A 57,671-nucleotide genomic window follows, 5' to 3' on the forward strand; every position below is an offset into this window, starting at 1 on the left:
TTCAGGACTTCTTTAACCGAAAAGGCGTGATATCCGAAAGAGGTGTTCGTAAAAAGGCATTTTATGTGCTGCAGGACTTCTACCGTAGCAAGAAAGCAGAGTATGAACAGAATAGCAAAAAATAAAAACTGTTAAAAAAGAAATTTCAATTAAACACTTGCTCTTTTCGTTAGTCATATAGATGTTGCAACAATATAAAAGAACCAATTTTATAAATTAAAAAGCGAAAAGAGATGAAAAAGATAGGATTTCTAATTGTTGCGTTGCTGCTTACAGGTGGCATGGCTATGGCTCAAGGTCCGCGTAACGGGAATAAAATGAACCCGAAAGAACGTGCTGAGAGAATGACCGAACGCATGGCTAAAGAGTATTCTTTAAACGAAGCTCAGAAGAAAGACTTATTGGAAGCTAATATGGCCTTTACCGAGAAGATGGCCAATCGTGCGGAAGATAAAAAAGCAGAGATGGAAGAACTGCGCAAAGAAATGCAGAACAACCGCGATGCTTACGATGCTAAATTAAAGAAAATCCTGACCGAGGAGCAATATGCTGCTTACAGTAAAAAACAAGCTGAACGACAGAAAAAAATGGGTGACAGAGGTCCCCGTGACGGACAGCGTGGAAATAAATAAGAAATTTCATAGGTTAGTTTTAAGGTTAACCAACGTGTTTTATTGACAACTTGTATTTTTTTTGCAGCTAATGCTTTTACAGTGATGTAATGGTGTTAGCTGCTTTTTTTTGATTCTGTTTTTCTTGTGTATTTGTTTCCCTTTTTGTTCCTTTGCTTGAGTTATTTACCATCATACATAAAAATGAAAAGACTTTTTTATCTTTTGTCTGTATTGTTGGCCGTTTCAGCCTTTGTGGCCTGTTCTGGAAAGGGTGGCAAGGACAACAAAGACACGTTGCTGGTGCAACAAGATAGCGCAGATGTACACGGAACCAAGAGAATGCAAGTATCTAAGTCGGAGACTGATATTCAGTTTAAAGGTAAAGATTATCACATTTTCCTTTCGCGTACACCCAGTGATTCACTTCCTCATGTGAACACTGAGATGGGAGATGAATACCTCGACAACCAGATTGTATTGAAGATTACCCGCGGAAACGAGAGGGTGTTCAGCAAAACATTTACCAAGAGAAGCTTTGCTTCCCTGCTCGATGAAGAATTTATGTCTAAATCAATTCTGGAAGGCATGGTGTTTGATAAGAGCACACCCCAAGGCATGGTGTTTGCGGCCAGCATTTCTTATCCTCAAACGGATTTGTATGTGCCGGTATCCATTACCATAACAGCAGATGGAGGGATGTCTCTTAAAAAAGAAGAATTAATGGAAGACGTTTACAGTGAAGACAGTATATAAAACACTGTCTTCACTATCATGCTTTTGAAATTACATTTGCTCGTAATCTTTGGCTAGTCCGCCCTCACTGGTCTCTTTATACAAAGAAGGTAAATCGTGGCCGGTTTGTTTCATGACCTGTACCACTTTATCAAACGAAACCCGGTGAATGCCGTCGGTAAAGGACGAATAAATATTGGCGTCGAGTGCCCGTGCAGCCGCATAGGCATTTCGTTCGATGCAAGGAATCTGTACCAACCCGCATACCGGATCACACGTCATTCCCAAATGATGTTCCAGTCCCATTTCAGCAGCATATTCCGTTTGTGCCGGACTGCCGCCAAAGAGCTGGTTGGCTGCGGCCGATGCCATGGCGCAAGCTACGCCTACTTCACCCTGACAACCCACTTCGGCACCTGATATGGAAGCGTTGTGCTTCACAATGTTACCAAACAATCCCGCAGTAGCCAGCGCACGAATAATACGAATGTCACTGAAGTCGCGACTTTTGTGCAGGTGATAAAGTACCGCCGGTACCACACCACACGAACCACAAGTAGGGGCAGTTACAATCTTGCCACCCGAAGCATTCTCCTCACTTACGGCCAAAGCATAAGCAAAAACAAGTCCCCTGGTTTTCAACGAATCTTTGTATCCGGTAGCTTTAATGTAATAAGTAGAAGCTTTTCTGCGCAAATTCAAAGGACCGGGCAACACCCCTTCTTCCTCCAGTCCGCGGCGGATCGCTTCTTTCATGGTATTCCAAACCACATCCAGGTAATCCCAAATATCCTCGTCTTCGCACTCCTTTACATACTCCCAGTAACTTTTTCCTGTTCGTTCGCACCAGTTGAGAATCTCGGTCATGCTTCTCATGTCATATACCTCTTTGCTTTCAATGGTGGGTTCCTCGTTATTTTCGGCCAGCGCGCCCCCGCCGATGCTGTACACCGTCCAGTTTTCAAGTAACTTTTGTCGTGCATCAAAAGCAGCAAAGGTCATGGCATTGGGGTGAAAAGGCAGAAAAACTTTGGGTTGCCACACTATTTCGACCGGTGCTACCGGCGTTAATGTGTCGTTAATCGCCACATCTGTCATGTGCCCTTTTCCCGTGGCAGCCAAACTTCCGTAAAGCGTAACTTTGAACGAAGCCGCATGGCGGTGCCTAGCTAGGAAAATCTCGGCAGCCTTGCGAGGTCCCATGGTGTGACTACTCGAAGGACCTGTGCCAATGCGATATAATTCTTTGATTGATTTCATGATGTAATAATTATTAGTGCCATTTTTTCCTTTTCAGGAACCAGTAAACCAATAGGCCGGTTACGAGCATAATTGCCCATGCGGCAACATATCCATACCTCCAGTCAAGCTCGGGCATAAACTTGAAATTCATGCCCCATACCCCTGCCAGAAAAGTAAGTGGGATAAAAATAGTTGAAACAACCGTCAGCCGTTTCATGATGTCGTTCATGCGCAAATCATTGTTTGAAATATACAAATCAACCAAAGAAGAGAGCGTTTCCCGACAAATATCAATGGTTTGCAGTACAAACTGCAAATGATCGTTTACGTCATTGAAGAACGGGCGGTTCACTTTGTGCATCATCTCATTTTCCGAGCGAAGTAATTTTATATATTGCTCTTTGAGCGGTAACACAGCCTTTTTCATTAACATGTACTGTCTGCGTAATGTTTGAATACGGGCGCCGATGTCATGTCCGTTGTTGATGACCAGCAATTTTTCTTCCAATTCCTCCAATGCATCGTCGATGCCGGTAACAATGGCAATGTAATTGCCCATGACACTGTTCAGCAACACACTCAACAGATAATCGCTGGCCCGTTCACGAATCTTCAATACATTGTTTTGTATGGCAGCCACCACATCATCAAAAAAGCCGCTTTCTCCTTCCATGAAACTAATCACGAAACCCTGTCCGTGAATGAGGCAAACCTGTTGCTGCCTGAACTCATTTTCGGTTTTGCCCGATGAGAATATTTTCATGATCATGACCGTATAATGATCATGTTCTTCAATTTTAGTAGGATGCTTAATGTTCAGAATATCCTGAAGCACCAGAAATCCGATGCCAAAATGATTACAGACTTCCCGGATGGTTTCCGTGTCTTTCAGTCCGTGAACCTGCAACCAATTGGTGCGACTGTCAGATAAACTCCCTGCTACGGCAGCAAACGAGTCGCCCGTAACCTCCACTTTATCTGTCAAACTGTAGCTGCATAGGTGCAAGTGGGTAGGAGTCAGACTCTTCCCCGTGTAAATCAGCTTTTCACTTAACAGGTTATTCTTCATGATTATTACTATTAAACCAGGTCAACCACCGTAATGCCTGCACCGCCAAACTGCACGTGCTCATCGGCAAAATGTTTCACTCCCGGTACTGTTTGCAAATACTGTCTAATGAGCGAGCGCAAGATACCCGTTCCCGTTCCGTGTAAAATACGTACACGATCCATGCCAACCAATATGGCATCGTCAACAAAATACGTCACCGCCTGCAAAGCCTCCTCACCCCTCATGCCGCGAACATCAATGTCCTGCTTGAAGTTGAGCTTCTTTTCGTACATGCTGTCGTGCGTCTGCGTACTGACGAATGTACTTTTGGCAATTTCCTGCTTCTGAGGTTGCGCGTTGGATAGTTCCAGACGATCTGTTTTCACCGTTGTTTTCAAACTACCGAAAGCCACTACCGCATTCTTTCCGTTTACCTCAAGTACCTCGCCCACGGTAGTTTGCCCTTTCAGCTTTACAAAACTACCAGCTTCAATGACAATTACTTTGGGCTTAACAGGTGTCGCTGCACCCTTATCACCTTGTTTTTCAGGTTTAGGAGCACTTTTACGATCTTGTTTGCGACGTAACTTCTCCATTTGTCGGGCAATCCGATCCTCCTGATCCTGTGCCGAAAGCTTGTCGACCGACTCCTTAAAATCAGCCAACTCCTGCCTTGCCATTCGGGTTTTCTCCTTTTCGGCCTGTGCCTCCTTGATGGTACGTATGGTATTTTCAATCTTTGCGTTTGACTCCTGCAACAAGCGTTCGGCATCTTCTTTCGCCTTTCTGATAATCTCCTTGCGCGACTTCTGCAACTCCTCCATTTCCTTTTGATAGAGAGCGATGGTGTCCTCCATCTGCTTTTCCCGCTGACGAATGTTCTGACGCTTGCTCTCCCAATAGCGCTTGTCGCGCACAATGTCCTGCAAATACTTATCGGCATTGATGTATTCGCTGCCTACAATATCCGAAGCATCGGCAATTACCTCTTCGGGCAGACCAATTTTACGGGCAATTTCAACGGCAAACGAACTACCCGGGTTGCCCATTTGAAGCTGAAAGAGCGGCTGCATCAAGTGGCGATCGTATAACATAGCCCCGTTAACCACTCCCTCGTGGTCTTCGGCAAAATGTTTCAAGTTCTGATAGTGCGTGGTGATGACACCGAAAGTCAGCTTTAAGTTAAATCGTTTCAGTACTGCCTCGGCTATGGCACCGCCAATTTGCGGCTCAGTGCCCCCGCCGAATTCATCAATCAAGATCAGACTGCGTTCGTTGCAGTTCCTCAACATCATTTTCATGTTGGTAAGGTGAGAAGAATACGTACTGAGATCATCCTCGATGGACTGCTCATCACCTATGTCAATAAAGATGCTTCCGAATATGCCAGCGTGACTGCGTTCGTGCATCGGCACCAACATGCCGCATTGAAGCATATATTGCAACAATCCCACAGTTTTGAGGCACACTGACTTACCGCCCGCATTGGGTCCCGATATAATTAATATCCTTTTTTGTTGCGACAGTTCCATGTCAAGCGGAACCACCTTTTTGCCTTGTTTAGCCAGAGATAACTGCAACAGCGGGTGCACCGCCATGGTCCAGTCTATCACCTGCTCATTCTCCAAAGCCGGCTTGATGCCTTTCGTCTGAATGGCGAAATAACTCTTTGAACGGATAAAATCAATTTCCGCCAGGAACTCGTACGACTGCAAAATATCATCAATAAAAGGTCGCACCGTACCCGAGAACTCCATTAAGATACGTATAATTTCCCTTCGCTCTTCCGATTCCAGTTCGCGCACTCGGTTGTTGGCTTCCACCACCTCTGCCGGTTCTATAAATACCGTTTTACCGCTGGCCGACTCATCGTGTACAATCCCTTTGATTTTTCTTTTCAGTGCCGGAGCTACAGGGATAACCAATCGTCCGTCACGCATGGTAGGCATTACATCCTTATCAACATAACCGTCGGTTTGTGCACTACGAAGAATGCTGTTGAGCGAGCGCGAGATGCCACTCATGGTTGAAGCTAGTTCACGCCTGATGCGTGCCAGATCTGTTGACGCGTTGTCTTTAACCTTACCGTATTTATCGAGAATTCCGTCAATCCGGGTAATTAATTGCGGGAAAACGGCAATATCACCGGCCAACTTCCGCAGAGTAGGGTAGGGTGAATCCGATTCCTCTTCCTCCTTTCCGCAAAGGAAGCGCACGATGTTCCGGATGGTTTCCAGCGAACGTCGTAAATCGAACAGCTCCTGCTCGTCGAGGTACAATCCTTCCACACGCACCCGTTTCAATGAGTGACGCACATCAAAGAAATACTGATCGGGAAAATCGTCTTCCTCCTGAATGATACGGATAAATTCCGTTAGTTGATTTAGTTTTTCGGTGACCACCTCGTATTGATCGGAAAAAGCCATCTCTGCCACTCGTTCTTCACCGAGCGGACTCAGACATTTATCCTTTAGTAACTGCCGGATGTGGTCAAAACCAATTTTTTGCTCAAAATTCTGGGGATATATCATTTTGAATCAATCTGTTTACTATTTAACTCATTTTCAGCGGATTGTCATGAGTAATCAACGCTAATCCGCCCTTTTTAGTTTGCTTTCTGCACGGCAAAAATACGATTTATTAGTGAAAAATGAAGCAGAAAGTTTGCATATTTAAAAATGATTCGTACCTTTGCAACGCTTTCAACGGAAAGCACTAATAAAACAGTATTGGAGAGGTGGCAGAGTGGTCGATTGCGGCGGTCTTGAAAACCGTTGAACTGCGAGGTTCCCGGGGTTCGAATCCCTGTCTCTCCGCTGAAAGGTGAAGCCAAAAGGCGCCACCAAGGAGCTAAACCCTACAAAATCAATGATTTGTAGGGTTTTTCTTTGTTTATCAATGCTCTGGAGCGTATTCCTAAGTTGATTGAACAGTACAAAACCACCAACGAAAAAATTGGAAGTAGATATATCCGTTTTGCAACAGGTGGTCAGTAGCACGTGGAAAAAAGAAGATGAACTCAAAGAGCTAAAATCAGAAGTAGCCGCCTTGGAACGGAAAATTCAGCTCTCATTAACGCCACAAACAGCGGAACAAAAGCCAGACGAAAGCTCTCAAACCAACGAGCCGCCACATTCGATTGCTTCGGCTACCGCTACCCATACGGCGAATCAAACCAATGCTCAATCGGCTATCTCAGGAGAGAGTGACGGACAAGCCGCCACACACTCCCAAAATCCCAATATTTTAGTGGTAACGGTTCCGCCTATTGGAGAACCAAATAATCAAAGAGGGGTAAAGTTGTAAGATTAAAATGTAGGGGGGTAAAGGCATTTCATTCTCCTACATTTAGTGTTTTATGAATTTGTTTATTTCCAAATCATGCCAAAATTTCTCGTAGATATTGATCATTCGAGTCGTAATTGCTCTAAAATAATTTTCAGCTTTATCATTCAAAATTCTACCATCTATGTTTTGCCAAAATTTCCAGTCATTATTTTCAATAAATGAAATATTACGGTTTGAATTCTCTGTTAATCTTGCCTTAGGAGAAAGATTATTACTTTCACTCCTGTTTTGTTCTAGAGAAATAGCTCTAAAATTTCCATTTGAATTAACCCAATCTCGAATTACAGGAGCACAATACTTCATATTATAGACCCAACTATTGGGATAGATATGATCCCAATCCCATGGTGCGTTGGTATCTTCAAGCGTTTCCATTTGGTTGTAATCACCAAATTCAGAATTTATATAATCTCTTTGTGCAAATAAAATAAGTGATTTATTCTCTTTAATCTGACCAATAAATTTCCAGAAATATTCATTTGCCTTTTCAATCTCAATAGACTCAGATTTTATTTTGCTATAATACTCTTTGATTTTCATCCCGACTCCCTCTTCCCACAGACCCCAACGATGCTGATGTTTCTCTGTTTCGTGCTCTAAAAATAGTCTTTCAACAATATCTTGTTCATAGTAATGTCTTATCATATCTGGAGGCAGTAGAAAATGAATTCCATCTTTTCCATTCCACCATAAATATTGATTTAATGGCTTCTCCCAAAAAGATATTTCGGTTATTTCCTCCCATAATTTAGGTGTATTCGCAAATGAAAACCACGAAAAGGATAGCAGCTTTGCAACTATTTGTAATTGCTCTGATTCACTGATTGTACACCCGTGTTTTTGCAACCAACACAACAAAAACAAAAATAAATCTTGAGACGTTTTGATAAATTGTTTAATTAGAATAGGAGGAATCTCACCTTTAAATAACGAATTGCCTCTACAGCTAAGTATCGTTATTGCCGTTTTAAATAATGAGTGTATACCGCTATTGTTGTCTTTACTAATTAATGATTTCAATGTATTTCTAAAATTCTCTTCTTTGATAATTTTTTGAAAATCACGAACATTCATTTTTCGTGGATATTTATACCCATTTAATTCAGACCAGACTAGACGAGATGCAAGTGAAATAGTTTGTGTTGGTGCAATAAATCCCATACCAGCATTTTCAACTAAATCTTTTGACTCAGCAAACGTTGCTTTGTAAATCGAATATATTAAATCATCTCCCGTAAGAGTTGTTCCAGATGAATTAATTCTTACAAATAAAGTCGGATTTTCATGATCAACCTCTTCTTGTAATACTGCATCTGCCACAATATCATAATTAACATACTTCGATAAGCCTTTTTTCGTAGCGTGTAATATTTCCTTAATATTCTCTTTATGTTGTGTATTTAGAATTTCTAAAAACGCTTTTTTATTAGAAAAACCACCAAATTTCGTGCAAAAATAATCAGGTAAATACATATCTATCTTTTCAAGGACTTGATATGTATCTTGTGCATCAATAAAAAATGAGAGCGGCAATGGTAATCTGGAATCATATGGGAAAACTGTAGTATTATTGAAAGAAGTATAACCACAATTTTTATTGTCAGGATGTTTTCTGAAAATTTCTAATGCATTCCGTCTGTCGGTAACACTCAATTTTTCCCAATTATTTTTTGCTTTATATCCCCATGGATGAGAGCGTGTCGTTACCCTAACAGAGTACTTACTTGCATCTGGTTTTTCGTTTGGGTCAATATCAATCCATACAATAGGGAGTTCGCCTTTAATTGACCAGGCTTTTGTTTCATCGGTATTCGTATATGGATTGAAATGTCCCAGAAAAATGGAAGTAGCTCTTTGTTGTCCATCCATCAAATAAAATGTCTCTCCGGTTTGTTGCATTAAAAATGAACCTATTGGGTATTCTCTTAATATAGAATCCCACAAATCCTCAACCTGTTGCGATTTCCAAACAAAACCACGTTGAACAGAAGGAAGTTTGACTTCTGTTGCTTCAGATTTTAATTGCCAATCTGCAATTTCTTTTAATGAAAGTTTTTCATTCATCGATTACTAGTTTTACGATGTTGTATAGAATGTAAGCACCATTTCTTTAAACATTGTGGCTATATATTAGGAATAGCACCGAATTTACCAAAACGATATGCTTTTTGCAGAGAGCTAATGCGGTTCAAACCATTAAAGTCTGTAAGGGGATAAAGTACAGTTGCACCATCTCTATTTTTCTCCGTAAACCAGATGTTTTCATTACGCAGTAGATCGTCTTGAGCAAGAAGTCCATCGTAGTGGGTGGTAACTATCAACTGAGCTTTATTTGATTCTCTCAAAAACTTCTCAATGATAAACTCCACCAATTTATGGTGTAGAGACGACTCAACTTCATCAACTGTCAGAAGACCATCACGTTTAATCAATTCATTTATATATCCTGCCAGATCTAATGTGCGGAGTGTTCCTTCAGATTCAAATCCGTCTGGAAACTCATAATACGATACTGCATCATCATCTTGCTGTACCTTATGTTGGAACATTGTGCGAGGCAAAGAATCCACCGAAACATTGTCTTGTGCATAAATATCGGAGATGTTGAAATCAGCCTCCTGAAGATATTTCACTATATATTGTTTCTCGTTCTCCTCTTTAAGATTCTCAATACTAACCAATCTTTGGGGTAGGAATGATGCCAGTGTTTGCATTCTATCTCCAGAAAAATAACTCAACACATCTTCCAGTTCTGCTATAATCAGATTCACCTGCATATAAGCTGCAAGAGTAGACATATTAGGCAAACACTTTAACGCAATCTCTTCTTTCGCTGCTGACGATAGTTTTATTTTACCTCCGAATTTTATGGTTGAAACTCCATTTTCAAACCATCTCTCAAATACCGTTGTTGGTTGTTGTGAGGTGTAGTAAACTAAGCTCTCACGGGTAACGTGATTTCTATTTAGCGAGAGTGAATAGGTGTACTTTATAGGCGTAAGATCCCTCTTGCAAACATAGAATGAGACAGCAATCTCAGAATCTTCGTTCTGACTTGATTGGTCAAGCAAAAAAGGAAGGACACCCGTTGTCTCTGTTTTACTTTTTGGGGTGTGCAGAATAAAATTCTTCAAGAAGTAACATATCTTCATAACATTACTCTTTCCAGAAGCATTTGCTCCGTAGATAACGGCAAATTTGAGCAGACGAACGCCTGGCACTATCTCTACAACGTGATAGGACTCCATCTCCTTACTCTTATCGGCTTCAAAACTGAAAACGGCTTCGTCTCTGAACGAAAACAAATTCTTAAACTTTATTTCTGCAATCATACGGCTATATCTTATTTAGTGCAAAGTTGATAAATAAAACTCATATTTAAATGATTTAGTTTTCTATATTTACAAATAATATGCAGAAATAATAATCCAAACGATATTTATGGGCAAAAAAATAGGCAAAGCGTGATGCCTTGCCTAATGCTGGAATATAAGGAGCGGCGCTCTCGTATGATTGAATAAAAGTCCATAGTGCATTATTTTACCTCTTTCCCGCAAAAATAAGATCTTTTTCTTTATAAATAAACAAAAAGTGCAGTTTATTTCACTGTATTTTTTGTGATCAAATTTTGGGAAGTTTAGGTTATCATCAATACTTCTCATGTATCTATTTCTTCATTGCTTCCGCTCTTAGATCAGCAGGCATTTTTTCAATTGCATAACGAAACGCTGTGCGCGGCATTACCTCTCGCTTTGACATAACGTAGTCGAATACGGCTTGTTGGTGAGCTTCGCTGGCAGCTTTGAGCATCCATCCGTAGCCTTTCTGTACAAGGTCGTCTGTGTCTAGCAAAAGAATATCTGCTATTTCAAAGATATCTTTTAGGAACATACCTTTGCGAGCAGGTATAATAAGCGTTACGGCAGCAGCACGTCTAACGAATCGTTTATCAGACTTGGCCCACTTTTTCAGTTCGGCTATATATTCGGGATACATCATCACGAAATTACCGATCGTATGATTACAAAGAGTGTCTGTATCGGCCCAGTTATTCAGGTAATTGTGTACCCAACGATCCAAAACCTTAAAATCGGCAGGTTCGTATTGCTTGTGCAGTGATTCTGCCCAAATACAGGCTACGATAGATTCTTCCAAATATCCGGCTTGCCAAAGTTCTTCGCAAAGTTCAAGTATTTCTTGTTTAGGCTGGTGCTTTATCTGCTTCAAACCTTCTTTGGCAATTTTGCTCACTTCACCTGTGCGTACGCCGTATACTTTGGGTGCTTCGCCCTCTTTGTGATAACGGGCAGATGAGGTGAGTACAGCTAAATCGGTGCTATCGATCAAGGCTTGACGAATGTCGGCAATGATTGGATTAGTTATTTCTTTCATTTTGGTATAATATAATGTTATCTAAATTCCATGCAGAATATGTTCAATTCCTTCGTTAGTCGGTATTTTGTAATCGTCCATGCTTACTACATATTTATCGAAATTATCGTCTATGAGCTTTAATGAACGATACTCTCTTTCTACTGTTTGTTCTTCTGTTAATTGGAGTGTAGCTTATAAGTATATTTTTTTATCACCTTTTATAGCAACGAGATCAACTTCTGAATCTTTGATTGATCTCACATAGACTTGATAACCTGCACGCCTTAAACTCAAATAAACTGCGTTCTTCAAAAGATAACCAAAGCCATAGCCATATCCTGAATAAAGATAGTTGCGATAACTTAAATCATTTCTGTTAACGACCGATAAGCATGACGAGTACTCACTTTATTCTTTGATAAGACTCAATATTTTCTCTTCTAATTCAGTTCCTCTTAAATTAGTTGCAAGAACAACTCCCTCTTTATTCAAAAGAAAGGTGGTGGGATAACCGTTTATCCCATATTCCTTTTTTATTTGATCTGCGTTATCCAACAATATCTGCGGCCATGTGATTCCATGTTTGTCAATCAATTCTTTGAGTAACTCGGCCGGACTGTCTCCAACTATTCCTATCATTTCAAATTTAGACTTATCGACATTGGCATATAACTTTTTGAGATTCGGTATTTCTGCTAAACATGCTCCACACCATACAGCCCAGAAATCAAGCAGAACATATTTGCCTTTCAGCTTTTCCAATGCAATTGTCGTTTTTTGTTGGAATGATTCTTTCTCAAAAGGGAAAGGTCTGTAGCCTACTTGGGAGGAAATAAGTTGCGACTTGGGTAAATCGGTTCTTTCCAAAATAAGTTTGTTTTTGAAGGTGTTTACTTCTACGACTTTATAATTGCCATCTCCGATCTCAATATATTCGTTTTTTCTGTATACATGATTTCGTTCTACTTTTTCTCCCTTTTTCATATCATCTTTGATGATAGTTAATCCAATCATTCTGTAAGATAAATCTGTAAAGTCGCTTGAACATATTGCTATTTTCTTTCCTTTGTATTCAGTTGTGGCGTATTGAGGAAAATTACACATGAACATGTTATATTCTTTATTATACATTATAAATAAAGGAGTCTTTATTGAGCGGATTTTGCCTTCAACATAGGTTTCTACTGTAACGTCAATGGTATGGATTTGTGCCAAAGAATCTTTGTTAGAGTTATCTTCATTCATTTCAAGCAGAGATACTGGTTTGTCATCGCTTAAATCAAGGTTATTGTTGGCATCTACAACGATCTTCAAATTTCCATCCGAATCTTTTCCATAAGCAAGAGCAATTTTGGTTCTGATGGGTTTTTGGGATAAAGTGAGGCTATCGGGAACCCAATTCCATAATTTTTGTAATTCTTCATACCCGCTTTTCGTTATATTGCCCGATATATAATCTTGGTAGGTTTCCTGATATCTATTTGTCTCGATATTGCCATATTTCAGCTCTGTTAAATCTTTGGGTAATTGGGGCACTTTTAAATATGTATTTTTCCATGGATCGTTTTCATCTTCTCGAATGGACGATATTCCTCGCAATGCCATGTTAAAAGGTCCATATCCGCTTTGTGTGGTTAAACGGAGCTCTATTATATTTTCTTGAGAATGTGCTGCCAAGAAACTTGATAGCAGTAAGATTAACAACAATATTTTTTGTTTCATAGTATTCATATAAAATTTTATCGCTGTAAATATAATCATATTAAAATACCTTCGAGTATATTTATCTTTAATATATCACAATTGTATTTTAATTATTTTGACTATTTTTGTATTCAAGAACCAGACTTACATGAAGTCGTATTTTCTATAACTATAATCAAAGTGACAGCAGATATGGATACTGATTTTATAAACTTAACACCAGAAAATCTTTCTGGTGAGCATTTGTGTTGCATTATTCGTAGCAAAAAGATTCATCCGGGCATTGAAGCTAAGCGACAATGGCTGGCTAGCCGGCTGACTGAAGGCCATGTGTTTAGGAAGCTGAATGCCAAAGCTACGGTTTTTATAGAATATGCACCGCTTGAAACGGCTTGGGTACCTATCATCGGCGACAATTATTATTATGTGTATTGCTTGTGGGTGTTGGGTGATTACAAAGGTAAGGGGTATGCTAAATCGCTCATGGAGTACTGTTTGGCTGATGCCAAAGCAAAAGGTAAATCGGGCGTTTGCATGTTGGGAGCGCAAAAGCAAAAAGCTTGGCTTTCCGACCAGTCATTTGCGAAGAAGTTTGGTTTCGAGGTGGTTGATACCACCGATACCGGATACGAATTGCTGGCACTTTCTTTTGACGGAACAAAGCCCCAATTCTCACCTAGCGTGAAGAATCAGGGCACTGAGGGCAAAGGGTTGACCATTTACTATGATATGCAATGTCCCTATGTGTGCCAAAATATAGAGGCCATAAAGATATATTGCGAAACAAATCATGTTCCTGTTTCTCTTATTCAGGTAGACACGTTACACAAGGCAAAAGAATTGCCTTGTGTATTCAATAATTGGGCTGTATTTTACAACGGTAATTTTGTAACAGTCAATTTATTCTTAGATGTCAGTTATATAGAGAAAATAGTCAATAGATATGCCACTACTTAAAGAATGGTTATCTTCATGCTTTTCAAATCTTTCGCATCCGAACTATTGCCATATAACAGTTCATATTCACCCGGGGTAACAGTCATTTTCCGTTGAGCCCAGTCGAAAAACTCGAATGCTGAAGGTGCGAGGTTTATGGTGGCGTTGGTTGATTGACCGGCAACCAACTCCACTCGTTGAAATCCGCGCAGGGTTTTAATAGGACCTTCTACATCATTCACCTTACGAACATACACTTGCAGTATTTCCGTTCCCGCTCTTTTTCCTACGTTACTTACCGGAATGGTTAGCCTGATGTTTTCGTCGGGCTTGATTTGAGACTTATCAATCGTGGCTTTGCCAATCTGGAAACGGGTGTAACTCAACCCGAAACCGAAAGGAAACAAGGCATCGGTCATATAGCGGTACGTGCGTCCTTTCATGGAATAATCCTCGAAGTCCTTCAATTGATCGGAACTTTTATAGAAGGTGATGGGAAGTTTCCCTCCGGGATTGTAATCACCGAAAAGAACATCGGCAACCGCCTGACCACCCGATTCGCCCGGATACCAGGCTTGAAGGATGGCGTCACATGATTCCGTTTCGGGTGTGAGCGCAATAGCGGAACCGGAACAGTTGACGAAAATAACTTTTTTACCTGCTTCTTTTAATGCTTTCAAACAGTTGCGTTGCACAGACGGCAGGTCAATGTTGGTGCGGTCGCCACCCTTAAAGCCGGGGTAGTTGACAGGCATCTCTTCACCTTCGAGGCTTCCCGAAAGTCCTCCTACGAACACAACGGTTTCAATACCTTTCAGCTTCTCAATCAGCTTGGTGTAATCAACATCTACTTCTTTCCCGAAATCAAATTCGATGTTGGCTTGCCAGTCGTTTTGTTGAGCATACTTAATTTCTATCTTATATTTCTGTCCGGCTTCCACCTTGAACGGAATGCGTGATGGCAGGGTACGCCAGTTGCTGTAACTTTGAAGCGTTTTGCCGTTGACCGTCAGCTCGAAATAGCCCGTTGCTCCGCCCTTGAATACCAAATCTTCTGATACTTTAGGCGTGAATTCAGCTTCGAATAAGGCCGAGAAACCCTGAAGCTTTACACCCGATGCAAATTCATGCTGGCCGGCCGTAGTCATTTTTATCGGATTAGTAATCTGTACCGTTGTGACAACGTTGCCGCTTCTGTCGGGCGTATTCCAGTACGTAGCCTTGAATCCGTTCTTATTATTAAAAGATAGTTGATTGAAATAACTTTGAGTCACCTTATCTTCAACCAAGTCGCACCCTTTATCGTAGTATATTTTCTTGTCGGCTATCTTCGTCTTTATTCCATCAAGAATTGAAATGGTGTGTATGGGCGTTCCGTTATAATTTCCCCACAGCATGGGTTTATCGTTTGCATTGGGGCCAATTACGGCTATCTGCTTGGTTGATTTCGACAGCGGCAACACATTCTTCTTATTTTGCAGCAGAGTCATGGTTTGACGTGCCATTTCCAAGGCCAATTGGCGATGCTTTTCGTTATTCAGTACCGATGCCGGTATTTGTGCCCAAGGAACAATGGCATCATCATCAAAATCACCCAAGTCGAAGCGTCCAATTAAAACGCGCATCAAACTTTTGTTTATATCTTCTTCTTTAAGTAATCCTTTTTCTACGGCAGCGGGGAGATCCTTAAACGGATAATTTTCCCACACACATTCCACATCTGTTCCGGCTAAAACGGCTTTGGAAGCCGCATGAACTGCATCCGAAGACACTTTGTGAGTGGTGAAAAAGTCGGTTACTGCCCCGCAATCAGACACCACAAGGTATTTAAAGCCCCACTCATCGCGCAAAATCCGTTGCAAAAGACGGGTGTTGCCGCAACAAGGCTCATCGTCTAAACGCTGATAAGCGCACATCACCTGGCGCACATCAGCCTCTTGTACCAATGCTTTAAAAGCAGGAAGGTACGTTTCGTTTAATTCGCGAGGACTAACGTTGTTCAGGTTCAACTCGTGGCGACTCCATTCCGGTCCGGAGTGCACGGCATAATGTTTGGCACAGGCCAGCAACTTACGGTATTTGGCATCGCTGGGTCCTTGCAACCCTTTTACAACCTGCACACCCATACGAGATGTGAGGTAAGGATCTTCGCCGTATGTTTCCTGACCGCGTCCCCAACGAGGATCGCGGAAAATGTTGACGTTAGGCGTCCACACCGACAAGCTCAGGAAACGTTTATTCTCGTTTCCGCGTTTGAGCCACTGGTTGTATTTGGCACGCCCTTCGTCGGATGCCGCATCGTATATTTTGAAGAGTAACGCATCGTTAAAAGAAGCAGCCATGCCTATGGGCTCAGGAAATACGGTAACACTGTCGTTGTTGGCATATCCGTGCAGTGCCTCGCTCCACCAGTTAAACTTTTTAATTCCCAAACGTGGAATGGCATCCGATTGGTCACACATTAATGCCGCCTTTTCGGCCAGTGTCAATCTCGAGATGAGATCTTTTGCGCGCTCTTGCGAACTCAAATTGGGATTCTTGTACGGTAACTGCTGACTCATGGAGTTAAGAGGAAAGAACGACAGGGATACGATACATACCCCTTGCATAAGTCTTTTGAATGATGCGTTTTTCATAATATAGATCGTATTAGCTCATATCATTTGATCGGTTTCAGATAACCAGCAAAGCCACCTCTTCTTAGCATTTTTACGTCTACGGATGAGGCTTTATCGACTACCATGTATTGAGTGCGGAACTCCTTATCGTGCTTGCCGTCGGCTATTAATGTAAGTTGATACTTCACACCTTCGGGCAGGAAATGGAACGATAACTTTTTTCTCTGTTCGCGCATATTATCGGCACTTATTCCGCCAATATACCATTGGTCACCTTTCTGGCGAGCCATTACAATATCTTTGCCGGGATAACCGTCAAGTAACCGAGTGTTGTCCCATGTATTGGGCACGTTTCTTAAGAATGCTTTTACGGCATCGGGCAAAGCGTAATACCCTTCCGGTCTGTCGGCAAAATGCTGAATCCCCGATTCAAACAGCACGCTCAGTGCCAGCTCGTGACCAAAGGAAGTAATGTGCGGAAATTGAGAATTGGTGAAAGTGACCGGTGTATAATCCATTGCTCCAACCACGTTTCGGGTAAAAGGCAATATGGTGTTATGCTCCGTAGCAGTGTAGGTAAATTCCGGTCCGTTGTTGTACCACTCCGCTCCCCGAACACCTTCGTACGTCATCAGGTTGGGGTAGGTGCGTGCCCAGCCGCGCGGCACCAGGCAGCCGTGGAAGTAAACCATTATTTCAAACTTGGCGGCGTCATCCAGAATATCCAGATAATATCTAATCATGTCCTGCTTCTCGCTCTCAAAGAAGTCAATCTTAACCCCGACAACACCCAACTTCTTTAGTTTCGTAAACTCTTCCACACGGTTTTCATGCGTGAGCATTCTGTCTTTAGGTGTGGATGCTACCCACGTATGTTCGCCACCGGAGTTGTACCACATCAATGGCTTTATTCCTTTGTTCCGAATGTAAGTAAGCGCATCTTCCAGTTTTCCGCCATCGCCCATGCTATCCCATTCCCAGTCGAGCAACGTGTAGGGCCATCCCATTTCGGCAGCCAAATCGGCAAAGGCACAAACGGTTTGGTAACTTCGCGTGCCGTGATTGTCCGACCAATAGTTCCACGATGCAACGCCCGGTTTAATCCAGTCGGTTTTGCTGATAACGGAAGGAGTGGAAACGTCGTCAACCAAAGTCGATTCAACGATGTCGGCCAGACTTCCGATGATAACCACCCGCCAGGGCGATTTCCAAGGCAAGGTGATGGTGGGTTTGGATTCTCCCAGTCCCCTGCCGTTCCATTGATCGGGGAAGGTTAGTTTATAACTGCTCTTATCGGCCGTATTTGATAATTTTGTTCCGCAATAATTTCGATCCAGATCTGCCTCGTGAATCAAGTACCAGCAACCCTTATCCGGTGTATTGAAAAGAGCAGGATAGCCCCAGTCTTGCTGAACATTTCCATCTTTGGCACTGCTATAAAGCCCTTCGTTGGCCGGGTTAAACTTTTCCAGCCATCTTTTGGTGCTATCGGTCATGCAATAAGCCGTCAGCTCATCATTCACCACGAATGAGCCGCCCTTTTCGGGAAACTGATAGCGAAAGGCTACGCCATCATTGTAAGCCCTGATGATAATATTCAGTTTGGACTTTTTCTGATTCTCAAAAGAAACAACTACTTCGTTGGCCTGATTGGAGCATTCAGATTTCTTGCCGTGTATAGCAGTGTACTTTTCATGTATAACCAATGGTTTGGATGCTTTTAAGAATTTCAATCCGTTGGAGAAATCTTGGTCTGCACGGGCCAGCCCTAACTTGATCTGTGGTATCACTTCACATTTTTGTTCCTGATTGGAATAGTTTACCTTCAAATACCATTCACCATTTTCAGCATTCTGTGCATTAAAGAGTTCGATGGAAATTTTCCGGTTAGGCGATACGACAGTCGCTTTCTGAGCAAATAAACCGAGGGAAAAAGCTAGAAGAAGTCCTGCAATACAAAAGGTTCTCATGATTAGATTTCGTTTTTAAGTATGTTTATATAGTATCTGTTGGGTTTATACGGGCAAATATACGATTAAAAATACTTTTGTTGATGAAAAAAAACGATGATTGTGTGTACTAAATCGAGATTTTGCTGTATAATTACGAAACTTTTCTAATTGCATTAACTATGTCACAAGTAACCTCGTCATCCGTTGTAGAGTGGGCGAAGGACTTTCTGAATAAAGCAAAGTCCGAACTGACCCCCGAAGAAGTAAAAGAGCAAAAGAAATTTGCTTCATTAGTACAAACACCCGAGTATAAAACCTTTCTGTCGAAGATGCTTGACGAATCGTCGCAAATTCGAAATAATTCCAAGCTGAACAAGCGTGTGCGACAAATCATTCGCGAATACGGTATTCCTGATTTCTTTAGTCCCGGCGACCGTTTTCTAATCAGACTTTATATGGCGGGAGGTTATCTTTTCCCGTCTATTGCCATGCCTATTTTTAAATCGAAACTACGCAGTGAAACCGATAAAATAATCATTTCCGAAGAACGTCCCCGACTGACCCAGCATCTTGCCGGTCGCTGGCAGAACAACATCGGACAAAATGTAAACCTACTTGGCGAAGTGGTATTGGGCGACTCAGAGGCCCGTCACCGTTACGAACACTACCTTGAAGCGTTGGAAATGCCCGATGTTAACTACATTTCAATTAAATTGAGCGGCATTTATGCGCAAATCAAATCGCTATCCTATGAGCAAAATAAACGTGAGCTGATTGAAATGGTTTCTGCCATTTATAGAAAGGCGATGCAACAAACTTATACGAATCACGAAGGCAAGCAAACGTATAAATTTGTCAATCTGGATATGGAAGAGTATAAAGACATGGAACTGACCTATGATGTGTTTATTGAAACTCTTTCGCTTCCGGAATTTAAAAACTATTCGGCCGGCATTGTTGTGCAGGCCTATCTGCCCGATGCCGAGAGTAACTTCAATCGTTTGCTAGCGTTCTCGAAAAAGCGTGCATCCGAAGGAGGTGCTCCCATTAAAATGCGTTTGGTAAAAGGTTGTAACCTGCAAATGGAATCTATTATTTCGTCTATGCGTGGCTGGGAAAATCCCATTTTGCACACTAAAATAGAGGTAGATGCCAACTATATGCACATTCTCGACTTAGCCTTAAAACCGGAAAACACAAAGGTGTTGCATATAGGAGTTGCGTCTCATAATTTCTTCACGATTGCTTATGCGCACTTGTTATGTGAACAGAATGCAGTTACCGAAGGAGTCACTTTCGAGATGCTCGAGGGAATGGCTAACCACCTGCCGCGGGTGATGCGCCAACTCCAAAAGAACATTATTCTTTATACTCCCGTAGTGAAAGCGGAGCATTTCTTAAATGCCGTGTCTTATTTGGTGCGTCGCCTCGATGAAAATACAGGTAAAGAAAACTTCCTGACCTATACCTTTAACCTGAAGCTGGATAGCGATAAATGGCTTTTTCTCAAAGAACAGTTTGAGGAAGCTTATCTCCTAAAAGATACCGTGAATACAAAACCTTATAGAACGCAAAACAGAATGAACCCGCAGCCGTCGGCTCTTCCTCTTGAGGAGCGGTTGAAAGAGCCTTTTGCTAATGAACCCGATACGGATCTTGATCTTCCGTGGAACCGCGAATGGGCATTGGCCGTTCTCAACAAATGGAAAACGGAAGTAAACGCTACTAATTTTGTGGTTCCCGTTCAGATAGGTGACAAGGAAGTGCTTACGATGAACAAAAGGACGTATACTGACCGTAGCCGCGAGAACCAAGTTGTTGTTTGCGAAGCCAATCTTTCTACGCAAGAACAAATAGAGGAAATACTTGCTACAGCTGAAAGCGATGCATCCGGTTGGCGGAAAACGTCGCTTGACCAGCGCAAGAAAATATTGTTTCAAGTGGCCGAAAATATCGCTGCCAAGCGTGGCGATTTGATAGGCTGCATGGCAGCTGTAACGAGTAAAACCTTTACCGAAGGCGATGTAGAAGTATCGGAAGCAATAGACTTTTGTAGGTTTTACCCTACCTCCATGGCTGCGTTCGACGAACTTAAAACCGTTTCTTATCAGCCGAAGGGAATTGTTCTGGTCATTCCCCCCTGGAATTTTCCGTTGGCTATTCCCGTAGGTGGCACGGTTGCTGCACTGGCAGGCGGAAATACTGTGCTGTTAAAGCCTGCAACTGTTGCACTACCGGTTGCTTGGGAATTTGCCCAATGTTTCTGGGATGCCGGAGTGCCTAAAGATGCGCTGCAAGTGGTTTGCCCCGCCGAGAGGCAGTCGCTGAACTGGCTTTCTGCTCACCAATCTGTCAAACATATCATCCTGACGGGAGGTACCGATACCGCTTTCCGCTTGCTTGAGAATGCACCGCGTACACCACTTTCTGCCGAAACAGGAGGAAAAAATGCGATGATACTTACGGTTAACGGTGATCAGGATCGTGCTATTCTGAATGTTGTTTCATCGGCTTTTAGTAATGCCGGACAAAAATGCTCTGCCTGTTCGCTCTTACTTGTTGAACGCAGTACCTACGAAGACGAAATCTTCCAATCGAAATTGCGTGATGCCGTTTTGAGTTTGCGCACGGGTGGTGTGTGGGATCCGATGAACTATGTAGGGCCCATGATTGATCATAAAAATGAGAAGCTGCAATACGCCATTGATCATCTTGAACCCGGTGAATCATGGCTTGTGGCGCCTGAATTTATAGATAAAGAACGCTATATACTTAAACCCTGCGTGAAGTGGGGTGTTAAGCCGGGCAGTTATACCTTCCGCAACGAACTGTTTGCACCGTTACTTTCCGTGGTTTGCATTGACAGCCTTGAACAGGGAATTGAGTATGCCAACTCTTCCGAGTATGGTTTGACGGCCGGCTTGCAGAGCCTCAATAAAGATGAGCGAGAACTCTGGAAAAACAAAATTGAGGCAGGTAACCTTTACATCAATCGAGGAATAACGGGAGCTATCGTACGTCGCCAGCCCTTTGGCGGAATGAAGCGTTCGGCTTTTGGTGGAGGCATCAAGGCGGGAGGTCCCAATTATGTAGCAAGTTTCCTTCGTTTTAAAAATGCCACGGCTTATGACATAAAAGATGTTGAGGCCAATTACAGGCAGGCATGGAACAACGTGTTCTCCAAAGAAGAAGATGTGAGCCACATTTACGGAGAAGAAAATACCTTCCGCTATTTACCTTTGAACTCGATGGCTCTACGCATTGCCGATGGTGATACGTTGAATGATGCATTATTGGTTATGCTGGCAGCCAATCAAACAAAAACGAAGCTGACCGTCAGCCTCTCTGACAAGCACCATCAACTGGAAGTCATCAAAGCGAAAGTGGCATTGTTCCACGGAATGAGCTTGAGACTGGAAAGTGAGGACGATTTTATCAATACGATGTCAACATACGAACGCGTCCGCGCATGCTCAGAAAGCTTATCGGATGCGGTTTATCAAAAAGCTGCGGAACTGGGACTTTGTATTATTGACAGCGCTCCCCTTGCCGAAGGACGTATTGAGTTGCTTCATTACTTGAAAGAACAAAGCATCTCGTTTGAGTATCATCGGTACGGCAGTATATTTGAAGAGAATAAGTGTTGCGGGTAAATCAATACCCGCTTACTATTCTCCTTTTAGTATTTCCTCTATAATGGATTTGATTCCGTTATTATTAAGTTGTGTTTTAAAGGATACTTTGTAACCATCTAATGTCAGCTGGTTGAAAAATTCTTTCGCACAACTTATTTTCATGCCTTCTTCTCCCCTTAACGAAGATTTGCCTTCAACCTGTTTGGTCTCAATCACGATATTAAGTTCTTTTTCACCGTTAGCCTTTTTTACTACATACATAAAATCGGGGCTATAAGAATCATTACCAATAGTAGGAATAGAGATACTTCGGCGTGGAATTTTACCATATACAATAACCTCTTCGATTTCTTTTGTAATGTTCTTACATTCCAAAGGAGAATCGTAAGCTATTACATCATAGAGATATTTAGCAGAGGGTTCTCCTCTCAGAATGTTTGTACCTATTTCGCCCTGAACAACTTCAGCCCTTACAGTTCCATCTGCATTGGTTAGTTTCGTTGAAGCGGGGGTATATTCAGTCTTTTTGTAATTGAAACGCCCTTTCAAGTTATCATATTTCCAGTCATTAAATTTGGAAATGAATCTGGCTGCCGAACTTTCATTGATATATGCCTGATTAAATCCGTTTTCAGATTTAGCATATTGCACGATAGCATTATGAAGTGTATTTATTGGAATAGAGGTTGCTTTGTTTATTCGTTTTAAAAATACGTTATAAGGAAGTCTTTTGCCACTTATCAAATAAGTCACTCCTGCTTCGCCAACTACCTCAATGTTGCTTTTCCCCGCATATATTTTTTGGCGGTCGGTTGTTATTTCCTGCGAACCAAATACTCCATTTTGGAGTAAAATTTGAATATCTTTTTCTATGGATTGTTCTACGTCGCTGTTGAAAAATAATACATACTTTTTATTAATAGCACTCCAAAGCTCTTTTAGTTCATTGAAACGTGCCTCCCGGACTTTGACCGTGTTTTTTGCTTTTTTGTTCTTATCAATCACTTTCGCACTTGCAAGACGAGGCATATTGAATTCTGAATAATCCTGATAAAAATCGTTGATTTTATCTACATTTATTTTCCTTGAAAAGTCAATATAACCTCTTGTCATCAATTCAATCATGAATTGATTTGTGTCTATGTTGCGAAGTTGGGCAACTCGTTCCATCTCTTCAATTGAGATATGCGTAGCCTGCTCGGCCGGTAACTCTGCATTTATTTCAGCAACTAAACGATTGGCAAAATCGGCTTCGGTAAAGTCAACAATATAATTCAGCATGAATTCTTCATTAGATATACGGTTGCCGAATTCATCTACCGGCAAGCGGAGTCCACGTCCTACTTCCTGAATTTTGCTGTTATCGCTGCCGCTGGAACGTAGTTTGACAATGGTAAACACATTTGGGTTATCCCAACCCTCTTTAAGTGTCCATTTTGAAAACAAAAAACGGCGAGTGTTCAACGATTTGTCTTCATTGACAATAGAGAGTAATTTCTTCTTGTTATGAAGTATTTCATCTATTTCGGCAGCAATATTATCGTCGGAATCCGTGTTATCTTTGGCAAAATATCCGGCATGGCAAGCCGAAATATCGGCTTTGCTTGCTTCGAGGTATGCTCTATATTCAGTTGAACATGTTTGCTTTAGTTCATAGTCTATTCGTTCTTTTAATAGTTGCTCAAAAATAGAGTGTAACCACTTGTTGCCATTACTATCACCGCGATAAGAATCAATGTTGTCAATGAAAAATAGAGCTAATGTTTTAATCTTACACGGGCGATCAAAGTTAGCACGCTCAGTTTCGAAATGACGTTGAATAGCCAAACGAATCATTTGTTCCTGATAAGAATCAGAAAAAATATCTACAGTAAATTCTTCTCCTGTAAATTTAATCTGCCCATTGGAAAATTCAACGAAATTTTTGCCTATTCCCGTTATTGAAAGACCTTTGAGTTCTTCGCTAATGACCGATAACGAATCGCCGGTTTGTAAGGTATATGACTTACGTCCGTTGACTGATATATGATTAAAAATTGCTGAGGTTTTACTTTCGATTGATGTTATTTTTATTTTCTCATCTTTGGAAGATAAAGGTTCAAAATGCTCTTTGGCTACACCTTTAATAAGATTTTGATTAAATGATTCGCAAGCATTAAGGTCATACAAAAGATTGAGATAATCTTTCTTTGTTGTTTTATTCTTCCCTTTCCCAACTGCGATGTCGGGAAATGTAGCTCCAAAGCGTACAATACATTGTGGCTTTAATTCTTCAACAATTCGTTCATACGCTTTCTGGTCACGTTGAAAACGATGTGGCTCATCCATAATTACGAATGGTTGTGTAGCGGCAAGCGCATCAAAAGGACGGTAGTATCCATGGACCCCAAAATCATAATCGGAGCGGGAAAGCATATTGCCGTTTGTCAATAATTGCATATTGGTGAGCAATACATAGATTCTGTTTTTTGTTTGACAGGATCCTTCAACAAACGCACGGACAGCACTTGGGAAAAAAGTTTTTCCTTTTTTCTTTGCTTGCGCTTTTAAAGTGTATAACTCTATTTGCGCCCCATACCCACAGGTGTTTTCAAAGTGCTTTTGAACGTATCCATCACCAAGAAATTGTTCTGCACCCGCTTTGATTGGAAGTGAAGGCACTACTACAATGAACTTGTTAATGCCGTACTGCTGGTGTAATTCGTAAATGGCATGTGTATAAACGTATGTTTTTCCGGTACCGGTCTCCATTTTAATATCCAAATGGAGCGGCTTGACTTCTCTTGAAAGGATGCGCAATGAACTGTGAAGCCCATTTGTTTTTTGAACTTGCTTTATATTCTCAAATAGAATACCATCGGTAAAAATTTCTGGATTACCGTAATATTGATTCGGTTGGCTGATAGTTGTATTTTTGAATACATCAGCAATGGAGTCAACTGCTTTTTGCTGGTGGGTAAGCCCTGTCTGTAAAATTAGCTCCATAATGCTTAGTATCTGATGTCAAAGTTAGCTTTTAGGTTTTTATGAGAATCGCGCAGTACAAACAGATTTTTGCGAAGCATTTCCGTTTGTGAAAAATTGAAGCTATAACCAAAGACCACAATGTTTTCGGGACTGAATGACGGTTCTTGCTGGTACCGATCGAGTAGTGCCACCATGTCATTTTCATTGATTCCTGCTTCAATAAAATATAGGTGTTTACCGCACAAGTAAGCTGTGTAATCGGCTAATTTCACATCTTCTACTTTTGCCCCAAAGCCATACCCGTCTTTCACCAACCATGTTTCGAGTACGGTTTCTTTGCCAAACAGCGATAAGGTATCGTTATTGGTAAACATTTCAGTCTCTTTAAATTCTTCTAATTTATCAATTGTATCTTCGGACGGCTCTACCAAGGTGTAATGTTTGAAACCGTAGTCAATATCAGCTTTGGTTTCGGACTTTATTTTGGCAGCTGCGCGTTTAATACGCTCTATGCCAATAAAATCTAGAGTAGTAGGCCGATTTATAGATTGGAGAAATTCATAAGCCGTTTTTTGACTTGCATTTTTAGAATCTAATACTTCGGGGAGTTGAATAGCAATAAAGGTTCTGTTTCCACCTTCTTTATCTTCGGCATTTACTTCTAATACAGCTTGAGCACTAGATGCACTGCCTGAGAAAAAATCGACAATTATTGCACTTTTATCGAAATTAGTTGCTGCCTTGATTAGATATTTTAATAGACTTACAGGCTTTGGAAAATTAAAAACTTTGCTGTTAAATAGTTCACCTATATCTTTTGTACCATCCTGACTCATACCTACTTCTTTGGGTAGGTTTGTACTTACTGGGGTGAATCCAAACATTCCACCTGCTTTCTTCTCATCATCTTCTTTGAAATATCTTAGTACAGGCTTTGAAATCTTCAAGAAATCATAATCTCCAGGGAAAACTATTCTGTTTTCTTTTTCAAAATCTTTAATTGTTTCTGAAGTAACACGCCATACAGCATTGGGATTTGCTGGAAATTTATCTCCATTTTTAGGATTGACGATTGTAAAATTACTATTAGGTCTTTCATTAGCATTGGTTTGTTTTGTTAAATCATGTATCCGCCATGGTCTATCAGGAAGATCGTCTGTCTCAAAATATTTTCGCGTACCTCCTTCCAAAGCGGCAGTAAAATCTTGTTTAGCATAACAAATAATAGATTCATAATCTTGTGATACTCCAAAAGGCACATCACTTTTTGCTGTTCTTTTTCTCCACGGTATGTTTGCCACAAAAGATTCTTCACCAAAAACACTATCACAAATCAACTTCAGATTAGCTTGTTCGTTATCATCTATTGAAATAAATATGACGCCATCGGGGGTAAGCAAATCGCGGGCAAGCAACAAACGTGGATACATGAAGGTAAGCCATGCCGAATGCGAAGCACGCCCTTTGGTGGTGAGATCGAAGATTTTCTGTGCCTGCTCTTCACTAATGCTTAGTTTGTCTATCAGTTCCTGAGACGTAAAGTTAAAATTATCATTGTACACAAATCCATCCGAACCTGTGTTGTATGGCGGATCTATATAGATACACTTCACTGCACCTGTGTATGATTTTAGCAAATGTTTTAGCCCATCGAGGTTGTCGCCACTGATATAAAGGTTTTGACTATTTGCATTTTCGGGTTTAACATTGTGCTCCAAATCAGGCTGAACTACCGTAGTCGTATCAATAGAAGCCAATAATTTAGCATAGTTTTTCCCCAGAAAGTTAAGATCGTATCCTTCGTGGGTTATATCTATATCGTTTTTAATCAGATCTTTGAACTTATCAATGTCGAATTTGCCTTCCTTGTCGAAGCATTGGGGGAAATGCGTATGCAACACTTTCAGTGTTTGTGCGTTTGGAGTTACGGTTTCGTTGCTTTGAATAATATTTTTTATCATAATGCCAACTTGTTCTGATTCTTGACTTGTACTGGTTTCATTTCAACATAATAACTTCATAATCGATGCAGTCATCTATCTTGAAGGAATTTATATTGTGTTATCGCAAAGATAACTAATTTTAATTTATTATGCGTAATATGTATGATTTTACAATTAAATATTATCGCTTCGGTAGTCATTTCTCAATACCCGTAGTCACCTTCTATCAAAAGCAACATTGCCGTTAATGTGCCCAACGCTACGAGAGAGATACATGTGTTGTCATTAACTTGCTAGGAACTTATATTTTTCACCGAGAATGGTTTCAAAAACACCTTGTAATAACACCTAATAAAATAACCACAATGATTTGGATTTGACAGTATAATGTATTATCTTTGTACCTATAATCTTATAGTATATTCAAATTATTATAGGCGCAAAGGCAGGAGTTCATACTCTTGCCTTTTTTTATGTCTTGACGGTTTGTGATTGTATTAACACGGTGTCTCGCGCCGGTTTGCACGGTAGCAAAAGGTCAATAAGAAACCGTCTGATGGCGAAGAGACGGTTTCTCCCGAACCAAAAGACGGTTTACGATTTAAAATTGCTCGTTATCTTTTTGAAAAAGTCGGTTATGTTTTTCAAAAAGTTGGTTATGTTTTACCAAAGTCTTGCCGATCCTTGTTGCTCCCCGGTTTATTGGTTAATAATATATAAATCTGCTCTTGACAAGATTTGTCTGATTCATGGCATCAAGGAGTGAATTTGTAAAATTAGTTCTACTTTTAGTAACAAGCTTCTAATAGTAACAACCATTTTCAGTATAAGTCAAAGTTTCCAAATAAAACAAACATACAACCTGCGTTGAAAGAAGTCAATTCAGTGTGAATTTGACCGAAGAGCAAAGCCGAAAAAGGGGTTTATCAATGCACAATAGCCTGTTTTTGATGACTTATGAAGTGACTTTTGGCCATTTTTAATCAAAAAACACTCGAAAGCGATGAAACATCGTCGCATTTTTAGTTAAATTGGAGTTAATGAATCTGTATACTTAGTTAAAAGTGATAGATAGTGAGGGTAAAACTGCCAATTTAGTGGTAGACATATTTTACTATCACTCTTCTGTAAGGCTTATAAATAGGGAGTTTTGACCAAGTTAGTGAGGGTAAGTGAGGGTAAACCACACTTTTTTTTCTCTGGGAGAAGAGTTGTGAAATAGAGTCAAGGTAAATGGTACTCTTTTTAGAATGCTTTGTTTGATCTGTATTTTATATATTGATAAGGTGCAATAATTGAACTTTTATTTCCGGCTTGGGTTTCTACTAACAAAAAAGTAAATGATCAAAGTCTCAACTTCGTTTATTCAACTATCTTTGCAGAACCTTAATATTGTATATTATGAACTTGAAAAAAATCTTTTATTTTCTTTTTATACTTTGTTTTATAGAGATTCATGCAGCCGAAAAACCGTTTATTATTAATATCTATAGGGATAAATACAAGGCCGCCAATAAGAACTGGAGTGCATGCCAGGATGAGAGGGGGATAATGTATTTTGGTAACGATAAAGGCTTGCTGGAATTCGACGGCATGGTCTGGAAATTGCATCCGAGTATAAACGGTTCTTATATTAAAGGAATCGGTATTGAGTCACACGAGGTTATTTATACCGGCGGTTTTGAAGACATTGGCCGTTGGAATCGTGATGTTTCCGGCAATCTGAAATACATTAGCTTCAAAAAGCTCCTGCCCAAAGGGATGTTGCATAACGAAACAATCTGGCGGGTGTGCGTCGATAACAAAAACAAGAAGGTTTATTACCAATCGTTCGGACACATCTATATCTTTAATGGAACGTCTGTTCGCCAACTAGGATTGAAAAACGGTTTGCTGTTTCTTCATCAGGTGGGTGATGAGTATTGGGTACAGGAGATTTACGGTTCGCTGTATCGGCTCACGAACGATAAGTTGCAACGAATAGAAGGCAGTGACATTTTCAAAGGGAAGCTGGCCCGGGTTATTTTAGCACACGGTAATGGTCAGTGTTTGGTTGGCACTTCTTCGGGAGAGATTTATCGGTATGCCGGAGGGCGTTTTACGCTTTGGAACAAGGCATTCAGTGAAGTGCTTCGTGACAAGGAACTCAATAGTGCGGTCGGTGTGCCTAAGCGGGGGACTTACTACTGGGGAACTTTGCTCGACGGAGTGTATGAGACTGATGCCGACGGAAATGTTTTAGCTCACTACTCGTCAAAGAATTCGTTGCAAAACAATACGATTCTGGCTTTGTGCAAAGATAACCTGGATAATGTGTGGGTAGGTATGGACCGGGGACTGGCGTACATTCGCTACACCAAAGGGCTTAGTTATTATAACTCTTTCTCGCAAGATATCGGGGCTGTGTATTGTGCTACTTATTGGAATAATTATCTGCTCATAGGAACCAATCAGGGGGTGTATTACATCCCTCAAAAATCTCTTTTCAGTTCCGACTATTTTTCTTCGCTGAAATTTATGAAAGGCACGCAAGGACAGGTGTGGAGCTTCTCTGCGGTGGATGGCCGACTGTTTTGCGGGCATAACATGAGTATTCTCGAAATTGGGAAGGATATGAATGCATCGGCTCCTTACCCCTTGCATACGGGGGTGTTCCGTATTACAAAGTTGCCGGTGAAGGATCGTAATCTGCTGTTTGTGGTTACGTATAACAAACCGGCCATTGTCGATATGGACACGCGCAAGGTGTGGGAGGTAAGTGGAATCTCTAAATCGGTTATTAATGCGGAGGTCGATCACTTAAATAATATCTGGATGGAAACGGTGGGACAGGGTATCTATAAGTGTCGGCTAACGGATGACTACAAGTCTTATCACTATCTTTTTTATTATGGAACGGAGAAAGATAAGTCTCTTCCTGAGAAATTATCACTGTTCAAGGTCGGCGGCAGAATTGTATTTCTAGGTGATAATACTTTCTGGGTATATGATGAGAACAGAGATCAGATTGTACCCGAGAATAAATTGAATAAATGCTTTGCGCAGGTCAGTGACTTGAAGCGACTGGTTCACATCAACGACGATCAGAGCTGGGCTATCACGAGTTCTTCCATTTATCGATTGATGTACGATGGTTACATTGCCCGGATTTTGGAGGCGTATAATGTAGATAACGATAACTTGTCGCTAGTGAATGCGGATGAGAACATTTCTGTGCTGAACGATTCTGTATCACTGGTGTGTCTTGATGCGGGATTTATTCTTCATAATTTGCATGAAAAAAGTGCCGGAGTGAAATTAAATGCTCCTCTTATCGAATCAGTCAAGATCAGCATATCCGGCGGAAAGGAACGTTATCTGGCTCCCGGTGAGGATGCTGAAATTCCTTATAATTATAACAATGTGACGTTTAATTTCACGGAAAGTCATTCGTTTACTTCCAACCTTTCTGTGCAGTACATTCTTGAGGGGATGGGTAATGAATGGAGCGAACCGTCTACTTCGGGGAGTGTTTTTTACGCTCGTTTGCCCAAAGGCAGTTACACGTTTAAACTAAGAACGATTGACGGATTGGGCAATGAGTCCGAAGAGACTGTGTATCGGTTTGAAATCTTGTCTCCCTGGTATCAAACGTATTGGGCTTATCTGCTTTATGTACTTATTACCGGCTCTGTGCTTTACTTGGTGTGGATGCTTATCTTAAGGCGGTATCGCAATCTGCACTTGCAGAAAGTTCGTGCACGTGAGGCTCGTTACTTGAGGAGGATGAACGAAAACTTACTCAATAAAATAGAGGAGAAAGATGCCGAGCTGTTTACACAGACTTCTTTTATCATCAAAAAGAACGAACTGATTCTGAGTTTGAAGAATATAGCCGACGATTTCTATGCAAAGAGTGCTCAGAAATCATTGCTGCCTTTTATTCAGAAAATAAATGCACTTTTAGCCAATAACATGGATACGGAAGACGACTGGAATATGTTCCTTATCCGCTTTGAAGAGAAACATAAGAATTTTTTCAAGAAGCTCAAAATGCTGTATCCGCAACTGACCAACAATGACCTGAGGTTATGCGCTTGCTTGAAACTTGGTTTGGAATCAAAGGACATTGCTTCTTTAATGAACATATCAGTACGGGCAGTAGAGAATAACCGCTATCGGTTAAGAAAAAAACTCGATTTGAAACCTACTCAAAACCTCAACGACTGCTTTATGGAGATTGACTGATTTAGTCTTGTAAGTGCTTGTATATCAGAATATAATTTTATTTTGAGAGGTAAATGTGAGGTGCTTTGTTTGTTAAAAAGCACCTCCATGTATCTATTATGAGGAACTTTTTTTGTTCCTCCGATTTTCCATTGATATGTTTGCTTCCGATTTCAATTGCCGCCAATATCTGGTTGCTCTTTGTTAACTTGATACCTGATTATAACAGGGCCCGTTTAATTGGTTTTGAATGAACAGGGAGTGTGCTGAAACGGCAAGGAGAATCGAAAGTGTTTATTGTTAAAATTTAATGCAATGAAAAAACAATCTTTTAAAGAAAAATCTACGAAGAGTTTGTGCCGATTAAGAGCTATATCTTTCCTGATAGGCGTTATGGGCATCTGCTTCTCTTCTGTTTTTGCTCAGAATACGACTCTCACGGGTAAGGTAACTAACGAACAGAACGAGCCTCTGATTGGAGTTGCAGTTCAGGTGGTTAATTCTTCCGGCGGTTCTATAACAGATATCGATGGCAATTATTCCATTCTAGCTGCTCCAAATGCTACTTTACGATTCTCTTATATCGGAATGAAAACGCTGGTAGTAAAGGTCGACGGCCGTAAAGTGATCAACGTGTCGATGGCCGAAGATGTTACCATGTTGACCGAAACGGTTGTTATTGGTTATGGCTCGGCAAAGAAGCGCGACCTGACCGGATCAATCACTAATATTAAAGGGGAGGAAATTGCTAACAAACCGGCTTCAAATCCTTTATCGTCTTTACAAGGTAAGGTGGCCGGTGTGCAAGTGGTGAATACCGGACGTGCCGGTGCCGATCCTGAAATTCGTGTTCGTGGTACCAACTCTATCAACGGTTTTGCTCCGCTGTATATTGTTGACGGACTGTTTAACGATAATATTAATTTCCTCAATCCGGCCGATATTGAATCAATGGAGATTCTGAAAGACCCTTCTTCATTGGCTATCTTTGGTGTACGTGGTGCCAATGGGGTGATTATTGTAACTACCAAGAAGGCCAAAGCCGGACAAACGCTGGTTAATATCAATACTTCTTTCGGCTGGAAAAGGGTGGTCGACAAGATTGACATGGCCAATGCGGCTGAGTTCAAGGAATTATATAATGAACAACTTACCAACCAGGGAACTGCTCCGTTTGATTTCTCTGATTGGAATGCGGATACCGATTGGCAGGATGCAATCTTTCAAACCGGCTTTGTAACCAATAACAACATCAGCATTACCGGTGCTTCTGATAAGAATAGATTTTATTTGGGAGTGGGTTATTCCAGTGAACAAGGTAACATTAAGCATGAAAAGTATAGCAAGATTACGCTGAATGCCAGCAATGAATATAGCGTAAACAAAGATTTGAGATTCGGTTTCCAATTTAATGGAGCACGTATATTGCCTACAGATGCTAAAGAGGTGCTTAGTGCTATTCGTGCCACTCCGGTTGCTCCCATTTTTAATGATGAGTATCAGCTGTTTGCAGCTCTTCCTGAATTTCAGAAAGCACAGATCAGCAACCCGATGGTGGATGTTGAAGAACGTGCCAACACAACCAGAGCTACCAATTACAGGGCTGCCGGTAATGTGTACGGGGAATGGAATTTCTTGAAGAAGTTTACTTTCCGCACTACTTTCTCAATGGATTATGCTTCAAACAATTCTCGCAAATATACGCCTATCGTGAAGGTGTATGATCCTGAAGCAGCGGGTAACATCAATATTTTGGGAACGAAGAAAACGGCTGTTGAACAAACCAAGAGTGATGAGACAAAGGTGCAGAGCGATTACTTGCTCACGTATGTTGATTCGTTTAATGATCATAACATAACCGTAACTGCCGGCTTTACTACCTATTACAATTCGTATAGCTCACTTACTGCCGGTCGTGATCAAGGTGTGGGATTGGTTATTGCCGATGATCCTGATAAATGGTATGTAAGCATTGGTGATGCAGGCGCTTCAACCAATGGCAGTTCGCAGTGGGAACGTACCACCGTATCTGCTCTGGCTCGTTTGCTGTATAACTACAAAGGGAAGTATTTGCTGAATGCTTCTTTCCGTCGCGATGGTTCTTCTGCTTTCTCTTACACTGGTAATCAGTGGCAGAACTTCTACTCCATTGGTGGTGGTTGGTTAATGTCGGAAGAGAAGTTTATGTCTGATCAACATTTCTTCGATATGTTGAAGTTGAAAGGTTCTTGGGGTACACTAGGTAATCAGGCCATGAAGTCTGCTTATCCGGCTCAACCGTTGTTGCTCAACTCATCTTCTGCCGTATTTGGAGACAACATTATACCGGGCTATCAATTGGAATATTTACCCAATCCTAACTTGCGTTGGGAAAAGGTGGAAGCGTGGGAAGCCGGTTTTGATGCTAATATGTTGAAGAATCGTTTGCATGTGGAAGGTGTGTATTATCACAAGAATACGAAGGATTTGCTGGCTACTGTTCCGGGATTATCGGGCACAGTACCGGGTGTAGGTAATTTGGGTGAGATTGAAAATAAGGGTATAGAACTAGCCGCTTCGTGGAGTGACCGCAAAGGCGACTGGGGATATAGCATTGGCGGTAACTTGACTACCATTAAAAACAAGGTATTAAGTCTGGTACAGAATGGTTATTCCATAATTGATGGTGCCAAGAGCATGAGTTACACGCAGGCAGGCTATCCTATCGGATATTTCTACGGATACAAGGTGGAAGGTGTGTATCAATCGGCTGCTGAGATTGCTAATTCTCCCGTCAACAAGCTGGCAACAGTGACTCCCGGTGACTTGAAATTTGTAGATGTAGACGGAGATGAAATGATAACTCCGGCCGACCGTACTATTATTGGTAATCCAACACCGGATTTTACTTACGGCATTAATTTAGGTGTGTCTTACAAGAATCTGGAACTAAGCATCGACATGATGGGACAGCAGGGAAATGAAATATTCCGTACTTGGGATAATTATAATTGGTCACAGTTCAACTACATGGCTCAACGAGTGGGTCGCTGGCACGGTGAAGGAACGTCGAATACACAACCTTTGCTGAATATTAAGCACACCATTAATAACCAGAACTCTGATTATTATATTGAAGACGGTAGTTTCTTCCGCATACGTAACATTCAGTTGGCTTATAACTTTGACAAAGGATTCCTGGATAAGTTACGCATAAAAGCCTTAAAGGTTTACACCAATATTCAGAATCTCAAGACTTGGAAGAACAATACCGGTTATACTCCTGAACTGGGAGGCTCTGCTACGGCTTTCGGTGTTGATGATGGTTCGTATCCTATGCCGGCTGTGTATACGTTTGGCCTTAACTTAACTTTCTAATTACCCTTAAAATTGCACATTATGAAACTGAATAAATATATATTATCGCTGATGTTGGCTACTTCCGTCTTTGGCCTAACAGGTTGTAGTGATTTTCTGGATCGTAGCCCTCTTGGACAGTTTACCGAGGATGATACACCCGAAGGTGGCTCGTCAATAGACGGACAGGTTTTCAGTATGTACACGATGATGCGTAGCTATAACATTACCGCTGGTATTCCTGCTTTCATGGTACACAACGTTCGTTCCGAAGATTCTGAAAAAGGAAGTTCGGCTGGCGATGGGGCAGACCAGGCTGCGTTTTGGGATGATTTTGAGTATACCACGAATAACGGAACCGTAAAAGCCTATTGGTCTCAAAACTATACGATCATCTATCAGGCAAACTCTGTTATCGATGCGGTCAATAATTTGAGCTCTGATGATGAAGGTGTTAAAAGGAATAAGGGTGAGGCTCTCTTTTTCCGTGCTTATTGTTACTTTAATCTGGTCAGGGCGTTTGGCGAGGTTCCTTTGGTGACGGCCAAAATTCGCGATGCAGCCGAAGCTAATGTCCCTAAAACGACTGTGGAGAAGATTTATGAGCAAATTGACCTGGATTTGGATGAGGCTGAAAAGCTACTTCCCAGACAATGGACTTCCGAATATATCGGTCGGTTAACTTGGGGAGCTGCCCGTGCACTACATGCACGTACGTACATGATGAGAAATAGTTGGAGTAACATGTCTGCTGCTGCCAAAGAGGTAATGAGTTCCGGACTGTATAACTTAGATACTCCTTACGATCAGATATTTACGGATGCAGGTGAGAATTGCAGTGAGTCTGTCTTTGAATTGCAATGTGCGTCAACAGCTGCTCTGCCGGCCAGTACTTCCATCGGAAGTCAGTTTTGCCAGGTACAAGGTGTGCGTGGCTCGGGTGAATGGAACTTAGGCTGGGGTTGGCACATGGCTACCAAAGAACTAGGTACGGCTTACGAATCGGGCGATCCGCGTAAGGATGCTACTTTGCTTTATTTCCGTAAAAGTGCCGATGAACCTGTTACAGCTGCTAATACGAACAAACCTTATGGGGAGTCTCCGGTCTCTTCTGCAATGGGAGCTTATTATAATAAAAAGGCTTATACAAACCCGGCTAAGCGTAAGGAGTTTACCAACAGTGGTTTTTGGGTGAATATTCGTCTGATCAGGTATGCCGATGTGGTATTGATGGCTGCTGAGGCTGCTAATGAATTAGGCAACACGAAGGAGGCTTCTGATGATTTGGAAATGGTGCGTGCACGTGCTCGTGGCAATGATAATACCATTTTGCCTAAGGTTACTACATTGGATCAGGCTTTGTTGAGAGATGCCATTCGTCACGAACGCCGCGTGGAACTGGGATTGGAGTTTGACCGTTTCTACGATTTGGTTCGTTGGGGTATAGCTAAAGATGTTCTGCATGCGGCTGGTAAGGTGAAGTATCAGGATAAGCACCGTTATTTACCGCTACCTCAAGATGAGATTGATAAGTCGAACGGGGTATTGGTTCAGAATTCGGATTATAAATAATAGGTATTATATAAATATGTATGTCTAAGAAGGGAGTGTTTAGGCATAACCTTCTTAGACTCTTTTATTTCAATTGGTAAAATTAGTCACTTATGAATAGTTGGTATTATAGAAAATATATAGTTTCTCTTGTTTTGCTGGTTTCTGTTTCTGCATTTGCGCAGCAATCTTCTGCAGAGATGAATCGTTTTATCGATGCTTTGATGAAGAAGATGACCATCGAGGAGAAAATAGGACAGCTTAATTTACCTGTAAGCGGAGAAATTACTACGGGACAGGCTAAAAGCAGCAATGTGGCCGAGAAGATTCGTCAGGGAAAAGTAGGAGGATTGTTTAATCTGAAGGGAGTTGCCAAAATTAAAGAGGTTCAGAAACTGGCAGTGGAAGAGAGTAGGCTGAAGATTCCTTTGATTTTTGGAATGGATGTGATTCACGGATACGAAACGGTTTTTCCAATTCCACTGGGCTTGTCGTGTACATGGGATATGGAGGCTATTGAGAAGTCGGCACGCATCTCTGCTGTTGAGGCTAGTGCGGATGGTATTTGTTGGACGTTTGGTCCGATGCTCGACATTTGCCGCGATCCTCGTTGGGGAAGAGCTTCTGAGGGCTGTGGAGAAGATCCGTTCTTAGGGGCCGAAATTGCCAAAGCGATGGTGCGGGGGTATCAGGGTAAGGACCTGAAAGCTGCCAATGAGATCATGGCTTGTGTGAAGCATTTTGCTTTGTATGGTGCCAGTGAAGCTGGACGGGATTATAACACGGTGGATATGAGTCGCATTCGTATGATGAATGAGTATATGCCGCCTTATAAAGCGGCAATAGATGCCGGAGCGGGTAGTGTTATGGCTTCTTTCAATGAAATAGATGGTGTACCGGCCACTGCCAATAAATGGTTGCTGACTGATTTACTTCGTGATCAGTGGGGCTTTAATGGTTTTGTGGTAACAGATTTCACCGGAATAGCCGAAATGGTGCATCATGGCATTGGTGATCTGAAAACGGTATCTGCCAGAGCTGTTAATGCCGGTGTGGATATGGATATGGTAAGTGCGGGTTTTGAAGATACGCTGAAGAAGTCGGTGGAAGAGGGAGTTGTAAGCATGGATGTGCTGAACCAAGCTTGTCGACGTATTTTGGAGGCGAAATATAAATTGGGACTGTTTGCTAATCCTTATAAGTATTGTGACTTGAAACGTCCGCAGAAAGAAATATATACTGATAGTCATCGATCGGATGCTCGTAAAATTGCTTCGGAGAGTTTCGTTCTATTGAAGAATGATCATGATTTGCTGCCTTTGAAGAAACAGGGTACTGTAGCGGTGGTGGGACCGCTAGCTGAGGCCGGTGAAAATATGGTGGGAACATGGAGCGTAGCAGCCGTATTGGATCGTACTCCTTCTTTGGTTAAGGGACTTCGTGAAGTTGTAGGCAATAAGGCGAATGTTGTATATGCCAAAGGTAGTAACTTGGTTAGTGATGCTGATTATGAAACTCGTGCTACCATGTTTGGACGGAGTTTACACCGTGACGGACGTACGGAGAAGGAACTGTTGGCCGAGGCTTTGAAGGTCTCTGCTACTGCCGACGTGATTGTGGCTGCTTTGGGTGAATCTTCTGAAATGAGTGGTGAAAGTAGTTCGCGTACCGATTTGGAATTACCCGACGTACAACGCACGTTGTTAATGGAACTGCTTAAAACAGGTAAGCCTGTTGTGGTGGTATTATTTACCGGTAGGCCACTCGTGCTAACTTGGGAGCAAAAAAATGTACCTGCTATATTGAATGTATGGTTTGGCGGCAGCGAATCGGCTTATGCCATCGGTGATGTTTTGTTTGGTGATGTGAATCCCAGCGGAAAGTTGACAATGACTTTTCCGCAGAACGTGGGTCAGATTCCGTTGTATTACAATCACAAGAATACGGGTCGTCCATTACCCGAAGGTGGCTGGTTTGAAAAATTCCGCAGCAATTACCTGGATGTAAGCAATGACCCTCTGTATCCTTTCGGCTACGGACTGAGCTATACTGATTTTAAATACAGTGATGTGGAATTGAGTAGCAAGACTCTTACTAAGAATGGCGAACTTACGGCAACAGTAACCGTTACCAATACTGGTATGCGTGATGGAGCGGAGGTTGTGCAACTGTATATTCGTGATTTAGTAGGTAGTGTTACGCGTCCGGTTAAAGAACTGAAAGGATTCCGGAAGATTTTCCTGAAAGCGGGTGAGTCAACCAAGGTTTCATTCACCATTACTCCTGAATTATTGAAGTTTTATGATTACGATCTTAACTATGTATGCGAATCGGGCGACTTTAACGTGATGATAGGAGGGAATAGTAGGGATGTAAAAGGAACCGGTTTTACGCTGAAAATGTAATTACGATGAGAAAATATATATTTAGTTTGACTTGGATCCTTCTTTTTTTGCTTACCACTTCGTGTGGTATGCAAAAAAAGAGTCTGGTTGCTGATGTGATGACTTTCAATATTCGTCTGGATGTTCCTTCAGACAGCTTAAACAGTTGGCAACATCGCAAAGATAATGTGGCCGGAATGATTCGTTATTATGAACCGGATATTATAGGTATGCAGGAAGTTCTGCATAGCCAACTGGTTGATTTGACAGAACGATTGCCCCGGTATACAGCTGTTGGAGTGGGAAGAGCAGACGGTAAGATGGCTGGTGAGTATTGTTCCTTGTTTTTTAAAACGGATCATTTCGAGCTGCTAAAAGAAGGTAACTTTAGTTTAAGTGAAACTCCGTTGAAATTTGGGGTGAAAGGATGGGATGCTGCTTACGAACGTATGGCCACTTGGGCGGTTTTGAAAGACAAAGCAACCGGACAGAAGTTTATTTGCATCAATACACATTTGGATAACGAAGGTAAATTGGCTCGTAAAGAGGGCTTGAAACTAGTATTAGCAAAAGCAAAAGAACTGGGTGGTGGATTGCCGGTTATTGTCATGGGTGATTTCAACGATACTGCTGAGTCAGAGTCCATACGAATCATGGATCACAGTGGAATGAAGAATACCCGAGGAGCTGCTGCGGTGGTGTATGGTCCGTCGTGGAGTTTTCATGATTTCGGCCGCTTGAATATGGCTGAAAGACCTTTGATTGATCACATTTATGTGAGTACTCCGATTGATGTTAATAAATACCGTGTAGTGAATGATACTCCTGAATACGGGTACTTATCAGATCATAATCCGGTTCTTGTGAATATAACAATAAAGAAATAATGAAACAGATACGATGGATGTTTTTGCTTTTATTTTGTAGCTATTTTCTATTTGGAAATTGTGCAAATAAAACAGAAGTAACAGGAAAATTACTGCGTGATACTGATTTGTTGGACACGGTTCAGTATTATACGTTCAATTATTTTTGGGATGGAGCTGAAGAGATGAGTGGCATGGCACGTGAACGCTACAACGAGAATGGCATCTACCCCGAAAATGATAAGCATATTGTGACTACCGGAGGAACGGGGTTTGGCTTAATGGCTATTTTATCGGGTATTAAACGAGGATATATTACGGATGAACAGGGTCTTGCTCGCTTTGAAAAAATTGTTTCTTTTCTGGAAAAGGCCGATCGTTTTCATGGCGTTTATCCGCATTGGTTGAATGGAGAAACAGGTAAAGTAAAGCCATTCAGTCTCAAGGATGATGGTGGCGACTTGGTGGAAACAGCTTTCTTGATGCAAGGATTGCTTGCTGTTCATCAATTCTATGCGGATGGTTCCGCTAAAGAACGAGAAATAGCTGCCCGTATTGATAAGCTTTGGAAAGAGGTGGAATGGGATTGGTACTGCAATAACCAACCTGTGTTGTTTTGGCATTGGAGTCAGAACTACGGATGGGAGATGAATTTCCCGGTTCGAGGTTTTAATGAATGTCTTATCATGTACGTACTTGCAGCAGCTTCTCCTACTCATGGCGTTTCGGAAGAGGTATATCATCAGGGATGGGCAGAGAATGGTGACATTGTTTCTCCCCACAAAACCGAAGGATTGTCGTTGAATCTTCGCTATCAAGGTACAGATGCCGGACCATTATTTTGGGCGCATTATTCATTTTTGGGACTTAATCCGAATGGACTAAAAGATAGGTATGCTGATTATTTCGAGGAAATGAAAAACTATACGCTGATAAACAGGGCTTATTGTATTCGAAATCCGAAAGGGTATAAAGGTTACGGTGCTAATTGCTGGGGGTTAACAGCTAGTTATAGCGTGAATGGTTACTCCGGTCATGCTCCTAACGAGAATAGCGATTTAGGAGTTATTGCACCAACGGCTGCTCTTTCATCCATAGTATACACGCCTAAAGAATCGATGGAAGTGATGCATCATTTGTATGATATGCGTAGCAAACTTTTTGGTAAATATGGATTTTATGATGCATTCAGTGAAACTGCTGGGTGGTTTCCCAAGTCTTATTTGGCTATTGATCAGGGTCCGATAGCTGTTATGATTGAGAATTACCGTTCGGGATTTCTTTGGGATCTCTTTATGAGTCACCCCGATGTGAAGAACGGACTAAATAAATTAGATTTTAATGTAGTTAAATAAGTCAATAGGAAAATGAGACAATATTTTGGAGTTCTGTTTCTTACTATTCTGTCTTTGCCCATGTTTGCGCAAGCACAGTTACAGCAAGATTCGGTTCGGTTTTGTGAATATATTGCGGTGAAGCATGCCGATGCGGCTGGCTGGGTTACCCGCTATCAAACAGAAATAGATAAATACGTGGATGAGAACAAAAATTTAAAAGACAAATCGTGTGACGTTTTATTTTTGGGAAGCTCTTCCATTAATTTATGGGATAATATTTATCAAGATATGGCTCCCATGAAAATTATACGGCGATCCTACGGCGGCGCTGCTTTACGAGATATGCTTTACAATTATAGTGTGATTGCACGTGGCTATAATCCACACTCTATTGTTTTGTATGTGGAGAATGATATTTGTAATAGTCCAGAAGATATTACAATAGGTCAGACTTTTGACTTCTTCCGTGTTTTTATAAGTAAGATAAAACGGGATTATCCGTTGGTACCTCTTTATGTACTTTCTATAAAACCTTCGTATGCACGTGAGAAAATAAGCTCTAAACAGAAAATGGTAAATACGTTGTTGGAAGAATATATCAGTACTCTAAACAATGTGTTCTATGTGGATGTAGCTTCATGCATGTATGATGAAAAGGGAGTACTTCGAAAAGATATCTTTAAAAAAGATAATCTGCACATGAACCAGACCGGATATGATCTTTGGACAGCACGTTTGAAACCGTTACTGTTACAACATAAGAAGTCTTAAATTAAAGTTGTTATATAAGCCATTCATCCCTTACATACGAGGATGAATGGCTTCATTTTTTTTCTATTTATAATTCCACAAGAATTCTGAAAACTTTGCCCGGATTAGCGACCCATTCTTCCATTGCCTGAAGCGTGTCTTCAGGTTTTACAATTTTTGTAATTAGCTCGTCTACAGGGCAATTGCCGGTGTTCATGTAATTGATAACTGCTCTGAAGTCTGCCGGTAAAGCATTTCTTGATCCACGAATGTCTAGCTCTTTCTGTACGAAATACTTGGTTTGGAAAGCCACTTCGTTCTTGGCATAACCAATGCATACCACTCTACCGGTAAATCCTACCTCGTCAACAGCCATTACGTATGTTGCCGGACTTCCCACTGCTTCGATGACTACATCGGCGCCAAAGCCTTCGGTAATTTCTTGCATACGTTGGTGTACATTTTCTGTTTTTGAATTAACAGCATAGGATGCACCCATGCGTTTAGCCAAATCGAGCTTTTCATCATCTAGATCTACTGCAATCACCGTGGCTCCTCTAAGCGCAGCACGCACAATAGCACCGATACCAATCATTCCGCAGCCTATAACCATAACATATTCATTGTCGGTTACCTGACCGCGGGCCACTGCATGAAAGCCTACGCTCATTGGTTCAATTAATGCGCAATCACGTGAAGAGATGTTTCCGGCCGGGATAATCTTTGTCCATGGCAATACGGCATATTCGCACATCACACCGTTGCGCTGAACACCCAACGTTTCGTTATGCTCGCAGGCGTTAACACGTCCGTTTCTGCAAGAAGCACATTTACCACAGTTGGTGTAAGGATTCAATGTTACATTCATTCCTTTCTCAAATCCGCCGGGTACTTCCGAACCTATTTCTTCAATTACAGCACCAACTTCGTGTCCGGGAATAACCGGTAGCTTTACCATGGGGTTTCGACCTAAAAATGTGTTCAGGTCAGAACCACAAAAACCTACATATTTAATTCTTACCAACACCTCACCGGCACCAACAGTCGGCTTTTCCAACTCAACCACCTTAATTTCTGAGGGGTTAACAATTTGAACTGCTTTCATTTTATTGTTTATAATAAATTTATTAATCAATAACCTTGTATCCTTTCCAACCATAGAAAGCACAGAAGGCGAAACAAATCATTGGCACAAAATAGGCCATGTAATAGATATCTTCGTAGGCGTGCATGAAATAAGCTGTGAACTGTGGTAGGCATGCGTTACCAACAATTGCCATGACCAAAAAAGCAGAGCCGCTTTTCGTATGTTCTCCTAATCCTTTCAGTGCAAGAGAGAATTGTGTAGGGTACATGATGGACATGAAAAAAGAGATAGCAAGCATGGCATAGAGTCCTACCATACCACCCCAAAACATAACAACGCCACATAAAATGATATTCATTAAGGAGTAAATTAATAACATGTCTTGCGGACGGAACTTCACCATTAATCCGGTACCAATCCAACGACCGGAAAGGAAAGCCAGCATGTACAATCCGAAGAATGTGGTTGCGGTATCTTCAGACAATCCGGCATAGGTGCAACAATACACCAAAAATAAACTGTTGATGGCTGTTTGTCCGCCGTTATAGAAAAACTGTGCGATGACACCCCAACGTAAGTGTGAACGCTTCAAAACTCCGAAGTCAATGAGTCTTTCTTTCTTTTCTGATGAACTATTTGACCCTTCGTCGCCTATCTTGGGAAGTTTTGAAAAGATGAATATGATTGCAATAACGATGAGTAAAATAGCCAAAAGCAGATAAGGCATTTTCATGGCATCTGTCTCAACTTGCAGATATGCTTCCCACCCGCCTGGATAATCCGCCGGAATGGAATCTCGGGTGTAATGGCTACCGCTTAAAACTAATTTGCTCAGGAACATGGCCGAAATGAAGGCTCCAAGTCCATTGAATGACTGTGCAAGGTTTAGTCTTCTGGGAGCGGTTTCTGCTGATCCCAGTACCGTAACGTAAGGATTGGCTGCTGTTTCAAGGAAGCACATCCCGGTTGCTATGACGAAAAAGATACAGAGGTAAGCCCAGTATTCTTTTACTATGGCTGCAGGGAAGAAAAGCAATCCTCCAACAGCAGCCAATATGAGGCCAAAGATTATTCCCGCTTTGTAACTATAGCGTTTCATGAACATAGCTATAGGGATGGGGAAAATAAAATAGGCTAACCAGTAAGCCGTTTCTGTAAACGATGCTTCAAAGGTATTTAGTTCGCACGTTTTCATGAGTTGCCTGATCATGGTTGGGAGCAGGTTGCTGCTAATGGCCCATAGGAAGAAAAGGCAGAAAATAAGTGATAACGGTAAAGTGTATGTGTTCTTTTTCATGGTGCAGATTTGTTTTATTCAGACATATTTTTGATATAGGGTAATGTGGGCAGAACGCCGAATCCATAGAACTTTTTGGCATTTTCGCCTAAAAAGAGATGTTTCTCGTTCTCCGTCAATTCTGATGATTTCACAAGGAAGTCATAAGACATCTTATAGGTTATAGCCGTGATGGTACGTGGATAATCAGAGCCCCACATCAGCTTTTCCATTCCTACTAAGTCGGCTGCTTCACGAATGGCTTTCACCGCTCCTTTAAAGGGATAGAATTCATCATTGAACAACCAGGTAATACCTCCTGATTCAACCATAACGTTAGGATGGCGAGCCAAGAGTATTTGCTCTTTCCAATCGGGACGCGTTACCATACCGAAATGTCCGATAGCAATCTTCAGATGAGGGCATTCTTGAATTATCTCCTCCATCTCGGGCACTTGCTCTGCACCATCAGCTAAGTCGATAGAGAGTATAATGTTATGCTCTTCCATCAAATGAAAAAGTTGCATCATTTCTTCGCTGTTTAGCATCACTCTTCCATCTTTCAGAAGAAGACGTTGAGCCGGTATTTTAATGGCTTTAAAACCTTTGGATATAAGTTCTTTAGCCTGGTTTAAAAAACCGGGTTTACGAAATTCGCACATGCCGCATACAAGAAAGCGGTCCGGGTAACGACTTGCTACTTCGCTGAGGTAGTCGTTCTGTATTCCGTCAATATATTCTTGCGTGATAACAGCCGCAGAAACTTGTGCGTAATCCATATTCGACAAGAATACTTCGGCCGTATTTTTTCCGTCAATCATAAACGGGGGTAACATTTGGCGTACTTCGTTCAAGAAAAAGGAACGTCCGTTTTCAAGAGTACGCACCGGTAGTCCGTCAACTACTGTGTCTTGCCGGAGCCACAAGTGTGCATGTGCATCAATGATTGTGTATTCCATACAACTGTCTATTATGAATTAGCCCAGCTTACTCGTTGCTGATCACCAATGATTTCGCGTACCTCATTTACGAGTTCATTGTCCATCTCTTCTTCAATCCAGGCAACATTCTTTTTTACGTTTTCGGGATTGGCTGTACTGAACAGTGTGGTGGTAACTCGCGGATTGTTAACAGAGAACTGCATCGCAAGCTTTTCTATGGGGTAGTTTTTCGCCTTACAATGTTCCATGGCTCTCTTGCATGCTTCAATTAAGGATACAGGGGCCGGATGCCAAGCGGGGACGCCTCTTTCGGATAGCATACCCATAGAGAGAGGAGAAGCGTTGATTATTCCGATTTCCTTTGATTCAAAATAGTCAAGAAAGTCTGCTAGCTTATCATCGCACAAGCAATAGTGACAGAAATTGAGTACAGATTCCACTGTTCCGCTTGGAACATGATCAATTACCCATTTCAGGTTTTCAAGCTGCAGATCTGTTATTCCCACGTGTTTTACAATGCCTTGTTCGCGTAGCTCAACGAGCGCCGGTAATGTTTCGTTTACTATTTGGTTTAGATCAGCAAATTCAATATCGTGCACATTGATTAAATCAATGTAGTCAATATTCAAACGATCCATGCTCTCATAAACGCTTTCTTTAGCACGTTTTGCCGAGTAATCCCAAGTGTTAACACCATCCTTACCATAACGTCCTACTTTAGTAGAAAGGTAATAACTGTTACGAGGTATTTCTTTCAGTGCTTTTCCTAAAACTGTTTCGGCCTTGTAATGTCCGTAGTAAGGAGAAACATCAATGAAGTTCATACCCGTTTCAATGGCGGTAAATACGCTTTGTATTGCCTCTTTTTCTTTAATGTCGTGGAATACTCCCCCAAGTGAAGAAGCTCCGAAACTAAGAGATGAAACTTTCATCCCGGTTTTGCCGATCTCACGGTATTGCATATTTAAAGTATTTATGGGTTTCTAATTAAGGCAAATGTATGAAGTAAACCGTTTGAGGCTCATGTAAGCAGGTTAAAAACTAACGTAATGGTTTACGTAAAAAAAAATAACGTAATATGCTTTCCGAAATATAAATGGAAATGTTTTCTTTGCATAGAATATAGAAATGATGCCGAATATGAAAAGTCAGAAACATACGTCACTCAAAGATATAGCTCAGGCATTGGGTGTATCTGTTCCTACTGTGTCGAGAGCTTTGAAGGACAGTCCTGATATCAGTAGAGCCCTTTGTGAAAAAGCTAAATGGATGGCACGGGAGATGAATTATCGCCCAAATCCTTTTGCACTAAGTCTTCGGAAAAATGCACCACGTATTATTGGGGTTGTGGTTCCTGATATTGTTACGCATTTCTTTGCTTCGATATTGAATGGGATAGAAAATATGGCAGTTAAGAATGGTTATTTTGTAATTATCACCACGTCGCACGAGTCATACGAACATGAAAAAAGAAATGTGGAGAACTTGGTGAATATGAGAGTAGAAGGTATTATTGCATGTTTATCTCAGGAAACAACGGATTATACCCACTTTGCCGAGCTGAAAGATATTAATATGCCTCTTATTATGTTCGATCGTGTTTGTTTGACGGATCAATTCTCTTCAGTAGTTGCCGATGGAGAACATTCTGCACAAATGGCAACCCAGCATTTACTTGATAACGGATGCAAGCGTGTGGCGTTTATAGGAGGAGCCAATCATCTCGACATTGTTAAAAGAAGAAAGCATGGTTATTTAGAGGCATTGCGGAATAACAAGATACCGATTGAAAAAGAGCTGGTCGTTTGCCGGAAGATCGATTACGAAGAGGGGAAAATTGCAGCTCAGACTCTTTTAGCATTACCAAATCCTCCTGATGCGATTCTGGCTATGAATGATACATTGGCTTTTGCGGCAATTGAAGTAATTAAAAGCCACGGTCTTCGTGTTCCTAATGATATAGCATTGATTGGCTATACAGATGAGCAACATGCCAACTATATTGAGCCCAAACTTTCTGCTGTTTCGCATCAGACTTATGAAATGGGTGAGACAGCTTGTCTGTTGTTGATTGATCAGATAAGAGGCGATAAGGCCATTCGGCAAGTTATGATTCCTACGCATTTACAGATAAGAGAAAGCAGCATAAAGAATAAGCTGGATTTCAATAAATAAAACAGGAATGGACTAAATGATTGATTTACAGAGTTTTAACTATAGTTACGTAACATGTGCTAATGATAATGTAACATAAAAAATCATTCTGTAACACCTCTTTAAATTCGTGTATCATCTTTTTTGAATCTCTTAAAAAAGGTATTATACTTTTGTGCTTCGAATGTGTAGCCCTTCTGGACTGCGCAAAGATTTAAGGTTACTAATAAGCCATATTCGAAGTACTATGAAGAATAAACAATCTCTGAAATTAAGGTCGGCTGTGCTGTTGTCAGCATGTGTATTAGGTTTTTACACGGTATCATGCAGCTCTTTGCATAAGGACAAGGGTTTGCCGGTAATAGGCAAGTCGGTAGCACTCTTCGATCATTTCAATTACAAAGGAGAAGATGATTTCTATGTTTCTAATCCTTTGCCAAGTGAAGACTCTTTCTACAATCCAATTTTACCGGGTTGGTATTCTGATCCCAGTATTTGTACTAATGGTGAAGGAGATTATTTTCTGGCAACTTCTACGTTTTCCTACTTTCCGGGAGTTCCTCTTTTTCATAGTAAAGATTTAGTGAACTGGAAACAAGTGAGTAACATCTTAAACAGACCATCACAATTGATGAATATGAAAGGTCAGCATGTGAGTGGTGGCATTTTTGCTCCGGCAATAGAGTATAATCCTCACAATAAGACTTATTACATGATAACAACGAATGTGGGTGCCGGAAACTTTTTTGTGAAAACTCAAGATCCTTTTGGTGATTGGTCAGATCCTATTATGTTACCTGAGGTGACTGGTATTGACCCTTCTTTCTTTTTTGATGATAACGGAAAGGCTTATATTGTTAATAACGATGATGCACCCGATAATAAACCGGAATATAGTGGGCATCGGACCATACGGGTGCAAGAATTTGATGTGCGTACTGACAAAACTGTTGGACCTCGTAAAGTATTGATAAATAAAGGCGCTCGCCCAGCTGATAAACCAATCTGGATTGAGGGACCACATCTTTATAAGATAAACGGGAGATATTTTCTGATGTCTGCCGAAGGAGGAACGAGCAATTGGCATTCAGAAGTCATTTTTAGTGGCGATTCTCCGATGGGCACATTTACTCCGTGGAAAAATAATCCGATACTAACACAGCGGCATTTAGACCCTTCTCGTCCTAATCCGGTGACATGTGCCGGTCACGCAGATATAATTCAAACGAAAGAAGGTGACTGGTGGGCAGTGTTCTTGGCATGTCGCCCCATTAATAATAAGTTTGAAAATTTAGGTCGTGAAACTTTTCTGATGCCTGTGAAGTGGAGTGAGGATGGTTTCCCCTATATGACTCAGGATGACGAATTAGTACCTCTAATAGTAAACCGAAAAGGTGTGAAGCGCGAGAAAGAAGTTACTTTCGGTAATTTTGAACGCAATGATACATTTGATTCTACTGCACTAAGTCTGGATTGGATGACGCTGCGTGCTCCTGCAATTGATTTGTATAATTTGGCTCAAACGCCGGGTTATTTAACTTTGAAATGTGCAAATATAAGTACTACTGAAAAAGATGTGCCTGCATATGTGTGTCGACGGATACAACACCATAAATTTGAATGTGATACACGTATGCTCTTCAATCCTTTTGATGATAAAGAAAAGGCAGGTCTACTATTATTTAAAGATGAATCACATCAATATTTCCTTTGCGTTGAGAAAGTGGGCGGTACTAAGCATATCTCTCTCAAATGGATTGGTGAATCTGAGAATAAAACATTGTATAGCCATAAAATAGATGATGAAATAACTGCAATAGACTTGAAAGTGATTTCAAGAGGTACCCATTTTGACTTTTATTACTCATCGGATCAAATCAATTGGAAATTATTATGTAAGAATATTGATGCCACGTATCTGTCAACTGCCACAGCAGGAGGATTTACCGGCACTACTATTGGCTTATATGCTACTTGTAAATAATTAAAATCATGTATTTTTTAATCTAAAAAAATGTACGCTTATGAAGGAAATGAATGATGGTAGTTAAATTATCTCTAGTTAATCTTTTAAAACAGTTATTGAATCTTCACTAATAGTAAACTTAAACTAATAGTAAATGAAAAATGTAGTAAAACAAATTCGAAAAATTCCCTTACTTGTTTTTTGCATGCTGTTGTACAGTTTGGCCATAACAGCGCAAACTGAAGTCATAGCAAAAGGAGTAGTCGTTGATGAAAACAACGAACCAATTATTGGAGCAAATATTGCGGTGAAAGGAAATAAATCAGTAGGTACCATAGCGGATCTAGATGGTAATTTCCAATTAAAAGTACCCAGCTCAAATTCAATTTTAGTAGTTTCATTCATTGGTATGACAACCAAAGAAGTTAAAGTCGGGACTGCTAAATCCATTAAAATTGTCCTGCAAGCTGATAATGTACAGTTGCAAGAAGTAGTAGTAGTAGGTTTTGGCCAGCAGAAGAAGGCGTCAGTGGTAGGTGCCATTGCACAGACTAATTCGAAGGCATTGGAACGTACAGGTGGTGTAACAAGTTTAGGTCAGGCCTTGACCGGTAATTTGCCGGGTGTAGTAACTATGACTACCACTGGTAAACCGGGTGATGAAGACCCGAAAATTACTATTCGTGGCGTTACGTCGTGGAATAGCAGTGACCCGTTGGTACTTGTTGATGGTGTTGAACGCCCTATGAGTAATGTCGATATTAACTCGGTGGCTTCTATATCCGTATTAAAGGACGCCTCTGCAACAGCTGTGTTTGGTGTACGTGGTGCTAATGGTGTAATCTTGATTACCACTAAGCGAGGTGAAGAGGGTAAAGCTGTAATCAATATCAATGCTAGTACAACATTGAAGACCTACTCTAAATTACCTGACATGATGGATTCCTATGATGCACTTGCGCTTCGTAATCAGGCTATAGAGAGTGAGTTGGCTTATCATCCTACTTCATGGAATTACTACTTATCACAAGATAGATTAAATAAATATCGTTATCCGGCTAATCAAGCTGAGGCAGAACGTTACCCAAACATGGATTGGGTGGACTATCTGCTGAAAGATGTGGCTACATCGTACAATGCCAACGTAAACATCAGTGGTGGTACGAAGTTCGTGAAATATTTTGCTGCTGCCGATTTTGCTCATGAGGGTGATATTTATAAAAAAGTGACTAATACGAAAGGTTATGATCCGGGATTCAGCTACGACCGTATCAATGTACGTAGTAATCTTGATTTCAACTTGACAAAAACTACGAAACTGCATGTCAATCTTTCAGGATCACACGCTGTGAAAAAGGCTACGCAGGGCCAATACGAGAATTTGGTTTGGAGTGCTTTCTATGGCATTTCTCCCGATTCTTTTGTGCCGGTATATAGTGATGGTACTTTTGGTTACTATTATCCCAATCCTACGCAAGCTGCCACAAACAGTTACGAAGACCTTAGTGTAAACGGCATAGGTTATACTACCGACGATCGCTTGAATACCGATTTCACCTTAGAACAAGATTTAGGCTTTATACTGAAAGGTTTGAATGTACAGGCTAAATTGGCATTTGATAACGCTTTCCGTGAAACAGGTCGTGGTGTGGATGATACGAACGACTGGGAGAATGAGGCTCATAAGTGGATTGACCCAGAGACAGGTCTGGAATATACAGATATTAAACCCGATGCTTTGTATAAGTTCGACTTTAAGAACAACAATGCTTGGAGAACCGGTGCGGGTACAGTTCAAAACTGGGCTACCTACCGTCGTATGAACTACTCCGCACAATTGAACTACTCCAATAAATTTGGTGATCATACGGTAGGTGGTATGGGTAACTTCAGTCGCGAACAATATGCCACGGGTAGCGAACAGCCTCATTATCGTGAAAACTGGGTATTCCGTGGAACTTATGACTATGCGAGCCGCTATATGCTGGAATACAATGGTGCATACAATGGTTCTGAATTATTTGCCAAAGAAAACCGTTTTGCTTTCTTTAGTTCGGGTGCTATTGGATGGATGGTTTCAGAAGAACCTCTCGTAAAGAAACTGAATCTTAAATGGCTGGATATGTTGAAGTTGCGTGCTTCTTATGGACAGATTGGAGATGATAATGTAAACGGACGTTGGCTTTATATGGATACTTGGAATAATGGCGGTAACTATCGTCAGTCGTTGACGGGGGTTAATCCTGCTAAGAGTCCTTACATTTGGTGGCAACAAAGTCAATTAGGTAACAAAAACTTGCAATGGGAGGTGGCTACCAAACTTGATATTGCTGCTGATTTCGCCTTGTTTGGTGGGGTGATTTCAGGTTCGTTCGACTACTTTAAAGAGAAACGTTCTGATATTTTGGTTACCGGTGATAAACGTGCTGTTCCTTCATATTTTGGCGCTTCTGCTCCTGTAGCTAACCTTGGAAAAGTGGATAGTCAAGGATTTGAGTTTGACGTACGCTGGAACAAACAATTAAACCGTGACTGGCGTCTTTGGGGTAACGCTTCTCTGACCCATGCCACTAGTAAAATTAAGGAAGCAGACGATCCGAAGCTGAAACCCGACTATCAGAAAAAAGCTGATAAGGCTATTAATCAGAATTACTCGTATGTGGATCACGGTTACTACAATAGCTGGGATGAATTGTACGGTAGTACGGCCCATGATGAATATGATAGCGGTCGTAAACCGGGTAATTATGTTATTCTTGACTACGATGCCGATGGAATCATTTCTGTGAATGATAATATCCCTTACGGTTTTACCGGTACTCCTCAGAACACCATGAATCTTCAGGTTGGTTTCGACTATAAAGGCTGGAGTTTCTTTGTTCAGTTCTATAACGTGAACAACGTAAGCCGTTCTGTCGGGCTAAGAAGTTTAGGAGGTACACGTAATACTGCTTTTTATGAAGGCAGTTATTGGTCACCGAGCAATCAAAATGCAGATGTACCTTTGCCTCGTTGGCTAAACCAGACAAGCAGATATACCGACGGCACTCGCTTTCTCTTTGACGGCTCCTACACTCGTTTGAAGTATGCCGAGCTTTCATATACCTTCTCTGAGGAGAAGTGGCTGAAGGCGTCGGGACTGAGTAGCTTGAAATTGTTTGTTAACGGAAATAACCTCTTCTTATGGACCGACATGCCCGATGACCGTGAGTCGAATACCGGTGGAGCGAGTGCATACCCTACTCAACGTCGTTTCAATTTAGGTTTTAAAATCACACTTTAATTTGAAAGCAAGATGAAAAATAAGATTATTTACATACTTACCGTATTCTTCTTTTCGGGCTTCACGTTTACTTCGTGTACTGATTACTTGGATAGGGACTCGGACTCTGTACTATCCGAAGAAGATGCGTTTAAGAACTTCAACAACTTCCAGGGATTTGTAGAAGTGATGTATAACGTTATCCCTGATATAGCTAAACATAACTGGGTAAGTTCTTTTAACTGGGGAGATGATGAGGTCATAACTACGGGAAATGGTGAATATTTGATGGGTTATGCCATTGATGGTGGTAACTATCGTAGCTATATTAATAAAGGTGATTGTTTTTTAGATAGAAGCTGGAAAGTGGATGGGGACCGTTTTGCAAAATCTTTATGGGGTGGTAGTTGGTATGCCATTCGTCAGGCCAATATTGGTCTTGAAGCTTTACAGAAAGGCTTATTGAAGGATGCCACACAGGAAGAACGCAATTTTATAGAAGGTCAGCTGTACTTTTTCCGTGCTTGGTTCTACTTCCAGCTTACAACTTATTGGGGTGGTTTGCCCTATATAGAAAGTGTTCTCGCTTCTGATGCACAATTTAACTTACCGCGTGAAAGTTATCAAGAGAACGCTGAAAAAATGGCAGCTGACTTTCAGCGTGCTGCTGATTTGCTTCCAATTGACTGGGACAATACCCCTGCAGGTAGTCGTACGAAAGGAAACAATGCTTTTCGTCCTAACAAGATTTGGGCACTCTCATATTTAGGCAAGTGCTTGCTCTATGCCGGTAGCCCTTTGATGCAGAATGGTGGTGAAAACGACAATCGTTCATATAATGCTGATTATTGCAAACGTGCAGCCGATGCTTTGGGTAAGGTACTTACTATGGTTGAGGGCGGTCAAACTCAATACGCTTTGGTTAGCTTTGATAAATACAGCACACTATTTTATACCAAAGAACAGAACTGGCTGATGCCGGGTGGTACGGAGGCCATTATGCGTAGCCCTACGTACGGTGCGGATTCTTATTGGCGTCAGATGAACTCTTATCAACTTTCATACATTTGTGATGGTGATGGTATTATTTTATGTCCTGCTGCTAACTATGTAAACTATTTTGGTATGGCAAATGGATTGCCGCTTAATGACTCCAACTCAGGATTCAGTAATTCACAACCTTGGAAGGATCGCGATCCACGTTTCTACAATAACTTTATTTACGATGGTGTGAAGATGATTAAGGCTCCATCGGCTGAACGTAAAAGATACCAGTACGCCAATCTTTACGAAGGAGGTAACAGTTCCGATAGCCCTAGTAAAACCAGCCGTACCGGTTATTTCAATTACAAATTCATTCCGTTAGGAGCTAATAAGGATGATTCGGATTATGGATATGGCAAGGCAACACACCTCCATTTATCTTGGTTGCGTTTGGCAGAAGTCTACTTGCTTTATGCCGAAGCTGCTGCCCAAGGCTATGGTTCACCTACCGGCAAGTCTCCTACTTTCACAAAGAATGCCATAGAAGCAGTCAACGTAATTCGTGAACGGGCAGGTGTAAGTGGTGTAGCCGACAGTTACACCAGTGACTTGGAAAAATTTATGGGTGAAGTTCGTCGTGAGCGTGCCGTTGAACTGGCCTACGAAGGGCATCGTTTCAACGACTTACGTCGCTGGAAATTATTGACCGTGTATCCTTATAATATTAAGACTACGCAAAAATTTGACCGTGCGGAGGCGTTCAATCCCGAAACCAACCCTAAAGAACGCAAGGTTGTTAACTTCCGTGAAGAGATTGTGACACAGCGTAACCTTTCAGGCAAACACTATTGGTTACCGTTCAAGACAGACGATGTAACGATGTATCCGGAGTTTAATCAAAATCCCGGTTGGTAATGGTTTTATTAACGTAAAAACTATAAAAAATGAAACATATATATAAAGGACTTGTATTTTGTGCGGCGTTTGCTTTCGCTCACACACATATTGCCGCCCAAGAGACGCTGGTCGACTTGCTTGAAGCTACCAAAGCCGATTCGCTTCAAAAGGTGCAAGTGGCATTCCGTTCCTTAGACCGAAGCGATTTGCTGGGAGGCGTATCAGTCATTGATATGAAGGCTATGTCAGAAAAAGCATATACAAACTATAGTTTGAGCCTAGTTGACAATGTCGTGGGTGGTTTCAATGGCAATATTTGGGGAAATAGCGAATACCTCGTTATGGTAGACGGTATGGTGCGTGATGCAAACAATGTACTTCCGCATGAAATAGATCAGATAACTCTCTTAAAAGGCGCCTCGGCCGTAGTGCTTTATGGTCCGCGTGCTGCTAAAGGTGTTATCAGCATAACTACCAAACGTGGTAAAGTAGGCGATCTCAGAATCAATGTTAATGCTAATACAGGTTTTTATACTCCCAAGTCTTATCCCAAATATCTGGGTTCAGCAGAGTATATGAGTCTCTACAACGAAGCCCGTGTAAACGATGGTTTGGCTGCTAATTACTCGCAGGAAGCCATTTATAATCATGCATCTGGTTTAAATCCTTATCGCTATCCTGACTTTGATATGTATTCTTCTGATTACCTGAAGAAAGCGTACAACCGTTCTGAAGCGGTAGCCGAAATATCAGGCGGTAACGAAAAAGTAAAGTATTATACTTCTACAGGTTACTATCGTGAGTCATCACTTCTTAAGGTGGGCAATACGGAGGATAATTACAACAGCCGTTTTTTTGTACGTGGAAATGTAGATATGCAGTTGCATAAACTTATCACCGCACAGGCTGATGCCAATGTTACTTTCTATGATTCTTATGCGGCAAGTGTTGACTGGTGGGGGCAAGCTGCTACGTTGCGCCCGCACTTGGTGTCGCCGTTTATCCCTCTGAGTTACATAGAAGAAACTGATCAGAATTCATTGAATGCTGTGCTTAATAGTAGTTATATCAAAGATGGTAAATACTTTTTTGGCGGTACGCAGCAGAACCCTACTAATCCGGTTGCCAATGCTTATGCGGCTGGAGACAGTAAGTTTGTGAGTCGCCAGTTTCAGTTTAATACACGCTTTGATATTAATCTTTCTCCATTGCTTAAAGGACTTTATTTTCGTGCTAAATATGGTATAGACTATGCTTCTACCTACAACCAAGGTTATACAAGCAAATATGCTACTTTTTCACCCGTATGGACCAATTACAATGGTAAGGATGTCATTGCTAGTATTACGCAGTATGGTAAGGATGAGAAGAGTGGCAGTGAAAATATTGATAATTCAGCTTATAGATATACCTATAATGTATCCGGTCAGTTTGATTACCAGCGTACTATTAACGCCGACCATAATGTTTTTGCCATGATTTTAGCTAATGCTTGGCAGACACAACGAAGCGGGCATTATCATCGCACTACCAATGCCAATTTAGGTTTTCAGGCATCGTATAACTATCAACATAGATACTATGCAGACTTTAGCGTTGCAATGCCTTATTCGACCAAGTTGCCAGAAGGCAAGCGCATCGCTTATTCTCCCACTGTTACTTTGGGTTGGAATTTAGCAAAAGAGTCATTTATGGAAAACTCCATCTTTGACGACTTGATGCTTACTGCTTCGGCAGGTATCATTAATCAGGATCTTGACATCACTGCTTCCGATAACGAAGATGGATATTATCTTTATAAGGCAGTTATACAATCGGGTGGTTGGTATAGTTGGGGTGATAACGGAGGTTTGGCTGCCACTGAGTTTCAACGTGGTAACAATCCTGATATGACCTATGTGAAACGTAAAGAGTTGACAGCAGGTTTGCGTGGTTCTATGTGGGATAAGTTGATAAGTTTTGATGTTAACTTTTTCACAAGCAAGATGGATGGTGGATTGGTTCGTACCAATTCGTTGTACCCCAATTACTTTACGCAGACCGGTTATCCGTCATCATCTATCATTCCTTACGTAAACTTTAATGTAGATCAGCGTACGGGATTTGATTTCAGTGTGTATACAAATAAAAAGGTAGGTGAAGTTGAACTAACTCTTGGAGTAAGCGGTATGTACTATAAGAGCACGGCTAAAAAACGCGATGAGAATGTCGAGTTCGATTATTTATCAGCTGTAGGTCGTGCCTTGAATGGACATTGGGGGTTGCAGAGCGAAGGTTTTTTCCAGAATCAATCTGAAATCGACGCTGCTCCTGATCAGACATTTGGAGATGTGAAGCCAGGCGATATTCGTTATAAGGATCAAAATAATGATAATAAGATTGACAATAATGACCGCGTGTTTTTAGGTCGTTGGGATTCTCCTTTTATGAGTGGCGTCAACCTTACCGCTAAGTGGCGTAATTTTACTCTCTATGCGATGGGTAAACTCTACATGGGTGGCTACGGTATGAAAAACAATTCATATTATTGGGTCAAGGGAGACGGCAAATATTCGGAAGTGGTGCGCAATCGTTGGACACCCGAGACAGCAGCTACTGCTACCTATCCACGGTTGACTACGACTGATGGTGCGAATAATTTCCGTACTTCTGACTTCTGGATGTACAAGAATGACCGCTTTAACCTCACTCAAGTACAACTAACGTACCAGATGCCTGAAAAAGTGTTGGAAGGAACTTTCATCAAAGGTTTGAGCTTTTTTGCCAATGCAAACAATCTGCTTACCATTGCGAAAGAACGAAAAGCTTTGGAACTGAATGTGGGCAGTGCACCTCAAACACGCTTCTACCAACTTGGTTTTAAGGGAACTTTCTAAAAAATGATAAATTTAATAATCAAGATTGAAAAATAAGAAGTTATGAAACTAAAAAATATCATCTTATCAGCAGCCTTAGTGGTGACATTCTCTGCTTGCGACGATTTATTTGAGCCGACAATAGAGAACCATAAAGATGCTGCAGATTTGGAAAACATGCCTTCGTGGGCTGTTGGCTTGCTGGGGCATGCCTATATCAGTAATCCGCTGGGTGAAAATGCCAACTCTTGGAAGTTTACTGATGTAGCTACCGATGATGCTGTATCCAATGATATAGGAAATTCTTATCTGAAGATGGCAACAGGTTCTTGGCGTGCTGATAATAATCCCATGGACAATTGGCAATATTTGCGTGCATCATGGCAATATCTTAATCAGTTTTTGGAAATCTCCGAAAATGTAGAATGGGCTAGAGATCAGGTCGCATCCGACCTTTTCAAAAAACGTTTCCAAGGTGATGCCTATGGTATGCGTGCGCTCTATATGTATCACTTGTTGATGAGTTGTGCCGGATGGAGTGCTGACGGACAATTATTGGGTATTCCTATCCTGAAAGAATCAGAGAATATTAATTCAGACTTTAATAAACCTCGTAATACTTTTCGTGAATGTCTTGATCAACTGAATCAGGACGTAGAAAAAGCCATTGAAATGCTTCCCGAAGAGTATGGTGATGTAAATG

General features: G+C 41.3%; 34 protein-coding genes and 1 tRNA gene (2 of these 35 cut by a window edge). 20 read left to right on the forward strand and 15 right to left on the reverse strand.

Annotated features, from left to right (window positions below):
• The 3 genes from C511_RS18285 to C511_RS0105195 all read left to right on the forward strand — a co-directional run.
• Positions 1 to 125 carry the 3' end of a glycoside hydrolase family 2 protein gene (locus C511_RS18285; RefSeq protein ID WP_244877223.1) on the forward strand. The gene continues 1,489 nt to the left of window position 1, outside the view, so 125 of the gene's 1,614 nt are visible here — the last part of the coding sequence; its start codon lies beyond the left edge, outside the window; the stop codon is at positions 123 to 125.
• 108 nt (positions 126 to 233) lie between these two features.
• A complete protein-coding gene (locus C511_RS0105185) occupies positions 234 to 632 on the forward strand; it encodes a DUF4890 domain-containing protein (protein WP_024996387.1) in 399 nt (132 codons plus the stop codon).
• 183 nt (positions 633 to 815) lie between these two features.
• Positions 816 to 1,367 (forward strand): DUF4738 domain-containing protein, encoded by a 552-nt coding sequence (locus tag C511_RS0105195; protein WP_024996386.1) that lies wholly within the window; start codon positions 816 to 818, stop codon positions 1,365 to 1,367.
• A 30-nt stretch (positions 1,368 to 1,397) separates the two neighbouring features.
• On the opposite strand, the gene C511_RS0105200 is transcribed toward C511_RS0105195, so the two are convergent.
• From C511_RS0105200 to C511_RS0105210, 3 genes are read right to left on the reverse strand one after another with little or no spacing between them, the layout of a single operon-like run.
• Positions 1,398 to 2,606 (reverse strand): L-serine ammonia-lyase, encoded by a 1,209-nt coding sequence (locus C511_RS0105200; protein ID WP_024996385.1) that lies wholly within the window; start codon positions 2,604 to 2,606, stop codon positions 1,398 to 1,400.
• Between the two features lie 13 nt (positions 2,607 to 2,619).
• Positions 2,620 to 3,657 (reverse strand): magnesium/cobalt transporter CorA, encoded by a 1,038-nt coding sequence (gene corA, locus C511_RS0105205; RefSeq protein WP_024996384.1) that lies wholly within the window; start codon positions 3,655 to 3,657, stop codon positions 2,620 to 2,622.
• Positions 3,658 to 3,668: 11 nt separating this feature from the next.
• A complete protein-coding gene (locus C511_RS0105210; RefSeq protein ID WP_024996383.1) occupies positions 3,669 to 6,170 on the reverse strand; it encodes an endonuclease MutS2 in 2,502 nt (833 codons plus the stop codon).
• Positions 6,171 to 6,370: 200 nt separating this feature from the next.
• Here C511_RS0105210 and C511_RS0105215 point away from each other — a divergent pair.
• A tRNA-Ser gene (locus C511_RS0105215) sits at positions 6,371 to 6,455 on the forward strand.
• Between the two features lie 139 nt (positions 6,456 to 6,594).
• Complete coding sequence (locus C511_RS18535) at positions 6,595 to 6,945, forward strand: hypothetical protein (protein WP_034781673.1); 351 nt, start codon at positions 6,595 to 6,597, stop codon at positions 6,943 to 6,945.
• Between the two features lie 42 nt (positions 6,946 to 6,987).
• Here C511_RS18535 and C511_RS0105225 read toward each other — a convergent pair whose 3' ends face one another.
• From C511_RS0105225 to C511_RS17190, 4 genes are all read right to left on the reverse strand, one after another.
• Positions 6,988 to 9,051 (reverse strand): DUF262 domain-containing protein, encoded by a 2,064-nt coding sequence (locus C511_RS0105225; protein WP_024996381.1) that lies wholly within the window; start codon positions 9,049 to 9,051, stop codon positions 6,988 to 6,990.
• A 59-nt stretch (positions 9,052 to 9,110) separates the two neighbouring features.
• Positions 9,111 to 10,319 (reverse strand): AAA family ATPase, encoded by a 1,209-nt coding sequence (locus tag C511_RS0105230; RefSeq protein WP_024996380.1) that lies wholly within the window; start codon positions 10,317 to 10,319, stop codon positions 9,111 to 9,113.
• A gap of 334 nt (positions 10,320 to 10,653) precedes the next feature.
• A complete protein-coding gene (locus C511_RS0105235) occupies positions 10,654 to 11,379 on the reverse strand; it encodes a DNA alkylation repair protein (RefSeq protein WP_034781676.1) in 726 nt (241 codons plus the stop codon).
• A gap of 390 nt (positions 11,380 to 11,769) precedes the next feature.
• Positions 11,770 to 13,083, reverse strand: a complete 1,314-nt coding sequence (locus C511_RS17190) for a TlpA family protein disulfide reductase (protein ID WP_024996378.1) — start codon at positions 13,081 to 13,083, stop codon at positions 11,770 to 11,772.
• Between the two features lie 174 nt (positions 13,084 to 13,257).
• On the opposite strand from C511_RS17190, the gene C511_RS0105245 reads away from it, so the two are divergent.
• Positions 13,258 to 14,022, forward strand: a complete 765-nt coding sequence (locus C511_RS0105245) for a GNAT family N-acetyltransferase (RefSeq protein ID WP_027317895.1) — start codon at positions 13,258 to 13,260, stop codon at positions 14,020 to 14,022.
• Here the strand turns inward: C511_RS0105245 and xyl3A are convergent.
• Positions 14,019 to 16,610 carry a xylan 1,4-beta-xylosidase gene (xyl3A, locus tag C511_RS0105250; protein WP_027317896.1) on the reverse strand — a complete coding sequence of 864 codons (2,592 nt, stop codon included), beginning with the start codon at positions 16,608 to 16,610 and terminating at the stop codon, positions 14,019 to 14,021. The genes C511_RS0105245 and xyl3A overlap by 4 nt on opposite strands.
• Positions 16,611 to 16,660: 50 nt before the next feature.
• Entirely contained in the window at positions 16,661 to 18,589 is a 1,929-nt protein-coding gene (locus C511_RS0105255; protein WP_024996377.1) for a glycoside hydrolase family 97 protein, read from the reverse strand.
• Positions 18,590 to 18,750: 161 nt separating this feature from the next.
• Between C511_RS0105255 and C511_RS0105260 the strand changes: the two genes are divergently transcribed.
• Entirely contained in the window at positions 18,751 to 22,224 is a 3,474-nt protein-coding gene (locus C511_RS0105260) for a bifunctional proline dehydrogenase/L-glutamate gamma-semialdehyde dehydrogenase (protein ID WP_027317897.1), read from the forward strand.
• Between the two features lie 15 nt (positions 22,225 to 22,239).
• Here the strand turns inward: C511_RS0105260 and C511_RS0105265 are convergent, their stop codons facing one another.
• The gene (locus C511_RS0105265) at positions 22,240 to 25,191 is read right to left on the reverse strand and encodes a type III restriction-modification system endonuclease (protein WP_024996376.1); all 2,952 of its coding nucleotides are present in this window, start codon (positions 25,189 to 25,191) and stop codon (positions 22,240 to 22,242) included.
• A 5-nt stretch (positions 25,192 to 25,196) separates the two neighbouring features.
• Positions 25,197 to 27,134 (reverse strand): site-specific DNA-methyltransferase, encoded by a 1,938-nt coding sequence (locus C511_RS0105270; RefSeq protein WP_024996375.1) that lies wholly within the window; start codon positions 27,132 to 27,134, stop codon positions 25,197 to 25,199.
• Between the two features lie 1,383 nt (positions 27,135 to 28,517).
• Between C511_RS0105270 and C511_RS0105280 the strand changes: the two genes are divergently transcribed.
• The 7 genes from C511_RS0105280 to C511_RS0105310 all read left to right on the forward strand — a co-directional run bounded on the left by C511_RS0105280 (position 28,518) and on the right by C511_RS0105310 (position 41,567).
• On the forward strand, positions 28,518 to 31,343 hold the full coding sequence (locus tag C511_RS0105280; RefSeq protein ID WP_024996374.1) for a helix-turn-helix and ligand-binding sensor domain-containing protein: 2,826 nt from the start codon (positions 28,518 to 28,520) through the stop codon (positions 31,341 to 31,343).
• Positions 31,344 to 31,637: 294 nt separating this feature from the next.
• Positions 31,638 to 34,679, forward strand: coding sequence for a SusC/RagA family TonB-linked outer membrane protein (locus C511_RS0105285; RefSeq protein WP_034781685.1), 3,042 nt, complete (start codon positions 31,638 to 31,640; stop codon positions 34,677 to 34,679).
• 21 nt (positions 34,680 to 34,700) lie between these two features.
• Entirely contained in the window at positions 34,701 to 36,230 is a 1,530-nt protein-coding gene (locus C511_RS0105290; protein WP_024996373.1) for a RagB/SusD family nutrient uptake outer membrane protein, read from the forward strand.
• Positions 36,231 to 36,322: 92 nt separating this feature from the next.
• Positions 36,323 to 38,614 (forward strand): beta-glucosidase BglX, encoded by a 2,292-nt coding sequence (gene bglX, locus C511_RS0105295; protein WP_024996372.1) that lies wholly within the window; start codon positions 36,323 to 36,325, stop codon positions 38,612 to 38,614.
• A gap of 5 nt (positions 38,615 to 38,619) precedes the next feature.
• The gene (locus tag C511_RS0105300; protein ID WP_027317900.1) at positions 38,620 to 39,480 is read left to right on the forward strand and encodes an endonuclease/exonuclease/phosphatase family protein; all 861 of its coding nucleotides are present in this window, start codon (positions 38,620 to 38,622) and stop codon (positions 39,478 to 39,480) included.
• Positions 39,480 to 40,814, forward strand: coding sequence for a glucoamylase family protein (locus C511_RS0105305; protein ID WP_024996370.1), 1,335 nt, complete (start codon positions 39,480 to 39,482; stop codon positions 40,812 to 40,814). Before C511_RS0105300 ends, C511_RS0105305 begins: the two co-directional genes overlap by 1 nt.
• A 12-nt stretch (positions 40,815 to 40,826) precedes the next feature.
• Complete coding sequence (locus C511_RS0105310) at positions 40,827 to 41,567, forward strand: SGNH/GDSL hydrolase family protein (RefSeq protein ID WP_024996369.1); 741 nt, start codon at positions 40,827 to 40,829, stop codon at positions 41,565 to 41,567.
• Positions 41,568 to 41,634: 67 nt separating this feature from the next.
• Here C511_RS0105310 and C511_RS0105315 read toward each other — a convergent pair whose 3' ends face one another.
• Genes C511_RS0105315 through C511_RS0105330 form a run of 4 tightly spaced genes read right to left on the reverse strand, consistent with a single transcriptional unit; the run spans position 41,635 to position 45,812 of the window.
• Complete coding sequence (locus C511_RS0105315; protein WP_024996368.1) at positions 41,635 to 42,651, reverse strand: zinc-binding alcohol dehydrogenase family protein; 1,017 nt, start codon at positions 42,649 to 42,651, stop codon at positions 41,635 to 41,637.
• Positions 42,652 to 42,673: 22 nt separating this feature from the next.
• Complete coding sequence (fucP, locus tag C511_RS0105320) at positions 42,674 to 43,930, reverse strand: L-fucose:H+ symporter permease (protein ID WP_024996367.1); 1,257 nt, start codon at positions 43,928 to 43,930, stop codon at positions 42,674 to 42,676.
• 14 nt (positions 43,931 to 43,944) lie between these two features.
• Positions 43,945 to 44,868, reverse strand: coding sequence for an amidohydrolase family protein (locus C511_RS0105325; protein WP_024996366.1), 924 nt, complete (start codon positions 44,866 to 44,868; stop codon positions 43,945 to 43,947).
• An 11-nt stretch (positions 44,869 to 44,879) separates the two neighbouring features.
• Complete coding sequence (locus tag C511_RS0105330) at positions 44,880 to 45,812, reverse strand: aldo/keto reductase (RefSeq protein ID WP_024996365.1); 933 nt, start codon at positions 45,810 to 45,812, stop codon at positions 44,880 to 44,882.
• A gap of 178 nt (positions 45,813 to 45,990) precedes the next feature.
• Between C511_RS0105330 and C511_RS0105335 the strand changes: the two genes are divergently transcribed.
• The 6 genes from C511_RS0105335 to C511_RS0105360 all read left to right on the forward strand — a co-directional run.
• Positions 45,991 to 47,025, forward strand: a complete 1,035-nt coding sequence (locus C511_RS0105335) for a LacI family DNA-binding transcriptional regulator (RefSeq protein ID WP_024996364.1) — start codon at positions 45,991 to 45,993, stop codon at positions 47,023 to 47,025.
• 226 nt (positions 47,026 to 47,251) lie between these two features.
• Positions 47,252 to 48,988 (forward strand): glycoside hydrolase family 43 protein, encoded by a 1,737-nt coding sequence (locus C511_RS0105340; RefSeq protein WP_024996363.1) that lies wholly within the window; start codon positions 47,252 to 47,254, stop codon positions 48,986 to 48,988.
• Positions 48,989 to 49,124: 136 nt separating this feature from the next.
• Positions 49,125 to 52,253, forward strand: a complete 3,129-nt coding sequence (locus tag C511_RS0105345) for a SusC/RagA family TonB-linked outer membrane protein (protein ID WP_024996362.1) — start codon at positions 49,125 to 49,127, stop codon at positions 52,251 to 52,253.
• Positions 52,254 to 52,265: 12 nt separating this feature from the next.
• Positions 52,266 to 54,131 carry a RagB/SusD family nutrient uptake outer membrane protein gene (locus C511_RS0105350; protein ID WP_027317901.1) on the forward strand — a complete coding sequence of 622 codons (1,866 nt, stop codon included), beginning with the start codon at positions 52,266 to 52,268 and terminating at the stop codon, positions 54,129 to 54,131.
• 29 nt (positions 54,132 to 54,160) lie between these two features.
• On the forward strand, positions 54,161 to 56,989 hold the full coding sequence (locus C511_RS0105355) for a SusC/RagA family TonB-linked outer membrane protein (RefSeq protein ID WP_024996361.1): 2,829 nt from the start codon (positions 54,161 to 54,163) through the stop codon (positions 56,987 to 56,989).
• A 42-nt stretch (positions 56,990 to 57,031) separates the two neighbouring features.
• Positions 57,032 to 57,671 carry the 5' portion of a RagB/SusD family nutrient uptake outer membrane protein gene (locus tag C511_RS0105360; RefSeq protein ID WP_024996360.1) on the forward strand. 1,157 nt of this gene lie beyond the right edge of the window, so only the first 640 of its 1,797 coding nucleotides appear in the window; it begins with the start codon at positions 57,032 to 57,034; its stop codon lies off the right edge, out of view.

Source organism: Bacteroides graminisolvens DSM 19988 = JCM 15093 (assembly GCF_000428125.1).
In the GTDB taxonomy this organism is placed as follows: domain Bacteria; phylum Bacteroidota; class Bacteroidia; order Bacteroidales; family Bacteroidaceae; genus Bacteroides; species Bacteroides graminisolvens.

Coding starts and splice junctions, on each gene's coding strand:
- C511_RS0105230 (WP_024996380.1), bottom strand. CDS start 10,319: ATGATTGCAGAAATAAAGTTTAAGAATTTGTTTTCGTTCAGAGACGAA.
- C511_RS0105345 (WP_024996362.1), top strand. CDS start 49,125: ATGAAAAATGTAGTAAAACAAATTCGAAAAATTCCCTTACTTGTTTTT.
- C511_RS0105235 (WP_034781676.1), bottom strand. CDS start 11,379: ATGAAAGAAATAACTAATCCAATCATTGCCGACATTCGTCAAGCCTTG.
- corA (WP_024996384.1), bottom strand. CDS start 3,657: ATGAAGAATAACCTGTTAAGTGAAAAGCTGATTTACACGGGGAAGAGT.
- C511_RS0105255 (WP_024996377.1), bottom strand. CDS start 18,589: ATGAGAACCTTTTGTATTGCAGGACTTCTTCTAGCTTTTTCCCTCGGT.
- C511_RS17190 (WP_024996378.1), bottom strand. CDS start 13,083: ATGAAACAAAAAATATTGTTGTTAATCTTACTGCTATCAAGTTTCTTG.
- bglX (WP_024996372.1), top strand. CDS start 36,323: ATGAATAGTTGGTATTATAGAAAATATATAGTTTCTCTTGTTTTGCTG.
- xyl3A (WP_027317896.1), bottom strand. CDS start 16,610: ATGCAAGGGGTATGTATCGTATCCCTGTCGTTCTTTCCTCTTAACTCC.
- C511_RS0105210 (WP_024996383.1), bottom strand. CDS start 6,170: ATGATATATCCCCAGAATTTTGAGCAAAAAATTGGTTTTGACCACATC.
- C511_RS0105245 (WP_027317895.1), top strand. CDS start 13,258: ATGGATACTGATTTTATAAACTTAACACCAGAAAATCTTTCTGGTGAG.
- C511_RS0105185 (WP_024996387.1), top strand. CDS start 234: ATGAAAAAGATAGGATTTCTAATTGTTGCGTTGCTGCTTACAGGTGGC.
- C511_RS0105270 (WP_024996375.1), bottom strand. CDS start 27,134: ATGATAAAAAATATTATTCAAAGCAACGAAACCGTAACTCCAAACGCA.
- C511_RS0105305 (WP_024996370.1), top strand. CDS start 39,480: ATGAAACAGATACGATGGATGTTTTTGCTTTTATTTTGTAGCTATTTT.
- C511_RS0105260 (WP_027317897.1), top strand. CDS start 18,751: ATGTCACAAGTAACCTCGTCATCCGTTGTAGAGTGGGCGAAGGACTTT.
- C511_RS0105325 (WP_024996366.1), bottom strand. CDS start 44,868: ATGGAATACACAATCATTGATGCACATGCACACTTGTGGCTCCGGCAA.
- C511_RS0105200 (WP_024996385.1), bottom strand. CDS start 2,606: ATGAAATCAATCAAAGAATTATATCGCATTGGCACAGGTCCTTCGAGT.
- C511_RS0105340 (WP_024996363.1), top strand. CDS start 47,252: ATGAAGAATAAACAATCTCTGAAATTAAGGTCGGCTGTGCTGTTGTCA.
- C511_RS0105300 (WP_027317900.1), top strand. CDS start 38,620: ATGAGAAAATATATATTTAGTTTGACTTGGATCCTTCTTTTTTTGCTT.
- C511_RS0105335 (WP_024996364.1), top strand. CDS start 45,991: ATGAAAAGTCAGAAACATACGTCACTCAAAGATATAGCTCAGGCATTG.
- C511_RS0105310 (WP_024996369.1), top strand. CDS start 40,827: ATGAGACAATATTTTGGAGTTCTGTTTCTTACTATTCTGTCTTTGCCC.
- C511_RS0105280 (WP_024996374.1), top strand. CDS start 28,518: ATGAACTTGAAAAAAATCTTTTATTTTCTTTTTATACTTTGTTTTATA.
- fucP (WP_024996367.1), bottom strand. CDS start 43,930: ATGAAAAAGAACACATACACTTTACCGTTATCACTTATTTTCTGCCTT.
- C511_RS0105225 (WP_024996381.1), bottom strand. CDS start 9,051: ATGAATGAAAAACTTTCATTAAAAGAAATTGCAGATTGGCAATTAAAA.
- C511_RS0105350 (WP_027317901.1), top strand. CDS start 52,266: ATGAAAAATAAGATTATTTACATACTTACCGTATTCTTCTTTTCGGGC.
- C511_RS0105290 (WP_024996373.1), top strand. CDS start 34,701: ATGAAACTGAATAAATATATATTATCGCTGATGTTGGCTACTTCCGTC.
- C511_RS0105315 (WP_024996368.1), bottom strand. CDS start 42,651: ATGAAAGCAGTTCAAATTGTTAACCCCTCAGAAATTAAGGTGGTTGAG.
- C511_RS0105285 (WP_034781685.1), top strand. CDS start 31,638: ATGAAAAAACAATCTTTTAAAGAAAAATCTACGAAGAGTTTGTGCCGA.
- C511_RS0105355 (WP_024996361.1), top strand. CDS start 54,161: ATGAAACATATATATAAAGGACTTGTATTTTGTGCGGCGTTTGCTTTC.
- C511_RS0105195 (WP_024996386.1), top strand. CDS start 816: ATGAAAAGACTTTTTTATCTTTTGTCTGTATTGTTGGCCGTTTCAGCC.
- C511_RS0105265 (WP_024996376.1), bottom strand. CDS start 25,191: ATGGAGCTAATTTTACAGACAGGGCTTACCCACCAGCAAAAAGCAGTT.
- C511_RS0105330 (WP_024996365.1), bottom strand. CDS start 45,812: ATGCAATACCGTGAGATCGGCAAAACCGGGATGAAAGTTTCATCTCTT.